This window comes from Hahella sp. HN01 (assembly GCF_018986435.1).
Taxonomy (GTDB): Bacteria; Pseudomonadota; Gammaproteobacteria; order Pseudomonadales; family Oleiphilaceae; genus Hahella.
The window spans coordinates 230,686-288,091 of the sequence record NZ_JAHMIN010000001.1; the positions used below are offsets into that span (position 1 = coordinate 230,686).

The 57,406-nt window shown below is 49.1% G+C and carries 59 protein-coding genes (1 of these 59 cut by a window edge); 38 read left to right on the forward strand and 21 right to left on the reverse strand.

The features are described 5' to 3' along the window. The 3 genes in view from dapE to KP814_RS01090 are tightly spaced (at most 31 nt apart) and all read left to right on the forward strand, a layout consistent with a single transcriptional unit that may run on beyond the window. Positions 1 to 1,061 carry the 3' portion of a succinyl-diaminopimelate desuccinylase gene (gene dapE, locus KP814_RS01080; RefSeq protein WP_216735010.1) on the forward strand. It extends 91 nt beyond the left edge of the window, so the window shows 1,061 of its 1,152 coding nt (coding positions 92-1,152); the start codon falls outside the window, past its left edge; it ends in the stop codon at positions 1,059 to 1,061. A gap of 31 nt (positions 1,062 to 1,092) precedes the next feature. Next, positions 1,093 to 1,395 carry a hypothetical protein gene (locus KP814_RS01085; RefSeq protein ID WP_216735011.1) on the forward strand — a complete coding sequence of 101 codons (303 nt, stop codon included), beginning with the start codon at positions 1,093 to 1,095 and terminating at the stop codon, positions 1,393 to 1,395. A gap of 3 nt (positions 1,396 to 1,398) precedes the next feature. Continuing rightward, positions 1,399 to 1,794, forward strand: coding sequence for a hypothetical protein (locus KP814_RS01090; RefSeq protein WP_216735012.1), 396 nt, complete (start codon positions 1,399 to 1,401; stop codon positions 1,792 to 1,794). Positions 1,795 to 1,839: 45 nt separating this feature from the next. Here the strand turns inward: KP814_RS01090 and KP814_RS33215 are convergent, their stop codons facing one another. Next, positions 1,840 to 2,316 (reverse strand): cold-shock protein, encoded by a 477-nt coding sequence (locus KP814_RS33215; protein ID WP_305000040.1) that lies wholly within the window; start codon positions 2,314 to 2,316, stop codon positions 1,840 to 1,842. 401 nt (positions 2,317 to 2,717) lie between these two features. Here KP814_RS33215 and KP814_RS01100 point away from each other — a divergent pair, with 401 nt between their 5' ends. From KP814_RS01100 to KP814_RS01135, 8 genes are all read left to right on the forward strand, one after another. Continuing rightward, positions 2,718 to 2,918, forward strand: coding sequence for a SlyX family protein (locus KP814_RS01100; RefSeq protein WP_127969035.1), 201 nt, complete (start codon positions 2,718 to 2,720; stop codon positions 2,916 to 2,918). A 65-nt stretch (positions 2,919 to 2,983) separates the two neighbouring features. Next, positions 2,984 to 4,210, forward strand: coding sequence for an oligosaccharide flippase family protein (locus KP814_RS01105; RefSeq protein WP_216735013.1), 1,227 nt, complete (start codon positions 2,984 to 2,986; stop codon positions 4,208 to 4,210). Then, positions 4,204 to 4,875 (forward strand): methyltransferase domain-containing protein, encoded by a 672-nt coding sequence (locus KP814_RS01110; RefSeq protein ID WP_216735014.1) that lies wholly within the window; start codon positions 4,204 to 4,206, stop codon positions 4,873 to 4,875. Before KP814_RS01105 ends, KP814_RS01110 begins: the two co-directional genes overlap by 7 nt. Beyond that, positions 4,872 to 6,113, forward strand: coding sequence for a glycosyltransferase (locus tag KP814_RS01115; RefSeq protein WP_216735015.1), 1,242 nt, complete (start codon positions 4,872 to 4,874; stop codon positions 6,111 to 6,113). Before KP814_RS01110 ends, KP814_RS01115 begins: the two co-directional genes overlap by 4 nt. Then, a complete protein-coding gene (locus tag KP814_RS01120; RefSeq protein ID WP_216735016.1) occupies positions 6,110 to 6,955 on the forward strand; it encodes a glycosyltransferase in 846 nt (281 codons plus the stop codon). The genes KP814_RS01115 and KP814_RS01120 overlap by 4 nt, the downstream gene beginning before the upstream one ends. Beyond that, complete coding sequence (locus tag KP814_RS01125; protein ID WP_216735017.1) at positions 6,928 to 8,157, forward strand: hypothetical protein; 1,230 nt, start codon at positions 6,928 to 6,930, stop codon at positions 8,155 to 8,157. Before KP814_RS01120 ends, KP814_RS01125 begins: the two co-directional genes overlap by 28 nt. A 13-nt stretch (positions 8,158 to 8,170) precedes the next feature. Beyond that, positions 8,171 to 9,100, forward strand: a complete 930-nt coding sequence (locus tag KP814_RS01130; protein ID WP_216735018.1) for a glycosyltransferase family 2 protein — start codon at positions 8,171 to 8,173, stop codon at positions 9,098 to 9,100. Beyond that, positions 9,093 to 10,307 (forward strand): glycosyltransferase family 4 protein, encoded by a 1,215-nt coding sequence (locus tag KP814_RS01135; protein WP_216735019.1) that lies wholly within the window; start codon positions 9,093 to 9,095, stop codon positions 10,305 to 10,307. Before KP814_RS01130 ends, KP814_RS01135 begins: the two co-directional genes overlap by 8 nt. Here KP814_RS01135 and KP814_RS01140 read toward each other — a convergent pair. From KP814_RS01140 to KP814_RS01155, 4 genes are all read right to left on the reverse strand, one after another. Further along, positions 10,265 to 11,134, reverse strand: a complete 870-nt coding sequence (locus KP814_RS01140; protein WP_216735020.1) for a glycosyltransferase family 2 protein — start codon at positions 11,132 to 11,134, stop codon at positions 10,265 to 10,267. The two genes, KP814_RS01135 and KP814_RS01140, sit on opposite strands and share 43 nt — an antisense overlap. A 9-nt stretch (positions 11,135 to 11,143) precedes the next feature. Continuing rightward, on the reverse strand, positions 11,144 to 13,021 hold the full coding sequence (locus tag KP814_RS01145) for a hypothetical protein (protein WP_216735021.1): 1,878 nt from the start codon (positions 13,019 to 13,021) through the stop codon (positions 11,144 to 11,146). 29 nt (positions 13,022 to 13,050) lie between these two features. Next, positions 13,051 to 13,497 (reverse strand): pilin, encoded by a 447-nt coding sequence (locus KP814_RS01150; protein ID WP_216735022.1) that lies wholly within the window; start codon positions 13,495 to 13,497, stop codon positions 13,051 to 13,053. 94 nt (positions 13,498 to 13,591) lie between these two features. Continuing rightward, positions 13,592 to 14,068 carry a pilin gene (locus KP814_RS01155; RefSeq protein ID WP_216735023.1) on the reverse strand — a complete coding sequence of 159 codons (477 nt, stop codon included), beginning with the start codon at positions 14,066 to 14,068 and terminating at the stop codon, positions 13,592 to 13,594. A 317-nt stretch (positions 14,069 to 14,385) separates the two neighbouring features. Between KP814_RS01155 and pilB the strand changes: the two genes are divergently transcribed. The 7 genes from pilB (at position 14,386) to tsaA (ending at position 20,963) form a co-directional block, all read left to right on the forward strand. Then, positions 14,386 to 16,098, forward strand: a complete 1,713-nt coding sequence (gene pilB, locus KP814_RS01160; RefSeq protein ID WP_216735024.1) for a type IV-A pilus assembly ATPase PilB — start codon at positions 14,386 to 14,388, stop codon at positions 16,096 to 16,098. 3 nt (positions 16,099 to 16,101) lie between these two features. Then, positions 16,102 to 17,322 (forward strand): type II secretion system F family protein, encoded by a 1,221-nt coding sequence (locus KP814_RS01165; RefSeq protein WP_216735025.1) that lies wholly within the window; start codon positions 16,102 to 16,104, stop codon positions 17,320 to 17,322. A 68-nt stretch (positions 17,323 to 17,390) separates the two neighbouring features. Next, the gene (locus KP814_RS01170) at positions 17,391 to 18,269 is read left to right on the forward strand and encodes an A24 family peptidase (RefSeq protein ID WP_216735026.1); all 879 of its coding nucleotides are present in this window, start codon (positions 17,391 to 17,393) and stop codon (positions 18,267 to 18,269) included. 19 nt (positions 18,270 to 18,288) lie between these two features. Continuing rightward, the gene (coaE, locus tag KP814_RS01175) at positions 18,289 to 18,915 is read left to right on the forward strand and encodes a dephospho-CoA kinase (protein WP_216735027.1); all 627 of its coding nucleotides are present in this window, start codon (positions 18,289 to 18,291) and stop codon (positions 18,913 to 18,915) included. After that, the gene (yacG, locus tag KP814_RS01180; RefSeq protein WP_216735028.1) at positions 18,905 to 19,141 is read left to right on the forward strand and encodes a DNA gyrase inhibitor YacG; all 237 of its coding nucleotides are present in this window, start codon (positions 18,905 to 18,907) and stop codon (positions 19,139 to 19,141) included. The genes coaE and yacG overlap by 11 nt, the downstream gene beginning before the upstream one ends. A gap of 49 nt (positions 19,142 to 19,190) precedes the next feature. Beyond that, positions 19,191 to 20,237, forward strand: a complete 1,047-nt coding sequence (locus KP814_RS01185; RefSeq protein WP_216735029.1) for a hypothetical protein — start codon at positions 19,191 to 19,193, stop codon at positions 20,235 to 20,237. Positions 20,238 to 20,240: 3 nt separating this feature from the next. Next, the gene (gene tsaA / locus KP814_RS01190) at positions 20,241 to 20,963 is read left to right on the forward strand and encodes a tRNA (N6-threonylcarbamoyladenosine(37)-N6)-methyltransferase TrmO (RefSeq protein WP_253938084.1); all 723 of its coding nucleotides are present in this window, start codon (positions 20,241 to 20,243) and stop codon (positions 20,961 to 20,963) included. On the opposite strand, the gene KP814_RS33290 is transcribed toward tsaA, so the two are convergent. Together KP814_RS33290 and KP814_RS01200 are read right to left on the reverse strand one after the other, a co-directional pair. Further along, positions 20,953 to 21,507 carry a PilZ domain-containing protein gene (locus KP814_RS33290; RefSeq protein WP_371824019.1) on the reverse strand — a complete coding sequence of 185 codons (555 nt, stop codon included), beginning with the start codon at positions 21,505 to 21,507 and terminating at the stop codon, positions 20,953 to 20,955. The genes tsaA and KP814_RS33290 overlap by 11 nt on opposite strands. Before the next feature lie 296 nt (positions 21,508 to 21,803). Then, positions 21,804 to 24,080, reverse strand: a complete 2,277-nt coding sequence (locus KP814_RS01200; protein WP_216735031.1) for a response regulator — start codon at positions 24,078 to 24,080, stop codon at positions 21,804 to 21,806. 362 nt (positions 24,081 to 24,442) lie between these two features. On the opposite strand from KP814_RS01200, the gene KP814_RS01205 reads away from it, so the two are divergent. From KP814_RS01205 to KP814_RS01235, 7 genes are all read left to right on the forward strand, one after another. Further along, a complete protein-coding gene (locus tag KP814_RS01205) occupies positions 24,443 to 26,230 on the forward strand; it encodes a sodium:proton antiporter (protein ID WP_216735032.1) in 1,788 nt (595 codons plus the stop codon). Between the two features lie 114 nt (positions 26,231 to 26,344). Next, positions 26,345 to 27,346 (forward strand): DUF3187 family protein, encoded by a 1,002-nt coding sequence (locus KP814_RS01210; RefSeq protein ID WP_216735033.1) that lies wholly within the window; start codon positions 26,345 to 26,347, stop codon positions 27,344 to 27,346. Positions 27,347 to 27,546: 200 nt separating this feature from the next. Continuing rightward, positions 27,547 to 28,110, forward strand: coding sequence for a YfaZ family outer membrane protein (locus tag KP814_RS01215; protein WP_216735034.1), 564 nt, complete (start codon positions 27,547 to 27,549; stop codon positions 28,108 to 28,110). Positions 28,111 to 28,322: 212 nt separating this feature from the next. Further along, the gene (locus KP814_RS01220) at positions 28,323 to 30,647 is read left to right on the forward strand and encodes a hypothetical protein (RefSeq protein WP_216735035.1); all 2,325 of its coding nucleotides are present in this window, start codon (positions 28,323 to 28,325) and stop codon (positions 30,645 to 30,647) included. 134 nt (positions 30,648 to 30,781) lie between these two features. Next, complete coding sequence (locus tag KP814_RS01225; RefSeq protein WP_216735036.1) at positions 30,782 to 31,606, forward strand: glucosaminidase domain-containing protein; 825 nt, start codon at positions 30,782 to 30,784, stop codon at positions 31,604 to 31,606. A 107-nt stretch (positions 31,607 to 31,713) separates the two neighbouring features. Then, on the forward strand, positions 31,714 to 32,130 hold the full coding sequence (locus KP814_RS01230) for a YkvA family protein (protein WP_216735037.1): 417 nt from the start codon (positions 31,714 to 31,716) through the stop codon (positions 32,128 to 32,130). A 163-nt stretch (positions 32,131 to 32,293) separates the two neighbouring features. Next, complete coding sequence (locus tag KP814_RS01235) at positions 32,294 to 33,196, forward strand: acyltransferase (RefSeq protein WP_216735038.1); 903 nt, start codon at positions 32,294 to 32,296, stop codon at positions 33,194 to 33,196. Positions 33,197 to 33,328: 132 nt separating this feature from the next. On the opposite strand, the gene KP814_RS01240 is transcribed toward KP814_RS01235, so the two are convergent. Together KP814_RS01240 and KP814_RS01245 are read right to left on the reverse strand one after the other, a co-directional pair. After that, complete coding sequence (locus KP814_RS01240; protein WP_216735039.1) at positions 33,329 to 34,705, reverse strand: DUF1329 domain-containing protein; 1,377 nt, start codon at positions 34,703 to 34,705, stop codon at positions 33,329 to 33,331. A gap of 39 nt (positions 34,706 to 34,744) precedes the next feature. Continuing rightward, a complete protein-coding gene (locus KP814_RS01245; protein ID WP_216735040.1) occupies positions 34,745 to 36,550 on the reverse strand; it encodes a DUF1302 domain-containing protein in 1,806 nt (601 codons plus the stop codon). 505 nt (positions 36,551 to 37,055) lie between these two features. On the opposite strand from KP814_RS01245, the gene KP814_RS01250 reads away from it, so the two are divergent. Continuing rightward, entirely contained in the window at positions 37,056 to 38,237 is a 1,182-nt protein-coding gene (locus KP814_RS01250; RefSeq protein WP_216735041.1) for a thiolase family protein, read from the forward strand. Positions 38,238 to 38,301: 64 nt separating this feature from the next. Here KP814_RS01250 and zapE read toward each other — a convergent pair whose 3' ends face one another. Beyond that, the gene (gene zapE, locus KP814_RS01255; RefSeq protein WP_216735042.1) at positions 38,302 to 39,414 is read right to left on the reverse strand and encodes a cell division protein ZapE; all 1,113 of its coding nucleotides are present in this window, start codon (positions 39,412 to 39,414) and stop codon (positions 38,302 to 38,304) included. 265 nt (positions 39,415 to 39,679) lie between these two features. Between zapE and KP814_RS01260 the strand changes: the two genes are divergently transcribed. After that, positions 39,680 to 40,165 carry a YhcB family protein gene (locus KP814_RS01260; RefSeq protein ID WP_216735043.1) on the forward strand — a complete coding sequence of 162 codons (486 nt, stop codon included), beginning with the start codon at positions 39,680 to 39,682 and terminating at the stop codon, positions 40,163 to 40,165. Positions 40,166 to 40,190: 25 nt separating this feature from the next. On the opposite strand, the gene KP814_RS01265 is transcribed toward KP814_RS01260, so the two are convergent. Then, positions 40,191 to 40,952: a Nif3-like dinuclear metal center hexameric protein gene (locus tag KP814_RS01265; protein WP_216735044.1), complete on the reverse strand. Its 762-nt coding sequence runs from the start codon at positions 40,950 to 40,952 to the stop codon at positions 40,191 to 40,193. Positions 40,953 to 41,018: 66 nt separating this feature from the next. Between KP814_RS01265 and KP814_RS01270 the strand changes: the two genes are divergently transcribed. Beyond that, positions 41,019 to 42,107, forward strand: coding sequence for a S1C family serine protease (locus KP814_RS01270; RefSeq protein WP_216735045.1), 1,089 nt, complete (start codon positions 41,019 to 41,021; stop codon positions 42,105 to 42,107). Between the two features lie 7 nt (positions 42,108 to 42,114). Here KP814_RS01270 and hisC read toward each other — a convergent pair whose 3' ends face one another. The 10 genes from hisC to KP814_RS01320 form a co-directional block, all read right to left on the reverse strand. Continuing rightward, positions 42,115 to 43,206 (reverse strand): histidinol-phosphate transaminase, encoded by a 1,092-nt coding sequence (gene hisC / locus KP814_RS01275; RefSeq protein ID WP_216735046.1) that lies wholly within the window; start codon positions 43,204 to 43,206, stop codon positions 42,115 to 42,117. A gap of 4 nt (positions 43,207 to 43,210) precedes the next feature. After that, entirely contained in the window at positions 43,211 to 44,506 is a 1,296-nt protein-coding gene (gene hisD, locus KP814_RS01280; RefSeq protein WP_216735047.1) for a histidinol dehydrogenase, read from the reverse strand. Positions 44,507 to 44,582: 76 nt separating this feature from the next. After that, a complete protein-coding gene (gene hisG, locus KP814_RS01285) occupies positions 44,583 to 45,218 on the reverse strand; it encodes an ATP phosphoribosyltransferase (RefSeq protein ID WP_216735048.1) in 636 nt (211 codons plus the stop codon). 29 nt (positions 45,219 to 45,247) lie between these two features. Next, on the reverse strand, positions 45,248 to 46,510 hold the full coding sequence (gene murA, locus KP814_RS01290) for a UDP-N-acetylglucosamine 1-carboxyvinyltransferase (protein ID WP_216735049.1): 1,263 nt from the start codon (positions 46,508 to 46,510) through the stop codon (positions 45,248 to 45,250). 26 nt (positions 46,511 to 46,536) lie between these two features. Then, positions 46,537 to 46,779 carry a BolA family protein gene (locus KP814_RS01295; RefSeq protein ID WP_127968995.1) on the reverse strand — a complete coding sequence of 81 codons (243 nt, stop codon included), beginning with the start codon at positions 46,777 to 46,779 and terminating at the stop codon, positions 46,537 to 46,539. 135 nt (positions 46,780 to 46,914) lie between these two features. After that, positions 46,915 to 47,247, reverse strand: a complete 333-nt coding sequence (locus KP814_RS01300; RefSeq protein WP_216735050.1) for a lipid asymmetry maintenance protein MlaB — start codon at positions 47,245 to 47,247, stop codon at positions 46,915 to 46,917. Continuing rightward, positions 47,247 to 47,900 (reverse strand): phospholipid-binding protein MlaC, encoded by a 654-nt coding sequence (locus KP814_RS01305; protein WP_216735051.1) that lies wholly within the window; start codon positions 47,898 to 47,900, stop codon positions 47,247 to 47,249. Before KP814_RS01305 ends, KP814_RS01300 begins: the two co-directional genes overlap by 1 nt. 81 nt (positions 47,901 to 47,981) lie before the next feature. Then, positions 47,982 to 48,431 (reverse strand): outer membrane lipid asymmetry maintenance protein MlaD, encoded by a 450-nt coding sequence (mlaD, locus tag KP814_RS01310; protein WP_216735052.1) that lies wholly within the window; start codon positions 48,429 to 48,431, stop codon positions 47,982 to 47,984. 1 nt (position 48,432) lies between these two features. Beyond that, positions 48,433 to 49,212, reverse strand: a complete 780-nt coding sequence (gene mlaE, locus KP814_RS01315; RefSeq protein ID WP_216735053.1) for a lipid asymmetry maintenance ABC transporter permease subunit MlaE — start codon at positions 49,210 to 49,212, stop codon at positions 48,433 to 48,435. Further along, entirely contained in the window at positions 49,184 to 50,023 is an 840-nt protein-coding gene (locus KP814_RS01320; RefSeq protein WP_216735054.1) for an ATP-binding cassette domain-containing protein, read from the reverse strand. Before KP814_RS01320 ends, mlaE begins: the two co-directional genes overlap by 29 nt. Before the next feature lie 284 nt (positions 50,024 to 50,307). On the opposite strand from KP814_RS01320, the gene KP814_RS01325 reads away from it, so the two are divergent. The 10 genes from KP814_RS01325 to KP814_RS01370 all read left to right on the forward strand — a co-directional run bounded on the left by KP814_RS01325 (position 50,308) and on the right by KP814_RS01370 (position 57,399). Next, a complete protein-coding gene (locus tag KP814_RS01325) occupies positions 50,308 to 51,285 on the forward strand; it encodes an SIS domain-containing protein (RefSeq protein WP_216735235.1) in 978 nt (325 codons plus the stop codon). Then, positions 51,285 to 51,821 carry an HAD family hydrolase gene (locus KP814_RS01330; RefSeq protein WP_216735055.1) on the forward strand — a complete coding sequence of 179 codons (537 nt, stop codon included), beginning with the start codon at positions 51,285 to 51,287 and terminating at the stop codon, positions 51,819 to 51,821. The genes KP814_RS01325 and KP814_RS01330 overlap by 1 nt, the downstream gene beginning before the upstream one ends. 4 nt (positions 51,822 to 51,825) lie before the next feature. Continuing rightward, positions 51,826 to 52,404 (forward strand): LPS export ABC transporter periplasmic protein LptC, encoded by a 579-nt coding sequence (gene lptC / locus KP814_RS01335; RefSeq protein ID WP_216735056.1) that lies wholly within the window; start codon positions 51,826 to 51,828, stop codon positions 52,402 to 52,404. After that, positions 52,388 to 52,912 (forward strand): lipopolysaccharide transport periplasmic protein LptA, encoded by a 525-nt coding sequence (gene lptA / locus KP814_RS01340; protein WP_216735057.1) that lies wholly within the window; start codon positions 52,388 to 52,390, stop codon positions 52,910 to 52,912. Before lptC ends, lptA begins: the two co-directional genes overlap by 17 nt. Then, the gene (lptB, locus tag KP814_RS01345) at positions 52,909 to 53,634 is read left to right on the forward strand and encodes an LPS export ABC transporter ATP-binding protein (RefSeq protein ID WP_127968985.1); all 726 of its coding nucleotides are present in this window, start codon (positions 52,909 to 52,911) and stop codon (positions 53,632 to 53,634) included. The genes lptA and lptB overlap by 4 nt, the downstream gene beginning before the upstream one ends. Before the next feature lie 122 nt (positions 53,635 to 53,756). After that, positions 53,757 to 55,253, forward strand: a complete 1,497-nt coding sequence (locus KP814_RS01350) for an RNA polymerase factor sigma-54 (protein WP_216735058.1) — start codon at positions 53,757 to 53,759, stop codon at positions 55,251 to 55,253. 115 nt (positions 55,254 to 55,368) lie between these two features. Further along, on the forward strand, positions 55,369 to 55,677 hold the full coding sequence (gene hpf, locus KP814_RS01355) for a ribosome hibernation-promoting factor, HPF/YfiA family (protein ID WP_011399058.1): 309 nt from the start codon (positions 55,369 to 55,371) through the stop codon (positions 55,675 to 55,677). A gap of 6 nt (positions 55,678 to 55,683) precedes the next feature. Beyond that, a complete protein-coding gene (gene ptsN, locus KP814_RS01360) occupies positions 55,684 to 56,148 on the forward strand; it encodes a PTS IIA-like nitrogen regulatory protein PtsN (RefSeq protein WP_127968983.1) in 465 nt (154 codons plus the stop codon). Between the two features lie 26 nt (positions 56,149 to 56,174). Next, a complete protein-coding gene (gene rapZ, locus KP814_RS01365) occupies positions 56,175 to 57,035 on the forward strand; it encodes an RNase adapter RapZ (RefSeq protein ID WP_127968982.1) in 861 nt (286 codons plus the stop codon). 94 nt (positions 57,036 to 57,129) lie between these two features. Then, on the forward strand, positions 57,130 to 57,399 hold the full coding sequence (locus KP814_RS01370; protein ID WP_011399061.1) for an HPr family phosphocarrier protein: 270 nt from the start codon (positions 57,130 to 57,132) through the stop codon (positions 57,397 to 57,399). The last annotated feature ends 7 nt before the right edge of the window (positions 57,400 to 57,406 follow it).

Genomic DNA, 57,406 nt, shown 5'->3' on the forward strand with positions numbered 1-57,406 from the left:
TATTAAGTCAGAGGTTGCAAACCATCGGATTTGAAATAACGGACCTTCCTTTCGGAGAGGTGCAAAACTTTTGGGCCAAACGCGGCTCTCAAGCCCCATTGGTTGTTTTTGCCGGCCACACCGATGTCGTCCCCACAGGACCGGAAGAAAAGTGGGAGCACCCTCCCTTCGCCGCGGAGGTGAAAGATGGCGTGCTACACGGTAGAGGCGCCGCAGATATGAAGGGAAGTCTGGCGGCCTTTATGACCGCCTGCGAGCGCTTCGTTGCCAAGCACCCCAACCATCGAGGCTCCATTGGCTGGCTGATCACCAGCGATGAAGAAGGCCATGCAGTGAACGGCACGGTTAAGGTGGTGGAGTATCTGGTCAACAAGGGCGAAGTCATCGACTGGTGCATCGTCGGCGAACCTTCCAGCACCCATACAGTTGGCGACGTCATTAAGAACGGTCGTCGTGGCTCCATTGGCGCAACACTTTTAGTGAAAGGCGTTCAAGGACATGTCGCCTATCCTCATCTCGCCGACAACCCAATTCACAAAGCCGCGCCAGCACTGACCGAGTTAGCGAATGAAAAATGGGACGAGGGCAATGACTTCTTTCCCGCCACTAGTCTGCAGATCTCGAATATTAATGGCGGAACCGGCGCCACCAATGTCATTCCGGGCGAACTCAATGTCATGTTTAACCTGCGTTTTTCGACAGAGCTAAACGCAGATATCATCAAGCAAAGAAGTGAAGCGATTCTTCAAAAGCATGGCCTGGACTACGATATAGAATGGCGCTTATATGGCGAGCCTTTCCTGACGAGCAAAGGGCCATTAATCGAAGCCACTCAGAAAGCGATCAAACATGTTCGTGGCTCTGATACGACACTTTCCACCAGCGGCGGAACGTCAGATGGACGCTTTATCGCACCAACCGGCGCACAGGTGGTGGAGCTGGGGCCTTGCAATGCAACCATACACCGCATAAATGAACAGGTTCTGGTCAGCGAAATTGACCAACTCAGCAGTATTTATGAACATATTCTGGAAGAATTACTGGTAGTCGAGTCTAAGTAGACTCAATAATTAGCAGGCCGGAGCTGAGCCTATGACCTCGCCCAATCCCAGTATCATAAAGCGACTGATGCAGCGATTGCTAAAGCGGGATTACGATCAGGCGCGCGCTTTTCAGTGCTTTCTGTGCGGTGGCGTTACAGCAATATGCGCCATGGCGACGCTGGTGATCTCTAATGCGACGCACTCCGCCACACTGGCTCAGGACCTGCTAAACCTGATCGTGCTTGCGCTGCTTATTTTAGGCCTAGTAATGGCGGCGTATGGCTATATTCGCTTACTTATTATACGTTTATCCAATTTCGCCAACGACAGTGGCAACCGGAAAGAGTCCTGATATATGCAAAATCCCCCCCGCTATCCCGATATCGAAATCTATATTCTGGACACAAATCTCCCAGATATATGCGAATGGCTAAAGAAACATCTAACGATTAAGGGAGCCCCCTTGGTGGAGGGAAACACACACAAGATCCACACCAACTACGACGGCGCCGACATTCCTGTCATCGTTGTTGAAAAAGCTTCCGGCAAACGCTTCACAAGCGTTTGGTTCGACTCCTCCTCCACCCCCTGGGAAACGGATCTGGACTGTGCTCGCAGCGCATTCTCAGCCCTCAATAAAGAGGTGCGCTGCTCTGCAAGCGGCTGGATCGAAGAAGAGGAAGAAGATGCGCCTGATCTATGGTGGAAAATCAATCAGCACGGCGAGAAACAGTGTAACTGGAAAGATTAAAGGGCGGTTAAACCGCCCTTTTAACGTCTACCTGCAAAGTAGTGATCAGCGAACGGGAGAGACATCCTCCGCCTGAAGACCTTTATCCCCTTCCACTGTCCGGAACCTCACTTTCTGTCCCTGACGCAAAGAACGATGACCTCTGCCCCGAATTGAGCGGAAGTGAACAAATATGTCATCGCCACCTTCGCGCGTAATAAAGCCAAATCCCTTATTCGGATTAAACCACTTAACAATACCCGACTCGCGCTCGTCATTGGCGTTATCTTCCTCATAAGCCTCTTCCGAGCTTCCAGACAATATCGCCGGCAAAAAGCCAGCCAGAATGAATAGCACAGCGGTGATCAAATAAACGCCAATGCCTGCGCCAGAAGTTAAGAGGCTCGTTAATCCACTGCCGTCCGCCATGAAGGAAAAAGTGGGCTGCATACCGAAAAGACTCAGCGCAACGCCAAGCACGATAGGAAGAATAAGACCGGCAATCACTGCAATCATCATTTTTACTGAATTATTATCTTTCATTTATTAACTCTACAAATAATTATTTTGGAACAAAAAACACCCCAATGGCTGAGATGGAGAGACTTACGAGTGTGTTTCATATCATTCCGAAAACGGCATGGATGATACCGAAAGTCCCCTCCACCAAGCCTAAACATCAGAGCGCCGGTTCGGTCAGCATATAGACCCGAGCGGAAATCTTTAGAAAACCAGCTAGACTAAAAAGCGACCGACAAAATAAAAAAGGCTTCTCCGAACGCTCTGCTCTCGATGATTTAGAATCGAAATCATCTAAGAAGTCCTTATAATAGCAAATCGAGACATATATTACGTAGTACGCGGGTACAACTTTATGACTTATGGCCTATATTTTTTGGCCGCCCGCTCCTACCAGACGTTCGACTGAGGTTAAGGGCTAACGAATGGAACAAAGAGTCACCGACCTGGAAACCAAGCTTGCTTTCCTGGACGACCTGATCACATCGCTCAACGATACAATCTACCAACAAGACAGGCGGATTGAAAAACTGGAGAGCCAGCTGGACAACCTGCGCGAACAACTTGAGAGCGTGAGAGAGCTGTTGCCTGAAGATGGAGAAGAGGGGCCGCCTCCGCATTATTGATACTGCAACCAGCAATATGCTCGACAAGAAATAACCTAATCCAGCCTAATCGCCGTATTTAAAAAATGTTGGGAAAAGCTGCCCTTTATACATTCATTCGCCAATCATCTTCGGCATTGATAAGCCTTGTGGCAAACCTATACTTAGCCAAGCAGCTTTCTCCAGCAGGTATGGGTAAATACTCTTTCTTCATGGTTACTGGCAGCTTGCTTACCACTATATTCTCATTCTCAATAGCGAATATAACCGCAAGAAGTATTGCATCTGCTCCCAGCATAGGTGAACGTGAAAGCGCAATATCAACATCCTACACTTTGATGGTGTTTGCAATTTCGGCACTAATAGTAGCTCTCATACTTTCCAAAATGTTAGGCTTACTCGGCGACTATAGTGACTTAGTACTCTTATATCTAGGACTCTACACCAGCCTATCGATCATAAGGGAGTGGCTTGCTTCGGTATGTCTAGCTCTTGAAGAAATAAAAGTTTTTAATTGGATTCATTTATCATCAAGCATATTGTTTCTCATGATGCTTCCTGCGATAAATATTAATGAGTCAAACTGGTCAATCGCCGCGGCCTTACAAATAGCATCTATTACAATAGCAATACCATCAATAGCTTACCAGCCGTTAAAGCATTATATTCGCTACTGCAGACTAGCTCCTGGGAATCTTAAAAGCATATATAGCTACGGCTACAAAATATACTTTGCCAATTTAATTTCTTTTATTAGCTTGCGCATACAGTACTATCTAATAGAAGCGCTACTTGGAGCGAGACACTTAGGAGCCTTTGCAATTGGAAACAGCATTATAGAAAAGTCTGGGATGCCCGCACAGTCAATTGCAACTGTGCTATTCCCAGACTCAGCAAGATCAAAAGAGTCGCTTACAAGAAAGTCAAAAACATTAAAACTAGCGTTAGCTGCAGCACTGATCACCGCCCTCATATCTCTAACAATAATACTTCTATCAAACTATATCCTTCTAGATATTATAGGTGACAACTACCGGACGACACTGGTGGCCATATCGAGCCTCACTCCTGGCATCATTGCTTGGTCAGCAGTCAGAGTCTTAGCTTCAGATATGGCGGGAAGGGGATACTCAGGTAAAAACCTAATAATAAGCACATCCGTACTAGCAGGAGTATGCTTATCCATACTGGCTAGTTACCAATACGGCTTAGGTGCAATATGCACTGCCATTTCAACAAGCTACACGCTAGGGCTAGTGATTACTTATATCCTTTTTCAGTCAACTTATAGAGAAAACTTACTAAAATGCTAATCTCTCCTGAAACTGAAGCTTATTTAACCGGAGAAAAATTTACAAATTCCGGTAGGTTTAAAATCATTTCTGAGAGACAGCTTCTCGATAGAAATCAACATATACTGAACATATGTAAAGAAAGATCAGTACTGCATGTTGGCTGTTGCGATCATATTCCGCTAATTGAAAAAAAGATAAAGCGGGGGTCTCATCTTCACAGTCTTTTGAATACCCATACAAAGAAATGTATAGGATTGGATATCGACGAGAAGTCAATAAGTTATTTAAAAGAGATTGGTATCAGCAACATTTTCACTCCTGAAACGCTGCCACAAGATAAGTACGACGTATGTCTTGCAGCAGACGTTATAGAACATGTCGGCAATGTTCAGTCATTTTTAAACGAAATAAACCGTCATGATTTCAAGACTCTCGTTATAACAACACCAAATGCGCTTAGAATAAAAAACTTTACATCCTTAAAGTACGAAGAAATTAATTCTGATCATCGATACTGGTTTTCGCCCTATACTTTATGCAAAACAATCACAGAAGCCGGCTATATAATAAAGAACGTAATTTATGGACATAGGCCCAAAAAATTGAACTTCATCTACAATGCGTTCTTTAGCTATTTCCCAAAATACAGAGACGATCTAATCATAGTTTCAGAAAAAAAATGATGGAACTGATACTTTTCACAAATTACTTCCCTTTCGAAACGAGCGGCAGCGAGCATATTTTCGTAAACACAGAGCTTAGATTTCTTTCAAATCATTTTAAAAAAATACGAATAGTCCCCGCCAAAACTGAGGGAAAGGCAGTCCATCTAGACACTGACAAATACACGTTAGATACCTCACTTGCTCGAGAGCTTAAAAAGGGGAGGCTTCATAAATTAAGCAGTTTTTTAAAATGGCAAGGCTCCATCTTAGAAGTGTTTAAACACGTACATTTAAAGTCTATCCATGGACTCTTATTTACAGTAAGAGACGCCAGTATCGCTCAGTCCGTTAAGTCTTGGGCCAAAAAAAATATATCTTCAAATAGTCCCTCCCTACTATACACCTACTGGGCTTCTCCAGTAACTCTTGGATTATGCTCTTTTCGAGATGAAAATAGCCTAACAAAAGTAGTAACCAGGGTCCATGGCTACGATTTATACCAAGAGCGATACCGAAAAAACTATATTCCGTGGCACCGCCAGATACTATCAAGCCCCAATACAGTATATACCGTATGTAAGCAAGCCAAAGAGTATATAAAGGAAAAATACGGAATAGATAACAATATTAAGTTATCCTATCTAGGTACTTTCAACCCCCACCACAAGGTTCGGCGATCAACTGACACCAAGCTCAGAGTATTATCTTGCTCTCATATAAACAAAGTAAAAAACGTACCCTTTATTGCAGAAACCCTAAAAGCGTTTTGTCTTAAAAACTCTATTTCAGTGACCTGGACACACATAGGGAATGGAATAGAAATGAATAGTGTAACGAGAGCATTAAAAGACAGACCAGGAAATCTTAAAGTTGAATTATTGGGCGAACTAACATCAGAGGAAGTATACGATTATTATAGGAGCAACCCCGTAGATTTATTTATACACTTGAGCCACTCAGAAGGATTACCGGTTGTATTACAGGAAGCCGCCAGCTTTGGTATTCCGATCATGTCATCTGATGTTGGAGGATGCTCAGAAATTGTTGATAGCACAAACGGATTTCTTCTTTCTATTAGGCCTGATACAGCGGAAACTGTAGGAGTTTTGGAGAAGTTTGTTAAATTAAGTAACGAAGTGGTTGACTCAATGAGAGAGGCCTCTTTTCTAAAGTGGAGCAAGCATTTTAATGCTGAGAAGAACTACTCTATATTCTCAAGTGAACTTAAACACTTGGCTTCAAGGAATGATGAATGAGCTTTCCGCCCTCGCCTTTGGTAAGCATATATATAACGACAAAAAATAGAGAAGACTTGATTCTTAGAGCCGTCAATTCTGCTTTAGCGCAAACTTACACCAATATTGAAATTATAATTGTAGATGATGCATCAACTGACTCAACACGTCACATACTTGAAGAATTAAAAAATAATTTTAACAATATTTCTATAATAACCCACACAAAATCAAAAGGCGCCTGCGCTTCTAGAAACGCTGCTATACTTAAAGCAAAAGGGAAATATGTAACAGGACTAGACGACGACGACTATTTTTTGCCTGAACGAGTTTCCACTTTACTTGAGCATAACAAAGAAACATACTCATTCATATGTAGCGATCAGTACATATGCTTAAAAGAAGGAGTCCTTTCACATAAAAAATCTACCATAAACACCCTTACTTTAAATGAAATGCTGTATAGCAATTTTGCAACAAACCAAGTACTGGTAGAAAGAGAAAAAATCATTGCGGCTGGGTTATTTGATGAAGAGTTAAGCTCTTGCCAAGACTATGATATGTGGCTGAGACTAGTTATTAAATATGGGCCCGGATTTCGAATCCAAATCCCTCTCATAGTCTTTGATCAGACACCAGGAAGAGAAAGAATATCCACCAACAAGAGTAAGATACCTGGATTTGAGCTATTCATAGAAAAGCATCAGCACATTATGAAAAAGCCCCACATGAGAGCTCAGCAGCTACGATTAACACTAGCTAAAAACAATAAGCTTTCCTTCCTTGAAGTTCTAAAATACTCTTCCTACAGAACACTATTACGAGATATTAGAATATGGCTAAGAGGATATTATCTAAAATGAAAAACTCCTCTTTGCTATTTTATATCGACAATTATGAGAGGCTTTATTTTTTTAAGCGCTTTTTTTCTGCCGTTTATTCGTTAGAGATGAACCCCGTTGTCATCACCTCTGTACCTAGCATCCATTTACGACTAAAAGTAAGTAAAATAAAAACTTACCTTATAAAGAGACCAGAAAAAAATAAATCACATGAAACAGAGTACAATCGCAACTCCTTAGACTTACTAACAGGAACACAGGACAGGAAACTTTCTAACTTAGTTTACAACTCAGCCAAATCCCTGACTCTAGTCATTCTAAAAAATCACAACATAATACTCGCTCTTATTTTCAATGGGAGCTCCACCGTAGCACATGCAATTTCCGACTCTCTAAACGAAAATAGTATAAAGAAAGTCTATTTTGAGCTAGCCAACATTCCTGGGAAAATATTTGTCGACCCTGATGGAGTAAATGCTCAGTCTAGACTTTTCCATAGCCCTAATATATTGGATGAGTTTTCCCCTCCCCCATCTTTCGAATACACCCGCTGGAGGGAGTGGTACTTAAGCGTAGGAAACAAGCCTCTACAAGCAAATCTTAAGAACAAATTTTATTTAGGCAACATTTTAGATGCTTTATTATACAAAATAGGGTATGGGATAGATTTAAATAAGGGCTCACTGATATCGAGACTAACAAAAAAAAATATTCCAGGAAGTAAGAGCAGTCGCGGCATTCTAGAAGAGGAAAAAGCACTACCAGATAGATACGTGTTTATACCTTTGCAAGTTTCAGATGACACTCAACTTTTACTAAATAGCGACTTTACCAATGCCGAGGCGCTAATCTACGCAAACAAGGAGGCTATCAAAAGGGGGCTTCCACTAATAGTAAAAATTCATCCCGCAGAGAAATCCGAAAAAGAGATTGATAAAATTACAGCTATCGCAAAAGATAATAATATTACGATATCTAATAGTAGCGCTTCGCGATTAGTTTCCCATGCCTCACTTATAATAACTATAAACTCATCTGTTGGACTGGATGCATTAATAAGAAGAAAAGAAGTAATATTCTTGGGGAAGACACTGTACGAAAACTTGACTTATGATCGGCTAGAAAAATACATATACCATTACCTGCTAAACATCAACTATTTCAACCAGCAGGATATCAGCACGTCGACTTTCAATATGATTATTGAAAGAGCATACATTTAGGACCAAATTGATAATGGGTCGTCCAACTGTAGACATCATAGTACCTGTTTATAACACAGGAAGCGTAATAGAAAGATGCGTGGAAAGTATAGTTTCTCAATTAGGCATAAGAGAAACTCATTACAATATCATTCTTGTGGACGATGGATCTGACAGCGAAACTTGCGCTCACCTAAATAAGCTACAAGAGCTTTATAATGTTAGCGTCGTTCGCCACTCTTCCAATCGTGGAAGAAGCGCCGCAATAAACACCGGAGTATCGAAAGGTAGTAGTGACACCGTTATAATTTTGGATGCTGATTGTATATGGGCCTCCAAAATCGTTTTCAATTCTTTTTTGTCCAAAGTGCTCGATGATGGTTATGAAATCTGCTTTGGTTTAACTAGCGCAACAGGCCAGGGTTTTTGGCAACGCCTGAATGCAGAAGTGTGCAAAAAGAGAGCTAAAGGTGAAATTAGCAGACAAACCACTGCGAATTTTGCCATTACTCGATCCTCCTTAGAGAAAGCGGGAAAATTTTCTGAAGATTATAAAGGCTATGGCTTTGAGGATAAGGATCTAATCGCTAGGCTTTCCAAAATGGGCTTAAAATATTGCGTTAACCCATCCTGTTTGGCCTATCATGATGTATCATCTACTGATATTTATATAGTTTCAAAAAAATATTTTGAGGCTGGTAGAATAACTGCGCAGAAGTTCAATGAAAAACATCCTGAAGCATACAGGAAAACCATGTATTCTCTCTTTGATTCTGAGCACAGAAGTATAGTAACTAAGGTTATTTTAGATATTTTAGTTTTAGGCCTTCCTCTTCTAATGGCTTCCACCTCCTACTCTTTAAAGAGTAACGTTATACCTTTTTTAGTTAAAAAGTGTTTTGTAAACGCGACACTTATATTGAGCTTTTATAAAGGCACGAAAAGCAGGCAAAGTCTTGATTAATAAAAACGAAGCCAGACGAGTTATTATCGCCACATCAACCTTCCCCAGGCATAAAAACGATGTTGTCCCTCGCTTTATACTTGATTACGCCAAAGCAATTAAAAACATAGGTATTATTCCCTTAGTCGTCGCCCCCCACTGCAAAGGGCTGTCTCTATACGACAACATAGAAGGTATTGATGTATACAGATTCAGGTATGCTCCTGACTTTTTAGAAAAACTGAGCTACGGAGCAGGTATAATTTCCAACATCAAAAGAAATCCATTTATCTCTTTAACTATCCCTTTTTTTATAATTTCCCAGGCTTTAAAAATTAGGGCGTTAGTAAAGAAAACAAAACCAAGCATCGTTCATGCGCACTGGGTACTCCCACAAGCCATATCAACATCTATAGCAACTATTGGCCTTAATGTTGACAATATACTTACAATGCACGGTTCAGACTTAGATTTGGTTAAAAAAGGCATTTTCCGCCAGATAAGGAGATGGTTATTAAAACCATTTAAGTACGTTACAGTCGTGAGTAGCCCCATGCAGACGGAACTGGAAAAACTGGCATGTGTATTGCCGTCGAGAATACTAGTTGCCCCGATGGGAATACCAGACATATTTTTTTCCCAACACTCAGCGCCCATTAAACGAAATAACAATATCTTATGTGTAGGCAGGCTGGTTAAGCAAAAGAACCCTATCCACGTGCTCATTGCATTTCATCAAGCTAAGGCGCAGCTTCCAGCTGACACGAAGCTAATATTCTTGGGCGAGGGGCCAGAGAAAACAATTCTGCAGCGATACATAGATAAGTATTCATTAGCCAATTTCGTTGAACTGCGTGGTTATCGTAGTCATAGCCAGTTAGCAGAGCTATATAGGACAAGCAAGGTTATTGCTCATGCCGCAGATAATGAAGGTCTAGGGCTAGCCATACTGGAAGCAATGGCCTCCGGCTTAGCGCCAATTGTCCCCGACTTCCCTGCAAGCAAGGATTATATCAGCAATAATGTTAATGGCTTTGTATACCCAAAAGGGAATATAGAAGAGCTTTCTATGCTTCTAATAAAAGTCTTAAGTTGCGATAATACATTGCATGAGTTATCAGAGAATGCACGCACAACCGCCAATCTATACTCTTGGAGCAGTTGTGCGAGAAAATATGCATCAATCTATGATGCCTCATCGTCAAAAGATCGACTCAACGAATACTGAAGCCCCGATATTTGTTCAGAAACCAAGCCTATCAGAAAGACAATGACGCTTGTCACTAACAAGAGTGCGCTCATATTAGTGAACTGATGAAAATTGTAATAGGTATAGCTGTAGTAACCGAGGCCAGTAAAAAAGAAAAACAAGCTAATAGGGACAAAAAACTTTAAAGGCGAGTACAGGGTGCCAATTTTAAATATTATTAATAAAAACCGAAAACCATCATGTATTGGCCTTATATGACTTTTTCCTTCCCTACGCCCAACTGCCACTTTTTGGTAGCCAACAGAATATCCCATTCGAAAAAACGCCATGGTAATCGTCGAAGGGTAAGAGAAGCCATTCGGTAGCAAATGAAGAAATCTTTTAAACTTATCAGCCCTAACTGCCCGAAAGCCTGAGGTGAGATCTTCCACCTTTTGATCGACCATCAAGGACGCCAACTTGTTATAAAGATTATTCGCCAAATACCTTCCTATATTTGCTTGCGCTCCTTTATCTCTCGCTCCCACAACCATATCGTACCCCTCATCCAGCTTCATTAGTAAAGTATGGACTTCCTTAGGTGAATGCTGACCATCCGCATCCATAAACACCAAAACGTCACCAGTTGAAGCTCTCGCGCCAGCTTTCACCGCAGCGCCATTTCCCTTGCTATATTTGTGAGTTACGAGTTTTACTCCCTGTTGCTGGCAATATGATCCAGTATCGTCCGTTGATCCATCATCAACAACAATCACTTCTGCATCTGGATAAAGCGCTAATAATTCAGGGATAACTCTTTTTAAATTCTCAGCTTCGTTTTTTGCAGGAATTACCACACTTATCATGCTTTGCCCTTAATTTTCTATCAGTTGCGACAATGTATCAATCTCAGACTTTTTACTCTGACACTCAAATGAGTTATCAGAGCACCATTTTCTGACCTCTGCAAGTCTCTTTTCAGCTTTGTCCAACTGCTCTGACAGCGCATATTTCTCAGCGAGGCTCAGCGCGATATCTACTCGCCAACCAAGATTGATAGCGTATTCCAGGTTCTCAACAGCCCCCGAAAGATCATTATTGTGATCGCTTAGCCTGGCTTGATAAATGTAGAGAGATTTCTTTCTTGATATGTAATTAGGATTATCCAGGAGCGCAGCCGAAAACAACATCATATCTTCCGTAGATAGGTTGTTACAGCTCCCACCCTCTTTCAGGTCCAATAGAGCATTTAGCAAGACAATTGTCTGGTTATAAAAGTCAGACTGCCTAGCCTTACTTATAAACTCTTTCAGTCCAGGCCTAGGCAAACTATCATCCATACATACCAACTCATACCAAAGTAGCTCTTTAGTTGGATCCTTCGGAAAATCATTATGTGTCTCTTGATAAAAATCTGCTCCTGCTTTATGAAGCCCAAACTGAAATAAAGTTGCTCCGAGATGTGAGTACGCCCTTTCTGACAGCGGGTTTTCCAAATACCATTCATAGGCTTGCTTGACCGGGTTCGCCCAAGCATCAACTTCTAGCTTTGTAACAAATGCAATGAGAAACAGATATGCCGCAGAGCATAATGCCAGTACATATTTTATAAGCTTACTTATGACAATAGATCTAAGCGCCATCATTAAACAGAATGAGAAAATCAACGCAACACCGTATATTGGAATGTAATTTCTATGCTCAAAGTACAGCTCTAACGAGAGCACTGAAGATTCCATTGAGTGTCCGCACAAGAAGAATAAAACTCCAAAGGAAATATATGGAGTCCTTTTTCTATACTTCAGGGCAAAAAATATAGATAGAATCCAAAACATAGCGGACAGCAGAGTTGTTGGAGGGGAAAAAATACCCGTTGACTTGGAAACCCCCGCATTAATCAAACCAAACTTGTATGATCCTGGAGAAAGAAACTTCAGACAGTATTCCACCAGAATTCTTCCTTCAGTCAAGAGGCGCTCATATGCGTTGAAGTCTCTGGCGGAGAATGCCCCAATAAAATATCGATGATAGTCATACAGTATGACAGAGCTAAAAAGTACATTTCCTCCAACAACTACCGTAAAAAACCAGAATTTGTAGCCTCTAGTCCTAGGCATTTCAGAGTAAACAGTAAGATCAAGAGCTATAATGAAGAGAAGAGTAAGAAAGCCATTTTCCTTACATAATGTGGAAAACAAGGCGAATAGACTTACCACACCGAATAATAATAAAATTTGAGCTCGACCGCAGGCTCCTCTTACATAAGTCCACACAACTAACGCTAATAGTGTGAATGTTGCAGCAAGCTCAGCCATCCTCTGGGTGATATACAGAACTGTTGAAACCTGTATAGGAGCGAACGCCCACAATAAGAAACAGAAAAGAGAAATCCATCTAGCCTCACTTACGCTCAGACGGACAGTGCATATCCTGTAAGTTAACCAGCAAACCAATAGTGAGTTTATTAGGTGAATAAATATATTAACGACTTTAAGATCGAAGAGGCCTTCTCCCAGAGAGTCTTTTTGCAAATAAAACGACAGATAGGACAACGGCCTTTTTAAATCACCTACATCCCCCGAGAAATAGCGAACATACCCTTCGAACCAAGTTAGACCGTCCAGCCCCAACAATCTATGTAGTACATGCTGATCGTCTAGGATGGGGACTCCGCCATTGGCGCCAGGAAAATAGATTAAGAGTAAGGCTACACACGCGATCACTATTAAAGATATATAAAGCCTAAAGGTCATATAGCCCTATCTCATTATGCACAGCAATATTATTTACAAGAAGACGGAAGATAAGAGGGGTCAATGCTTGTTGCAGCATTAGCGCTAGAGGATGTTTTACCACAAAACCAAGTCTTGCCATTGTTATCGGAAGCCATGGCAAAAGTTTTACCTGATATGTTACTGCTTACACCTGCATTTCTCATTGTTGCCTGAATCACAATAACGCCTGATGCAGGGTTCATAATACTCATGCTACCGACATATTTCCCTGATGCGCCAACTTCAATTGCCGCTACAGAGGGAACTCTCCCTGTATTATGCACAAACTCACTCACTTTCGTCTTAAAACTATCTGTCAGAGTAACCGCTTCCGCCACTTGAGTTCGAGCAACATAATCAAGATAACCAGGTATTGCCAGTGCTGAAACTATCCCTATTATGGCAACTACAATCAATAGTTCCAACAAAGTAAAGCCTTTCAAATAACCTTTCATATGTTGGCGCCTCTTAAAGTAAAAAGCCCCCTATATAGGAGGCTTTATATGATAGCTAGAACTTAACTGTGTCAGTCAGCTGTAGCTACGATTATTAAGGTTTGCAAGAGCTTGGCAGGTACTGGGGGTCCAGATCAGTGTTGTCGGATGCACCAGTAAAGGCGGTAGCGCCGTCATTTTGAGTAGCAACTTTACCGCATGTCCAGTGCTTGCCACCATCGTAAGTTGCAGTAGCAAATTTCTTAGCGGAGATATTTGCATTTACGCCAGTAGTCTTCATTGTTGCAACAACAGCCCACTGGTTAGTAGTGATACCGACAACAGTCATACTTGCAACGTATTTACCATCTGTAACCGCGCCAACTTCAGTCAGACCCGGTCTTTTAGCTGTATTCTGGAATGCTTCCGCCATAGAGCCTTTTACCGCAGAAGTCAGGCTCACAGCTTCACTCACCTGAGAACGAGCGATGTAGTCTTGGTAAGCAGGGATAGCCACCGCCGCCAGGATACCAATGATCGCAACAACGATCATCAATTCAATAAGGGTAAAACCTTTTTGGATGCTTTTCATTAACTGATCTCCTCAATCGTCTTTCGACTATTTAAACGTTTCGGGGGCCACTGCCGACACCTTGCACAAAGAGGATGCAGTCTACGTGCCAACTTCCCCTTCCGTCTTGCTCTTTCTTTTATTTCAAGCAGATAGCAGAACGCTCCCGCCTTACTTCCTCTCTTTTTCAGTCTAGACAAAAAATAAGTGCTGACCATTATCGCCAGTTGGTGACAAATTTTGTCACTCTGCATAAAACCTGTAATGCAACTTTCCAACTTCCCCAATTAAATCTAAACTTTTGAAAGGATGTTTATTTTTTTAGTCGACCCCTTAGTATGAATACTCAAATGACCACTCCCCTTACAGGGTTAGCACGCCGTTTTGTCCAAGACGGAATTATCGAGGAAAGTACTGCGCGCGATGCGCAGAATAATGCAGGCAAAGCAAAGCTCCCTTTTGTGAGCTACCTAGTGCAACAGGGGCTGGCCAAAGCGACCCAGCTAGCTTATGCCGCATCGGCAGAGTTTGGCGTGCCTTTGGTTGACCTGAACTCTATCGCCCTTGATCAAGTTCCCGAAAAAATTGTCGATGAAAAGCTAATAAGAAAGCATCACGCCTTGCCCTTGTTTAAAAGAGGCAACCGGTTGTTTCTGGCTTTGGCTGACCCAACCAACCTGCAGGCGCTTGACGAGATAAAATTCCACACAGGGCTAAGCACCGATGCTGTCCTCGTGGAAGACGACAAGCTTTCTTCAGCTATCGAAAAGTATCTTGAGGCCCAAGAGCAGCCCCTAGGAGATATCGATGGCGGCGACTTAGAAGATGTCGATATAGAAACTGGCGACGATAGCGACAGAGATGACGACTCAGGGGCTGAGCAAGACGACGCCCCTATCGTCAAATACATAAATAAGATGCTCCTGGACGCGATTAAGGGCGGGGCTTCAGATATACATTTCGAACCCTACGAGAAAACTTATCGTGTCAGATTTAGGACAGATGGCATATTGCATGAGGTATCGAAGCCGTCTATAAAACTCGCAGCCAAGCTGTCAGCGCGTTTAAAGGTAATGTCGCAGCTAGATATTTCTGAGAGAAGAGTTCCTCAGGATGGCCGCATCAAGATGAAGCTTTCCAAAACCAAAGCCATTGACTTTCGAGTTAACACTCTCCCCACGCTCTGGGGAGAAAAGATTGTTTTGCGGATACTGGATCCGAGTAGCGCAAAACTGGGCATTGACGCCCTTGGATACGAAGAAGATCAAAAGAAAATGTATTTGGACGCACTTGCGCAACCGCAAGGCATGATATTGGTTACCGGGCCTACAGGAAGTGGTAAAACCGTTTCTCTTTATACTGGCCTGAATATACTGAATACCACGGAAAGAAATATCTCTACGGCGGAAGATCCGGTAGAAATCAACTTGGAAGGAGTCAACCAAGTTAACGTAAATACAAAGGTCGGCTTAGACTTTTCTTCTGCTTTACGGGCGTTTCTTCGACAAGATCCCGACGTGGTTATGGTGGGAGAGATACGGGATTTAGATACTGCGTCTATCGCTATCAAAGCAGCACAAACAGGGCACTTAGTGCTGTCTACACTTCATACGAATAGCGCTGCCGAAACCTTAACCCGACTTCGTAATATGGGGGTTCCCGCTTTCAATATTGCAACCTCGGTAAGCCTAATTATCGCACAGCGCCTTGCAAGAAGACTCTGCCCAGAGTGTAAGGAGGTGATCTCCGTCCCCAACGAAGTTTTAAAGGAGGAGGGATTCACAGATGCACAAATTGAAACAGGCTTTAAATTGTACAGTCCAAAAGGTTGTGGTAAATGCAAAGACGGATATAAAGGCCGTGTGGGTATATACGAAGTAGTGAGAGTCACCCCCCCTATGCAAGAACTTATCATGAATGAGGCAAGCTCACTTGAGCTAGCCAAGCAGTCTCAGAAAGAAGGTTTTCGCAATCTCAGACAGTCAGCGCTGAGAAAAGTAATTGAGGGCGTAACCAGCCTAGAAGACGCAAATCGGGTAACGAAGGATTAAAATATGGCCCAAGCAGCACAAAAACACTCAACCTTTGTCTGGGAAGGCACTGACCGAAAGGGGAATAAGACCAAGGGAGAAACGAGTGGGTCAAACGTAGCCCTTGTAAAAGCGCAGCTGAGAAAGCAGGGAATTAACCCCACCAAGGTCAGAAAGAAAGCAGAAAGTATTTTAGGCAAAAGAACCAAGAAAATAACTCCGTTTGATATCGCCGTATTTACTCGCCAAATGGCGACGATGATGAAAGCTGGAGTTCCTTTAGTGCAGTCGTTCGACATAGTTGCAGACGGGCTTGAACACCCATCGCTAAAAGAGCTCGTTTTAGATATCAAGAATGAAGTTGCGGCAGGTAATAGCTTTGCTGGCGCACTAATGAAACATCCAAAATACTTCGACGATTTATTTTGCAACCTGATTGACTCAGGTGAAAAGTCGGGCGCTCTAGAGACAATGCTGGATCGAGTGGCGACTTATTTGGAAAAGACAGAAATTCTGAAGAAAAAGGTCAAAAAAGCAATGACATACCCTATTGCGGTGCTTGTCGTTGCAGTAATTGTAACAGGTATATTGCTGGTCAAAGTCGTTCCCCAGTTCCAAGATCTATTCCAGGGCTTCGGCGCCGATTTGCCCGCCTTCACCCAAATGATTATTAACATTTCAGAGTATTTGCAGGCGTCCTGGTACATTATTCTTGGTGTCATTATTGCCGCGATATTTAGCTTTAGCGAAGCTAGGCGAAGGTCTCCAGCGTTTTCTGATGCTGTTGATAAGTACATATTAAAGTTTCCTGTCATGGGCGATATTTTGCACAAGTCTGCAGTAGCTCGCTTCGCCAGGGTTCTTTCAACTACTTTTGCTGCCGGCGTACCACTCGTTGACGCCTTGGATTCAGTAGCTGGAGCCACAGGAAATGCAGTATTCAGAAGAGCTGTAACCAAAATACGCGACGACGTATCCTCGGGAACGCAATTGCAATACAGTATGAAAACTACGGGCGTATTTCCCGTTATGGCCATACAGTTAACTTCAATTGGCGAAGAGTCTGGCGCTCTAGATGACATGCTGGAGAAAGTCGCCGATCACTATGAGTCTGAAGTAGACGATGCCGTAGACAACCTGACCGCGCTTATGGAACCAATGATCATGGCCGTGTTAGGGGTTTTGGTTGGCGGCCTGATTGTTGGTATGTACCTCCCCATATTCCAATTGGGCTCTGTGGTCTAATCAAATACTTATCCTCAAAAGACCTCGCACCCGCGAGGTCTTTTTTTAACTGTGCCCATATATAACCGATGTTAGAAATCTTTAATCAGTTCAATCATAACCCTGCGCTGCTTTATACCACGGTCATTGTTTTCGGCTTGGTTGTCGGCAGCTTTTTGAATGTCGTAATTCTGCGGAAGCCGAAAATGCTGGAGCAGGAATGGCGCGCTCAGTGCGCTGAAATTCCAGGCTGCGACTGCCCTAAAACAGATGAGCCTCTGATCACGCTTTCCAAACCCGACTCAACCTGCCCTAAGTGCGGACATAAAATCAGGGCCTGGGAAAATATTCCGGTTATCAGTTATCTATTCCTTGGCGGCAAGTGCTCCTCGTGTAAAACAGGTATTTCGATACGCTACCCCCTGGTGGAAATCGCTACCGCTTTATTGGCGGTTATTGCCGTTTGCTATTTCAAAATGAGTTGGGCGGGACTGGCGGCCATTGGCTTAAGCTGGACATTGCTTACGTTGTCATTGATTGACTTCGACACCCAGCTGCTTCCTGATGACCTGACGCTTCCTCTGCTTTGGGCGGGGTTGTTAATCAATATCCAGGGTATTTTCGCTCCCCTATCAGAAGCTGTGACTGGCGCAGTGATTGGCTATTTGGCTTTGTGGTCGGTTTACCATTTATTCCGACTTTTGACCGGCAAGGAAGGTATGGGCTACGGCGACTTCAAGCTGCTTGCCGCTCTTGGGGCCTGGCTGGGCTGGAAAATGCTTCCGCTCATTATTCTGCTTTCGTCACTGGTTGGGGCCATTATTGGCCTGGCTATGATCATTACTTTAGGTAGAGATAAAAATATCCCGATCCCCTTTGGCCCCTATCTGGCGATCGCCGGCTGGATCGCCATGATCTGGGGAAATGATATCGTATCCGCCTATTTGGGGATGTATTCTGCACCTTAGTCGCAGTATCTTCCCCTACATGAATCAGATTACTCAACATAACTCATTAGTCATCGGACTTACCGGCGGCATCGCCAGCGGTAAGTCCGCAGCAGCGGCCAAGTTTGTCGAACTAGGCGTTCCCTGTATAGACGCCGATCAAGTCGCCCGCGACGTAGTCGAGCCTGGCGAGCCAGCCCTGCAACATATTGCAGAACATTTCGGCTCCGCCTTGATCACGCCGAGCGGAGCTCTGGATCGCGCAGCGCTTCGCAAGCTGGTGTTCCATGATCCTGAGCAGAAGAAGTGGCTTGAGAGCCTGCTGCACCCGCTCATCAATCAGCGCATACGCAATTGGTTAAGTGCATGCGCGTCGCCTTATTGCATCCTTGCATCCCCTTTATTGCTGGAAACCCGGCAACACGAGCTGGTAGATCGCATACTGGTCATAGATGTTCCTGAGCCAGTGCAAATCGCCAGAACGATGGCGCGAGATCAAAATAGCGAGGATTTGGTCCGCCGGATTATTGCGACTCAAAGCGGCAGAGAGTATAAACGCCAACATGCGGATGATATCATCCTGAACGATAAGGACTTGGCCCACCTGAACCAGGAGGTCGCCAAGTTGCACGAATACTATTTAGAACTGGCGCAGCATGATCGATAAACCTTCAACCTCTTCAGCCACGCGCACATCCCTGAAAGTGGATTGCCCAACGTGTGGAAAGAAAGTCCCATGGATTCAGGAAAATGAATTTCGTCCATTCTGCAGCAAACGCTGCCAAATGATCGACCTGGGCGCCTGGGCGTCCGAAGAGTATCGAATTCCAGAAGCTGAGGAGAAAGACAAGTGGTCTGAAGCCGACGACGATCGGCCCAAGGACGCCCATTGATATCCAACCTCTGCGACCTTCCTATTCACATACCAGGATGTATTAGCCGGTGACGTTCGCGTACAAATACCTTTGTGCGGCCCTTGCCGCCGTCTCATTCCAATTCATATCCGCTTCCCTTTCTCATGCCAAGGAAACAGAGGAAGCTATTGAAACTAAAGCCTCCGTCCCTGCCGAGGATAGCGTTCAAGCGATAGAAGACGAGGAAGACGCAGAAAAAGAAACCATGACTGAGCGCTCCTTCAGCTGGATCGTAGATCAACGCAACGCCTGGTCAAATAGAATCGGTTCTCTTGGACGCAATATAGACGGCTTTTTTGGCGGCAAAGAGGCTGAACTGAGCGCCAACGGCAGCTTCTTGAAAGTTGGCTTGTTTGGTGTTTGGCGAAAAGAAGAAGGGATTGATCCCGAACCACGCTTCAAGTTTCGTTTGGACCTTCCTTATACCCAGGACCGGTTCAAACTGGTGATCGAGAACGACCCGGATGAAACCAAAACTTTGGCGGAAAAAAACCGGAACCGGGTGTTAAAGGAAAATGAAACCACCAACACCACCAGTACGGGCTTCTTTCGCTTAATTGCCGCCCTGAAAGAGTGGAAGTTCAAAGGCGACCTGGGTATCAAGCTGGAAATCCCACTGGACCCCTTCGCCAGGGCGAAAGCGGAGAAAGAGTGGGCGCTCTCTGACACCTGGGACTTCCGGGTAGACGAATCGGTTTATTACTACCATTCCGATGGCTGGGGTCACACCAGCGCCTTCTACTTTGAGAACGCCATTTCAGACCGTTGGTTCTTCCGTTCCAAGTCAGAAGCGCAGTGGGTGGATAATCGAGACGGTTGGGAATTTGCGGAAATCTTCTCACTTTCACAAAAGATAGATGAGAATCGTGCAATGAATCACCAGTTGGGATGGCTGGGAGAAAGCCGCCCTAACCCACGCACCAGCGCTTACTTTATAAACACCACCTACCGTCAACGGCTTTATAGCGACTGGCTCTTCCTCGAAAGCACGCCAGAACTGCTGTTTCCCAGAGACGATAACTTCAAGCCCAATCCGTCGCTGACGCTGGGAATTGAGATGATCTTCTCAGAGTAAATCATGGCGATGGAAGATCTAATCTACCGCCCAATTGGCCACATCCGCTCGTGCTTCCCAGAAAAGTTCGGAGCGCCGCGCCAACCTGGGCTAATCAAACACGCCATCACGGAAATCGTGCTCACACAGGAGTTTTCTTCCGTAGAAGCCGTGTCGGGATTAACAGCTTTCAGCCATATTTGGGTCCTGTTTCATTTCCATAAAACCGCCGCTGCAGGCTGGAAGCCGAAAGTCCGCCCTCCGAGGCTCGGCGGCAACAAGTCAGTCGGCGTATTCGCCTCCCGCTCTCCATTTCGTCCCAACCCCATTGGACTCTCCGCCGTACGCCTGCTCTCTGTTCAGGAGCATGAAGGGTTACAAGTGCTCAGCGTGGAAGGGGGCGACTTCGTAGACGGAGCCCCTGTATTAGACATTAAACCTTATATTCCCTATGTCGACGCAATAGAGGCTGAAGGCGGCTATGCGGTTGAGAAGCCTGAGCCTTGCCTGGAAGTGCGCTTTACAGAAGAAGCAGAACATAGCTTGCGTCAATTCAGCCCTCAATATCCCAACCTGCGAGAGCTGATTATTGAGACCATTGGACTCGACCCGCGTCCCAGCTATAAAAAAAGCCAAACCGACTCGAAAGTCTATGGCTTGGCTTTATACAACCTGAATATTTCCTGGCGTGTCTATGACGATTACGCGCTTGTCAGCGCGGTTACGCCTCTGGAAGTTAATGAGTAGTTACTTCAGAACCTGAATCAAACTCGGGAAAATCCGGCGCATGCTTTTCAATCCACTCTATCGCCGCTTCTTCCCCTGACATACGACGACCTTCCGTCGCCAATACTTCCCGTTTGTAATGCTCAATGTGACACACCTGCTCCACCATCCGTGCGGCGAATGCATCTTTTTCGCTCATGAAACGCAACCCTATTTCAAAACCGTTACCCACATCATTACACCAGATTACCTGAGCTGGCGTTCTAAAGGTTGGGCGTACAAAAGCGATAACCACCATCACCTTCTCTCCCACCTCATAGGACGTTGGCGACATACAACAAACTCCGCCGCAGCTTATGTTTTGCATGCAGTGCGAAGACGCGGCGGGACAACAGCCGACGCCCACGGTGGCGGGGCTCTTATGGATTATAGTGTCAGTACAAACACCAGATTCGGAGTATGAGCCTTCTTTGGAGGGGCGTTTCTTTTCAAGCAGAATAGGGATATCTGTAGGATGACGTATAAACTGACGCATCGCTGTATCTCCAGTCACAAACATGTTCATAAGCACATCGCCTATTCAATGTCAGCGTTAAATTGACCTTCTTACAGCTCATCCGTTGGCGTTCGTGTTCAGTGTAAAACTCTGCGCTTCTCCTTTGCCATACTGCTCCCACTTCTTGACGCTTGAAGCTGAAGGCCGATAGAACACAGCTTCTGACGCGCGACAACAATCCTTAATTTAAGATTTAGGGGAAAATGTAGTCTTTTTCAACCAGACTCACCCACTTACGGGGATTTTTTTGATTAATTTTTCAAAATTTAACAGCATCATCCAACAATCTGTCACAAAGGAAGCTATCAAGCCTGTTCCAACACTTTTTCCTCAAAGTGACGAACAATAGCACTGAGCTCTTCGAAACGGATAGGTTTGGTCAGAAAATCGTCCATCCCGCACTGCATGCATTTCTCTTTCTCGCCGGGGAACGCATTCGCTGTGAGCGCCACAATAGGGATATGAGAAAAGCTTTGGGCACTCTCACGAATACGCCTGGTCGTCTCATAGCCATCCATGACCGGCATCCAGCAGTCCATGAATATCAAATCAAAATGGGTTGAACCCAGCTGTTGGATGGCGATTTCGCCGTTTTCAGCAAAGTCCACTCGGCAGCCGCACTTCTCCAACATCTTGCGGGCGAGATTGCGGTTGACCGTATTGTCCTCAACCAGCAGAACACGTAAGCCGGAACGCCTTGAGTCCCTGCGATCCTCAAAGGTCATCAGGCTGGGAGAAAGGATAATCGAAGTTTCATTCGGCTCCTCCACCAAAACCGAGTACAAGGCGTCGCGTAAGTGCGACTCTCTGTCCAACTTACTGAGGTAGCCGGAAACTCCCGCGCCCTTCAACTCAGACACATGCTCTCTTTGCGGGTGTGAGGACAACGCCAAAATCGGCGCGTTTTTCTGCAAGTCCAAGGATTTTATGGACTTAATCAGATCTATAAAGTCATCTCCCGGCAGCGACTCGTCCAGAATCATCGCGTTGTATGGGGCTTTAGAGTCCACCGCCTGATTTACCAGCGCCCTGACCTCTTCGGAGGTTTTAGCAATATCGCAATGCAGCAGGGATTCTTCGGAGAAAATATCCAGAGTAGCCTTGAGACTCAGCTCATTGGCGTCCGCCACGAGGATGCGGCTTTCTCTGAAAATATTTTCTTCATTAAGAATTTGAGGGCTATAACTTTGCACGCGCTGACAGGAAAGTTGCGCCCAATAGGTCGTGCCTTTACCTTCCTCACTTTCGATGCCGAAAGAGCCGCCCATCAACTCCACGAACTGTTTACACAACGCCAACCTCAACCCTGTGCCAACTTCGTTGAGGCCCTGCGAAACCGGCGCTTCAAAGGTGTTGGACAGCAAGGTATCAATTTCATTAGGGCTGATTCCCGGGCTGCTGTCTTCTACGGTAAATCGTATGCGCACCCGATCTTCGTCAAACGCCACCGGATGCACATGCAGCACCACCTGGCCTTTTACCGTGACCGTAATCGCAACGGAGAGCAGGCTTTCCAGCACGCGCAACAGAATATTGCGATCCGTCAGCACCCGCGTCGGCAAGCCTGCATCCACAAAGGTTTCAACGTTCAGGCCTTTGGCTTCCGACACCGCCGAAACACGCGCCACCGCCGCCTGCAGCAATGCTCGCAATTCGGTAGGCGCCAAATCCACTTGCGTCGTGCCGGCTTCCAGTTTGGAAAGGTCCAGCATATCGTTAAACAGGGTCAACAAAGACTCTGAACTCTGTTGCACCGCCAGCAAATATTCACGTTGCTCCTGAGAAACGGGGGCATCCAGCAACAGGCCGGTATAGCCAAGAATGTTGTTCATCGGCGTGCGCAGCTCGTGGCTGATATTGGCGATAAACACGCTCTTGCTTTGATTCGCCTTTACCGCCTGGGAGCGCTCGACTTGAGAGCGTTGCTCTGACTGCCGCAGAATGCGCGTCTGCTCCAGCATGCGAATACGCAGATTATTAATGGCGGTGACCACCTGACTCAGCTCGTCGGATGAGGATGGCGGCTTACGGTCCAGGGTTAAGGTCGCCGTCGGGTTATCAATCTCCAACCTGCGGCAATATTGCGACATCTTTTCCAAATGCCGACTGACCAAAAGCCAGAAGATCAACAAGAAGAAAATAGCGACGACAAAGGTTTTGACGCTCTGGGTAATCAGAATAATAAGCAGCCGGTCCCAGATTTTGTGCTGGATTGGCTCCAGTGTGGCGATGAGCGTCAAATCTCCCAGCCAGTAATTGTCCATGCCCGGCTGATAGATGGGATACACCTTGCTGAAGGAAGGCTCACCGGATGGCGGCGTGCCAGCGGTAAACACATCCTGGTAGTTGGTGACCAGGGAGACGTTGTAAATTTCCGGCAGGCGCAGCAATCCCCGCAATAACACATCCAGGTTATCGTGATTGATGCTCCAGAGGCTATTCGCCAATCCCGGTTCGAACGTACTTGCGACATCGTCCAGCCTGGTGTTGAGCGCCGCCACTTCCGCACGGTAATCCAGCCACAACTGTACGCCGGTGGAGACCAGGGCGACGGCTGTGCTGAACAGCAGGACGCTCGCCACGACCTTCGATCCTAAAGGATACTTTCGCAGCCGTTTACTAAATTTACCCCACAAACCCCTAAACTCCCTGTTTGCCTACTACCGTTGAGAGCGCTATCGATATTGTAGCAAAACCTTACTTTGACACTTTGACGTCCAGTCGCCTATTCGCCGCCCGCCCATGGGACAGCGACAACTCTATATATGTTCCCGTCAATAATCCATCCCGCCTACGTATTCAACAGCGATCAGAAGTATAGGATGGCGCGTTGTTCAAACCACCACCGCATCGGCTTTAAGCTGGCCACACCAGGGATCAACTGCTATCTTTAGCGGAAAAACTGACTGCTAAACCTCAACTCTTCCGGTTCGGAGCTCCCCTTTTGAACGAACATGTCGTCGTAGCCCTCGCCGCCATCCTGTTTTTCGGCGTCGCATCTCAGTATATAGCCTGGAAACTGAAACTGCCTTCAATACTGTTGTTATTGCTGAGCGGTATAGTTCTGGGTCCAACGACCGGCGTACTGAACCCTGACGAAATTTTCGGCGACTTCCTGTTTCCAGCTATTTCCTTTGCTGTCGCCATCATCCTGTTCGAAGGCGGACTCAGCCTTAAACTGGCGGAACTCAAAACCAGCTCAACCGCTGTTCGCAGTCTCGTCAGCGTGGGAATCTTGATTACTTGGTTTCTCGCCTTTTTCCTGTCCTGGCTTACACTCGACGTTCCCTGGATTCTCGCTCTGCTGATCGGTGCGATTCTTACCGTCACCGGCCCCACCGTGGTGCTGCCTTTGTTGATGCTGATTCGCCCCAAAGGACAGGTTAACTCCATCCTGAAATGGGAGGGCATTCTCAACGACCCCATTGGCGCACTCCTTACTGTATTGGTGTATGAGGCCGTCGTGTCCACCAGCGTGGGCAAAGCGACGACCCTGTTTTTATCCGGCTTCTTGCTGACTGTCGTAGTAGGCGGCTTGATGGGTTTGATTGCCGGTATGTTGGTAGCCACAGCGCTACGTCATCACTGGATACCGGAGTTTCTGGGCAACACTTTCACCCTCGCGATGGTCATGTGTCTGTTCACCGCCTCCAACCTGATACAGCATGAAAGCGGCCTGTTCAGCGTTACTATTATGGGGATCTATTTAGGCAACCAACGCCTGGTGTCGATACGCAATTTGGTGGGCTTTAAAGAAGACCTACGCGTCCTGCTGCTCTCTTCCATGTTTATTGTTCTCGCCGCCCGTCTGGACGTAAAAGACCTTGAGCACATCCATGCCGGCAGCTTCGCTTTCTTACTGTTGCTGGTGTTTTTGGTGCGTCCGGCGGCGGTTTGGGCTTCAACCGTAAAAAGCAATCTGAGCTGGAAGGAAAAGGTATTCTTATCTTCCATGGCGCCCCGAGGCATCGTCGCCGCGGCGGTGGCCTCTCTATTCGCTGTACGCCTGCAAGGCATCGGTTATGAAGAGGCGGAAGCATTACCCCCCACGATGTTTCTGATCATCATGGGTACAATTCTTATCTACGGGCTGGGTGCCAGACCGCTGGCGAAGAAGCTGGCGCTGTCCGACGATAACCCACAAGGCTGTATCATTCTTGGCTCCAACGCCTTCACCAATGCGCTCGCCAAAGCGTTGAAGAATGAAAACGTGAGCGTGCTGATTGTCGACGCTCGGTGGAGCAACATTAAAGAAGCCCGTATGGAAGGAACGCCGACACTGCTGGGCAACGTCCTGTCCGAGCAATTACTGGAGCGCGTCAATTACACAGGGATGGGACGCTTTCTGGCGTTGACGCCCAACCTGGAGTTGAACTCCCTCGCCTGCATTCGTTTTTCCGACATATTCGGCGTCAAAGAAGTCTATCAGCTCGGCGAACCCGAAGATAAGGACAAACCCGCTCAGTGGATTCCCGAAGACTTGTCCGGCGTCGCCCTGTTCTCCACTCAGGCCACTTACAACCACATCATGAGGAGATTGAATCATGGCGCCGTCATCAAGCGCACTCCTCTTACCAAAGACTTCACCTACGAACAGTTTAAGGAAAAGAACCAGGATCAAGATCCATTACCGCTATGTCTAGTGGGTGAAAACGGAACATTGAACTTCTTCACCGTAAAGAAAAACCTGCAACCCAAGCCAGGACAGGTGTTGATCAGCCTCGTTGGCTAGCGTCTGCTGCTAAACTTTCTAAAGCGCTCTTTTTAGCTCAACATCAGGCAGATGCTGACGCTTTAAAGAGCCTGTTTAAACCACTTGGCATGACATGAAGGAATCATCCAACCGATGACGTCGTTAAAAAAAATAACTCACCGGATCGTTTACCCCTGCGTCTGCGCACTATTATCTTCCCCTGCATTGGCCCTCTCTCCCACACCTTTTGAAGTGGGGAACTACTCTCCTCTCGCGCAGATATTTGGGCTGCCGTCTATTCAAACAGCCCTGAACACCGCGCCATCCGGCTTTGAGGCAAGCCTGCAGCACGCCACCGCCAATACCTATGTCACACACGAGAACATCAACGAAATTTCCTATTTTGACGGCGAAGTGGCGATAACCTCGTTATCGCTGCGCTGGCGTTTCACAAACGACGCCGAACTTACCTTGAGAGCGCCCTATGTCGACCACAGCAAAGGCCTGTGGGACGATTTCATCTACGATTGGCACGAATGGTTCGGCCTTCCCCAGGGCGGCAGGACGCAGGACACCAACGATCAATTCGCCTATGTATACCAGCGCAATGGCGAAAGGCTGCTGAATTTTCGCGAAGAAGCCGCCGGGATCGGCGATATTCGTCTTGGCTACTCCCAACAGTTGCATTTCTGGGAGCAGGATTGGCTGGCGCAACTGGAAGTTAAAGCGCCGACAGGAGACGCAGATAAGCTTACCGGCAGCGGCGCCTGGGACCTCTCTGCAGGCATGGGCTGGGAAGGAGCCGTAACGGGTCCCAACCAACGCTTCATTCCATTCGCCGGCGCCGCTGTCAGCTACCTGGGCGATAGCGACCTCAAACTTGCGCCACTACAGAAAAACTGGGCGCTGTCCCTACGGGCTGGCGGCCATTGGCGCGCGCTGCCTTATCTCACGCTTACGGCGCAGATAGACAGCCACTCCGGGCTTTACCATAGCCAGTTACGCGAACTGAGCAATTTCTCCCTGCAGTTGACCACCGGCGGACAAGTCGCCCTCAGTGATTCGCTGGTGCTGAACATCGCAATCGCAGAGGACCTCAACACCACTATCACGCCGGACTTTGTCGCCATTCTGGGTATGACCTACGGCTGGTGATTGAGTCAGAGCTCCAGATAACCTGTTATTAATTTGAGCCGACATTCGCCTGTGGTTAAGATGTCGGCTTGTCGCCTTTAGCGCCTGAGGGCGTATTTCCGCAATCCGCTACAAGATATTCCGTAGTTGGACACATTCCGCAAACGGAAGTTCGCCGGAAACTTTTTCTCAGAATGATTAAACCAGGAGCAACCATATCCATGAGATTTTTAGGGCTTAACGCGGCTATCGGCGCCGCCGCACTGTTGGGAGCCAACATCGCAACCGCTTCCGAATTAGACTTCAACATTGGCGATGAGTCCGTTAATGTACAGGTCAATATGCTGCCGCAATCCAGAGATTTTGAAACAGGCCTTGGCTACCTGTACCACAAAGGCGGCGGTCACCTGCTCAACGGCGACCTGCATGCACGGGGGCAAACTGCTATCGGCAACCTGCCGACAACGGTTGGCATTGGCGCCCAGCTGGACGTTTTTACCGAAGGTGACGTCGACGGCTCAGCCATTGCATTAGGTGGATACGCACACATCAAAATTCCCGCCGTTCCAGGATTGGGAGTCAAACTGGCTGGCCATTTCGCGCCGTCCATCACATCCTTTCAGGACGCCGAGCAGTTCTCCCGTTTTGACGTCAAAACCACTTACCGCGTGATTCCCAACGCCGATATTTATCTGGGATACCGCGTCATCAAAGCGGACATTGAACGCAATAATGACATCACTCTGGACGAAGGCGTAAACGTCGGCTTCGCCCTGCAGTTCTAAGTCTCTGTAAACGACTTATAACGTTTAGCAAGACAAACTCTCGCCGCAGAACGCGCCTCTTCGTCGCCTGCGGCGATTTCATCGCCCTCATTCCTGCGCCTCCCCGGCTAGGACTGCTTCACAGATTCCTCAAACCAGGGTTTTCCGCCCTCCGTAAAAACCCTTAGACTAGCCCCCAACAGCCTCAATAAGAATCAACAACGGAATTGCCTATGTCATTGCGCGAGCTGAAAAAAGTTTCCGGGCTCCTGCTGCTTGTATCCATACTCTCCGCCTGTGGCGGCGGCGATGAATCTCTAGATGGCAACGGCGGTTACACGCCGCCCAAGAACGACAACAAAGTTGATCCTCCTGCAGGCGACGCCAGCGGAGAAACTCCCCCCGATCCCATTGACGGCAGACAGGTCAATGTCGCAGTACTCGCCACGTCGGGCATGCAAGAAGCCACCATCGCCCAAAAAATACTGAGTGCTTTCCTGCCAGCTTCAGCTTACGCCATCTCAGCCGGAGACAAAGTGGCGGCCAATCTGAGCATTCAACAGCTGGATTATCGCGGTAATGTTATTTCCGGTGGAGTCATCTCAAGCAATGACTATTCCGTCAATCGCTCCAGCGACGGCAGCTACACCATCACCTTTGACGGTTCCATTCCGCAAAGAATTGACTTGGTTATCGCCGCGGAGCTCAGTAACGGCTCTGTCATTCGCACGGGTTTGCCCAACGCTAACAAAGGGATACTGATTACCGCCGCGTCGGAATATGCGGTTAGAGATTTCTTCAGCAGCCTGAGTTCTCAGGCCGAGCTAGACGGAATGATGCCCTGTAACGACAGTACGGATTCCTGCGGCTCACAGGCCGACGCACGCATGCTGAACTGGGCCGCATTGATGAACGGCGTGCAGGATTTCGAAGTCACCTTACCGGACAATGCAGACCTGGAAGAGACGATGGCGTTTCTTGGCGACAACGTATTATTTGACGACTTCGTCGACCAGTTCATCGCCACTATCCGTGAGAAAAAGATCGACGGCACAACATCAACCAGTATTGCGCCAGTGTTGGAAAACCGAGCCGGCCTGTACAACTCTGTATTATTCGCCGCCGGACTGAACCAAGGCCTGCCCAACGGCGCTAAAACCGTGGTGTTCTCCAACCGCATCGCCACGATCAAAACCAATACGTCCGCGGAAGTCACGACCTATTCCTACCCCATCGCCAGCTTTACCGCCACCGTATTGGGCATCATCAATAACATTATCGTCGAACAGGTTCCCTGGGAGCGCCATAGCCTGACCCAAGTCTCCGACGACGTCTTCAACCAGGGCGCGCAGGCGGAAGAGGATGATATTAACGCCCATGTCGGTTCAACACTGACCTACCTGTCTCCAAGCGGCTTTTTCGATATGGCGCGCCTGCAAACTCAGTACATTACCCGGGAAGACAGCGCCAGCCCTACCGGCTGGTTGACTAACCCTTTCTATACTCGCCTGTACACCACAAAATCGACCAATGACGACAGCACATCCTCGCCCTCCATGGCCTCCGCTTACTTGAGCGATGGATTTGCGATTGAACTGGCCGCCAAGTCAACGGGAGGGTATAGCCGCGAGCTGACGCTGGAAAAATTGAACACTTTCGGCTGGCTTTTCCATAGCAAACAATCCTCGAACTTCAGCACGGACGTGATCAATGGCGGCGATTATGGTGTGATCAGCCTGCGCCAGAACCTGTCCACAGACCCGGTCATGACGGTCGTTGGCGCGATTCACCACTGGCTAGCGACCTCAAGCGATATTGCGCAAACGCAACCCGCTCCGGTTGCAGGCGATCCCGACATCTATCACACCTATCAGATGAGCCGTAGCGCGGACGGCTCCGCCTCAGGCGTCGGCATGTCAACGGAAACGCCCGCGTCTCTGGCGCTGGAGCGACTGCCGACCATCAAGTACAACAACGCTGATAAAGTCTATGAAACGCAATATACCGGACGAATCAAAGCTGGCTCAGCCAGCGGCGTCAGTGACCCTTCCGGCAATGTCCTGTCGTTCAATATAGACAGCGATACGGACGGCCAAGGCATCATTCATGCGGTGAAGTTGTCAGACACGGACATTAACTACGCCGGCGCCAGCTATGTGTTATATGGCAATAGTTTAGGCATCAGCGGGGGCGCGACCTTATTCGGGAATCACAACCTGTCCACCCTGACCTTCGACGACGCCTCGGTCGCAACCCTCCATCTGAACGAGCGCCGGGTGACACAGACCATTGGCAGCCAGACACTCAGCGATATTGAAAATCACGATGTGGATTACTCTTTAACGCCACAAGCGTCTCCCGCCGCCAACACGGGAGCGGACAGAAACCTTCTTAAGCTGGATTTCACCGATCCGCAGCCCGCAGGTGGAGAAACGCTGACAATGGAAGGATTCGCCGCCAGCGGCGGCAATCTGCTGATTTTACTGGTGCGTTACGGCGACCGTATCGGATTGGTATATGGCTTCAAGCAACAAGCGTTGACCGCAAACTCAGATTAAACGCCCTTCCCCTGCTCTCCACTTTGACGTTGTGGAGAGCAGGCCATAGCTCGCCCTCCTTCCAGCCCAAAGTGTTGAATCAGCTAAACTAAATACGCAAAATAAAATCTGCTAGCAAAAACGATGGGTAGTACATGAAGAATTACCGCAGTTATGCCGTTATTGCCTTTAGCGGCGCATTAGTTTGGCTTTTTACATTTTCACTCTGGTATGACTTACATGCTCTGGTGGTTAAGGATGATAAAAAAGAGCTCAAGGCCTCGAACGTGAATCTGATACCCACCGCACCTCTTCCTGATTTCAGCAGCTATGAAGATGTCGGTGAAAAGAAAGAAGCGTTTTTCTCTTACTTGCTGCCATTGGTGCAACAAGCCAATCGACAAATCAAAGAAGAGCGCCAGTTCATCCAAATGATGCAGCGTCAAACCACATTCTCGACGGAAGATACCGCTCGCCTGCAACGCTTGGCGGAAACTTATCGAGTGCCGTTTGACGACGCTTTCAACAACGACTTTTTCAAACTGATGCTGCGCAGAGTGGATACGATTCCACCCTCTCTGGTGCTGGCGCAGGCGGCCAATGAGTCCGGCTGGGGAGGCTCCCGCTTCGCCCGTGAAGGCAACAACTTATTCGGACAGTGGTGCTTCAAGCCCGGATGCGGCATTGAGCCCGCGCAGCGCGCCTCTCACCTGCAGCACGAAGTCGCGCGTTTCGATACGGTTTACCACTCTGTGATGAGCTACATGCGCAACCTCAACCGGAATCTGCACTATATCGACCTTCGTAAAACCAGAGAAAAACTCCGAGCTCAAGGGCTCGCTGTCACCGGACAAAGCCTGACCCCAGGCCTGGCGAAATACTCTACCCGGGGAGAAGCTTATATTGCGGAAATACAGGGTATGATCCGCGCCAATGATCTGGAGAAGTACGACCAACCCAGTGACGCCGCAACGCTTTGATCAACCGAAGTTACCGGATGGAAACGCGACCATTGGTTATTTAATTCAGAAATTCCTGCCGGGGTTGCGTAAAATGAAATGGATTCCACCCGACTATGGGACACACTATGAGCATCAATCTAGCCCGTAACCGCTTCTCCGAGACAGCTCGTTTCGAATCAGAAAATCCTCCACCGGTTTCTGGCGCCCAGTTGTGGAAAAAGTTGGGCGCAGCCGCCTCCGCCGCCGGCGTTACAACGGTAGAGCATGCATTAACGCTCTATTACACCGCCGCATCGCCCAACACGCCGGTATGGTGTAAGACCGTCATCTACGGCGCTCTGGGGTATTTTATATCGCTGATAGACGGCATTCCTGACCTGACGCCCATTCTGGGCTATACCGACGACCTCACGGTTATGGCCGGCGCTATCGCCACGATCGCTGCACATATTACCCCTGAAATACGACGCCAGGCGCAGGAAAAAACGGCAGCCTGGTTCAAAACCGACAAGAAGCAGACATCTCAGCAAGGGAGCAATTGATGGCGGTATCGCAAGTACACTGACCCACACCACACAAGAACCGGAGGGCGACTCGCCCAGCCGGAGAATAAACGCCGAAAGAGCGACAGGCGACCTGAAAACATTCGCCTGGATAATCAAAAATAAGACTTCCTGAAAACACAATAACGAGATATTTCGACGAATGTTGAGCTTTCTTCCACATTGGCTAAGAGGCGTTCTAGCCGTCCTCTTGATCCTGCTTTCAACGACTATTTTATTTCCTTTCGTGCTAGCGCTGGCTTTTATCAAGCTGCTGATACCGATTAGCGTTACACGTAAATACTGCACCATCATGCTGATCGGCATCGCTGGACTGTGGATCAATATCAATAATGGGCTGCTGTATCTTCTTCACAACATTCAGTGGGATGTGGAAGGGGATACCGATCTCAACCCCAATGACTGGTATTTGGTCACCTGCAATCACCAAACCTGGGCGGATATCCCCATTGTACAGCGGGTGCTTAACGGCAAAGTTCCGATGCTGAAATTTTTCCTAAAGCAGGAGCTGATTTGGGTGCCGTTAATTGGCGTGGCCTGGTGGGCGCTGGATTTTCCATTCATGAAGCGCTACTCCCGGGAACAAATTGAGCGCAACCCCGCATTGAAAGGCAAAGACCTGGAAACCACCAAAAAAGCCTGTGAGAAGTTTAAATATACTCCTGTCACCGTGTTCAACTTCCTGGAGGGCACACGCTTTACCCAGGCCAAGCACGATCATCAAAAATCGCCCTATAAGCACCTGCTAAAGCCCAAAGCCGGCGGCGCCGCGTTTGTTTTGGGGGCGATGGGAGAACATCTGCACACGATGCTCAATATCACCATTCATTACCCCGGCAAAGCGCTTGGATTTTGGGGGCTAGCGTCAGGGCGAATCAAAAAGGTCGTGATACGCATTGAGAAAATCCGTATTCCTGATCAGTTTCTCAGCCGGGACTATATGAACGATGAGGAGTTTCGCTCAGAGTTTCAGGAGTGGATCGCACAGCTATGGCGAAGAAAAGACGAGCAGTTGGAGCAGCTTCACCAGCAATACGCATCTTGAAGCCAGCAAATAGGCTTTTATGAAAGCGAATAACCTGAACGCGATTATTCACGTTCAAAGCGGACACTAAAAACAAAAAAGGAGGGCTAACCCTCCTTTTTCTAATACTGCCTCATGCCACGTATGACGAGTTTATTTCCTTCCCGACCGTCTCAACGCCGCAGGAGTAAAGTCCTGTGAGCTGGCGTCCAGATTGAACTCATACCCCTTCGGCTCTTCATTGGTTAAACCCAGAGCCAAATAGCGTCCGGAAAGCAGGTCATACAACACTTCTGCGGAGAACCAGGATATCTTCTGATCGTAGAAGTACACATGGTGTCCTTCCGCAACGCGCCATAGCTCGCCACGGCCGTCATAATGATCCGCCAAGCCGATTTGCCAGGTATCCTCGTCAACATAGAAAACGCGTTTCGCGTAGATATGTCTGGCGCCTGCCTTCAAAGTGCCTTCCACCACCCATACGCGGTGTAATTCGTAACGCGCCATATCCTGATTCAAATGACCAGGCTGCACCAGTTCAGAATACTTCACTTTTTTCGAGCTGAGATCGTAGGCGTTATAAGGCAGATAAATTTCCTTCTTGCCCAGTACTTTCCAGTCATAACGATCCGGCGCGCCGTTGAACATATCGAAGTTATCAGTGGTGCGCAGGCCGTCTGAAGCGGTGCCCGGGCCGTCGTAGGCGACCTGAGGGGCGCGACGCACGCGACGCTGGCCTTCGTTATAGATCCAGGCGCGGCGAGGCTCCTTGACCTGGTTCAGAGTTTCATGCACCAACAATACGTTGCCCGCCAGTCGTGCGGGAGATTCTATTTCTTGCTTGAAATAGAAAATAACGTTGGGGTCCGCGCCAGACTTGTAGTCAGACAATGAGCTGACATAGCTTAGCTGTTCGGAGAATATAACTGGCGTGAAATCGCCGTTCGCCAAAGGCGTCACCTGCGCCACGCGCCGACTCAACGAGCCGCCGCGCCAGCGGGTGATGTGGTTCCAGATAATCTGTTTGGCCTGATCGGATGAGCTGCCGCTCAAGATGGGAAACGCCACCGCCATCTGGTAGTCAGTGATGCCGTTGCCGTCCGCCACCAGCTCGACAGAAGTCGCGTTGTTCTTCGCCGCATCATAGACCTTCTGATCATAGGCGGAAGTACGATGGGTGGGATACACCTTGATCTTGTAGCTGCCCGGGTATTTCTTCAGCATCGCCATCTGACCGGCGGACAGATGATCTTTATACTGATCCGCATTGGACGCGCTTATCACGAACTTGGGCTTTTCAGCTGCGAACGGATTAATGTAATCAACGCCGTCATAACCAGCAGGAATTGTCTTTAAGCCACCATCCCAGGCTGGAATGCTTCCATCAGCATTACCCGCTTTTTCCGCACCGACAGGCGTCAACGTATCGCCCAATTTAGAAGCTTCGCCCGCTGGGACTTTGGCCCAGGCGAGAGAAGACGATATCGCCAGCGCTAATGCGCTGAGTTTTATTATTGCATTCAATCTCATTGAGGCTACCTCATAAACCTTAAATAACTTGTCTAAACCCTAAAATGATACCGATACGCTTGCAGAAACGTTGTCCCGGTCATTGAGGTAATTGTACGGCTCGCCCCCGAAGTAGTTGGTGTAGCCAATGGAGGCGGAATACTTGTTCAGATAGACGCCCTTCAAAGTCAGGCCTACCGCTTTAGAGCCTTCTTTGAAAGGCGCTCCAGGCTCCGGCGCATAACCTTTGACGTCGTGACTCCACGCCAGTGACGGCTCTAAGTTAATGCCTGCGAAAACATTCGGATAATCAAGCGTGAAGCGCATGCGATAGCCTGCGGAGAAGTCGGTGACGAAACCTTCGTCCTCACAGAAAGAAGGATTAAGGTTCACCGCCTCACAACTGGCGCCGGAATCATTCACGACCGGCCCTGTACCATATGTGCTATCGCGCCCATAACGAGAGTTGTTCGGCAGGTCATGCACAAATACTGCGCCAACCTCCGAGACGAACGTCAGTCTGCTCGCCCCCAGTATCTGGTCGATAAACTTGATAAAAGTCACTTGCGCCTGTGTCACCGCGAACTCATCGTATCCCCGAATAGTATCCCCGGCAGAGGCGCCAGCATCGTAAAAAGCGCTGTAGGGCTGGTTTTTACTCGCTGCTGTTAACTCAAATGAGTTTTTCTGGATGGGCAGTTTTGGTCTGTGAGTAACCTCACCGCCTATTGACCAGCCACTATCAGTACTAGTGTTAAAGCTGATACCGAAAAGCTGAATGTCTTCAGGGTACTCAATAAAGTACTTAGCGCCAACACCACCACTGCCTGAGCCTTTCACGAAAGAGGCGTACGGCAGCCTGCTGTGATAGTTAATGTAGTAGAAGCCAAATTCAGTATCGCCTAAATCTGCAGCATACCAACGCACCGCCAAACCATATTGGCCATTATTATCAGGCTCACGATCACCAAGCCTTTCATTTACCAAAGACCCGGTGCCGGCATCAAGATTAATCACCTGTGATTCAGGGAGCTGGGCCGTAGTAACAATTCCACCACAGCCATCAGCAGCGGAATCACTATTAGAGAAGAATGTGCCGCAAGGATCCGCTTCCGCCTTTTCCCACTCAATTTGATAAAAGAACTCAGTAGTCAGATCTTCGGATAGACCAACGGATGTATAGAACATATTAACGGGAAGCAGAACGTCCTTAACTTCAGCACCAGGCGCACGAGCTGCAGAGGCGTCTATCGGATTGATAATATTTACGCCACCGAGTATAAACGTACTTTCACCCCAACTGACCACTTGCCGTCCCAATCTGGCGTTCACCGGCGTATCGCCGAAATACCAGTCCCCCCAGAAATAAGCATCAAGAAAGCGCACATCCGCACCCGCCTGCTCCAACGCCTGATCATTCAGTGGCCGTGTCTGGCCGACTTCATCATACGCTCGGCCTTCATCCATTAACTCTTTGTCGTAAAAGTAACGCAAGCGCGTAAAACCGCCATAGTCGCCATAACGCAACATCAGGTCGGAGGTACCTTTGATAATTTTTGAGTAGGTTTCGCCTTGCTTAAAGTTCCAGTTTCCGTTGTCACTATTATGAGACGAAGCTGCTTCTGAATACGGCCCTGGACAGCCCGAGCCACCCTCACAAAGCCCCTGATTACCAGGACTCAACTGATTCTTGTCGCGATCGGATATCCGCCAGCTAGCTCCGGCGGTGAGGGTGGTGTCCAGCGAGCCTTCAATGTCGCCCAGATAAAATTGAAACGCCTGCGCCGGAGCAGAGATTATCGCCGCCACTGCGGCGGCCAACGGTAATTTGGTCCACTGACGCCAACGTTTATTTTTATTTATCATCGAACGCTACTCCGTTATTTTTCTCAGATCTTCATGCCATGCAGGAAGACGTTCTGTGTAAACCCAATTTTTGTTTGTTTTATTATCGACCCCTAGAAGATGTAATAGACGTGAAATCACGGCGGGATCTTCTACGATGAAAGTCTCATACACTATAGACGCTAATGCCCGGATTCACCAATAGTCTAAATAAAAAACGCAAGTTATGAAAAAATAAGAAAGTTATGGCTTTTATTCAGGATTTTCAGGCGGCAAACAAATAGCAAATTCGACCTGTTTTAGCATGGGTATTTTTTACGGTATTTATGTCATATAAGAATTGATAAACAGGTCGCAAAATCTATCTCATTCCCCTATCTATTTATGCTTTAGCCCTAACGAAAAACTATCCCGCTCCCTTACGTTGCATTTGCAACGTAAGGGAGACATGATGAATCCAAGGTCAGACGGCTAAGCCGTCAACAAAAAAACAAGAGAAACACACCAAAAACAATAGGAGAAAAACATGAATGCGAGAGAGGTTGTAATTGTGTCGGGAGCCAGAACCCCAATGGGCGGTTTTCAGGGTTCCCTGAGTTCATTGACCGCTGTGGAGCTGGCCGCTGCGTCTATTAAAGAAGCCATTTCCCGCGCCAGCCTGCAACCTGACGACATTCAGGAAGTCATCATGGGCTGCGTTCTTCCCGCAGGCCTGAAGCAAGGCCCCGCGAGACAGGCCATGCTGGACGCCGGCATTCCCAACTCTACAGGCGCCACCACAATCAACAAGCTATGCGGCTCCGGCATGAAAGCCACCATGCTCGCGCATGACCTGATTGTCGCCGGGACTAACGAAGTCATGATTGCCGGCGGTATGGAAAGCATGAGCAACGCGCCTTATCTGCTGCCAAAGGCCCGTTCAGGCTATCGCATGGGCCATGGCGAAGTAAAAGACCACATGTTCCTTGATGGACTGGAAGACGCCAAAACCGGACGCCTGATGGGCTCATTCGCTGAGGAAGTCGCCGGTAAGTTCGGTATCACCCGCGAGCGGATGGATGATTTCGCCATCAGATCGTTGAAACTTGCCCAGGACGCGATTGAAAGCGGCGCGCTGAAGGACGAAATTGTTCCTGTCACAGTATCGTCGCGCAAGGGCGACTTCCTGGTAGAGCATGACGAGCAGCCAGGCTCAGCCAATCTTGAAAAGATTCCCACACTGAGACCCGCATTTCAGAAAGACGGCTCCATCACTGCCGCCAACTCGAGCTCTATTTCCGACGGCGCTTCCGCCATGGTATTGATGAGTCGTGAGGAAGCTGACCGCCGCGGCGCGAAGCCTTTCGCCAAAATCGTCGCTCACAGCACCCATTCCCAGGCTCCTTCAGAGTTCACCATTGCCCCTATCGGCGCCATTCAAAAGGTTCTGCAGAAAGCGGGCTGGTCTAAGGATGAAGTCGATCTGTTTGAAATCAACGAAGCTTTCGCCATGGTGACCATGCTGGCGATTCAGGAGTTGGGCTTGGATGGAGAGAAAGTCAATGTGTTCGGCGGCGCCTGCGCTCAGGGCCATCCCGTTGGCTCAACCGGCTCACGAATCATCATTACCCTCATGCATGCACTGAAGCGTCTAGGCAAGAAGCGCGGCGTAGCGGCGCTCTGTATCGGCGGAGGCGAAGCAACTGCAGTCGCCATTGAGCTTATCTAATCAGATAATGCCCATTAAATATGACAAGGGGCCGTATTCGGCCCCTTGTCATTACTGAGAAATATCAGGGACGGTGCGGCGACGCCAAGTATTCCTGAGACTGCATTTCCAGCAATCGACTCTCTGTTCTCTCAAATTCAAATTTGAGTCGCTCGCCCTGGTATATTTCATTAATGGCGGCGGCGGCGGAAATAATCACTTTTACGCGGCGATCATAAAACTCGTCTACCAAGTTAATAAATCTCCGCGCCTGATCTTCTTTATTGGCCTCAAGCACAGGGACGTTGCTTACCAGCACCGCGTGAAACTCACGCGCCAGCTCTATGTAGTCGTTCTGACTGCGGGGCCCATCGCACAGCTCTTTAAAGTCAAACCAGATAACGTCATCCGCCCGACGTATCGCGTTCAACTTGCGACCATTAATCAGAATATCGGTTTGGTGAGCCCCTGCTTCCACGGCCAAACGCTCATAACTTTGCGCCAGGCTCAGCTGGGCGTCTTCATCCAGAGGATAGTGATAGAGCTCCGCCTGTTGCAGCGTTCGCAGACGATAGTCCGTACCGCCGTCAACATTCACCACTTCGGTATGTTGATTCAACAAAGCGATTGCGGGCAGAAAGCGTTGCCGCTGTAAACCGTCTTTATACAAGCCGTCAGGTACGATGTTCGAAGTGCACACCAATGAAACGCCCCGCTCAAACAAAGCTTCAAGCAAGGTGGCGAGGATCATGGCGTCGCCAATATCGGTGACAAAGAACTCATCAAAGCAGATGACCCGCGCGTCACGACTGAAGTTATCAGCGACGATCTCCAGCGGATTCTTTTCCCCTTTAAGCTGCTTCAACTCCTGATGCACCCTCTGCATGAAGCGATGAAAGTGCACGCGCATTTTGCGTTTAAAAGGCAGACACTCATAAAAAGTGTCCATCAGATAGGTTTTGCCACGCCCGACGCCCCCCCAGAAGTACAAGCCCTTCTCGGGAGTGGTATCCGCTTTGGTCAGTCCGATTTTTCGCGCCAGACGCTGAATACGGCTAGCCTGAAGACGTTTGCTTTCCGCCGCCGTCAGGCGTTCAAACAGCACCTGCAGCTTTTCAACCGCCATTTCCTGAGCGGGATCATAGGAGAAATCCTGGCGTTCGAGATCTTGTCGATACTTTTCAATAGGAGTCGTCACTGCCTGACTCGCCTCACTGATAAATGATGTTCAAGTCGCCAACTAATTATAGTTGGCCGAAATTGCGCGCTTATTTTGCCTTTTTCTAAACATATTGACTACACAGGTAAGGGATATTCCCGACCCCTTCGCATGCCGCGTCGTTGCGAGGGTCCAGTGCGACCAAAAGCTACCCGCCAGCAATGGAAATCGAGGCGCTTTTGTCGTTATACTACCTCACTCCTCCGGTTCACAATTCCTTGCAAATTTAAGTGTTGAAAGAATTATGGGATCTACCATTGTTATAGCGGCGGTAACTTTTCTGGTCGGTTTAGGCCTGGGCGTTCTGCTGCACAAGCTGCTGCACTCTGAAACCGCTAAAAACCGGCGTTTGGAACGCCAGATCGATCATCTGCAGGATCAACACACCCGCTATCAAGCGGAAGTCGCCGAGCACTTCTCTCGTACAGCGGAGATGCTGGGCAAGCTTAACGCCAACTATCGCGATATATTCAATCATCTGGCTGTCGGCGCCGAGCGCTTATGCAGCGACAGCGAATTCAAGTCGCTGGTGTCGTCCGCCACGCCTTCGCTATCCGTGAAGCGTAAAGAGGGCAAAAACAAAGCTGAAGAAGATACAGTCTTTGAACCGCCTCGGGATTACGCCCCCAAAGCGGACCCTAAAGAAAAAGGCACTCTATCGGAGGATTATGGGTTCGAAAGCCGGTCGCATAATTCACCAGAAGCCGCTTCTGAAGGCGAGAAATACTAGTCCGCCTTCATGCGCGATAATCCGGTTAAACCGGGTTATCGCCATCGAAGAAACTCACTTCCACATCTACGCTACCAGCAAGCGCTTTACCAAGAGCCTGCACCCCATAGCGCTCTGTCGCATGATGCCCCGCAGCGACATATACAATTCCCTGCTCTCGAGCGCTGTGCACAGTCTGCTCTGATATTTCACCGCTTAAATAAACATCCACCCCCATACTGACCGCCTGATCGATAAACCCTTGCGCCCCACCAGTACACCAGGCGACGGTGCTGACCACTTGGTCTCGGTCATCACCAATAATCAAAGGCGCACGCTGTAAACGGCTGGCAAGATGTTCGGACAAGTCGCTGACAGTCATTGGCTGAGGCAATGCGCCCCGCCACAACAACCCATCCACATCCCCCGCTTTCACCCTGCTCTCAACGGTAAAGCCCAGGTGCGCAGCCAGCGCGGCGTTATTGCCATAGTCAGGATGAATATCCAGCGGAAGGTGGTAGGCGATCAGATTAATGTCGTGTTGCAACAGTTTAGCGATGCGCCTGCGCTTCATACCGACAATCGCCGCGCTTTCGCCTTTCCAGAAATACCCATGGTGCACCAGCACCGCATCAGCGCCTTGCTCAATCGCAGCGTCCAGCAACTGCTCGCTGGCCGTAACGCCGCACAGTATTTTGCGGACATCCTTGCGCCCTTCCACCTGCAAACCATTAGGGCAGTAGTCCCTGATCCGGTCCGGTTGTAACCAGTTGTTCAGCAGTGTCATTATTGTCGAGATATCAGTCATGGCCTACTCCTCCATCGTTGCAGTTATGTTAACATTCCGCGCCAGTGCCGCCAAAGAACGAGAAAAATGAGACAGTTAGCAGCCTATGGAATCGCCGTGGCAATTGGTTTGTTAGCCGCTGGCGCTTATCTCTTTTTTATGAAGCATCCGACGTCGCAGCCCCAGCCGGCATTGACTTCATTCGCCGACGCCGTTGAGCAGACGCTGCCTTCCGTCGTCAATATCTACAGCGAAGAACCCAACCCCGCGCTGTCCGACGCTATTTGGAACAACCCCTTATTCTCCAACTACTCCAAGAATATTACGCCCCCGGAGCCCACGTTAAGCAGACTGGGCTCCGGCGTCATCATCGATAAACAAGGGCATATCCTGACCAATTACCATGTGGTTAAGTCCACAGAACTGATCAGGATCATGCTGTCCGATGGCCGGGAAACCCCCGCAGAAATCGTAGGCCTGGACAGTGAAGCCGACCTCGCCGTACTGAAACCCAAACAGGACGGACTTCAGGCAATCCCGGTCAGCCAGTCTCAACCCCGAGTGGGAGATATCGTGCTGGCGATTGGCAACCCGTTTGGCGTCGGCCAGGCCGTGACGCAAGGCATCATAAGCGGACTGGGGCGGTCAAACCTGGGGCTCGCCACCTATGAAAACTATATTCAGACAGATGTCGCCATCAACCCAGGGAATTCCGGCGGCGCTTTGATTAACGCCAAAGGCGAGTTGGTCGGCATCGTCACCGCAGTGTTCTCAACTACAGGTGGCTACCAGGGCATTAGCTTCGCCATCCCCGCGCAGTCAGCCATGGCGATAGCTCAGGACTTAATCCAGTACGGACGGGTGATTCGCGGATATCTGGGAGTGGAAATGCATGAGCTGGCGCGTCATGAGGCGGATTTTTTCGGCCTCACGGACACCAATGGATTATTGATAACAGGCGTCCAGCCAGATAGCCCAGGTAGTAAAGCAGGATTAGATGCTGGCGATGTGCTTTTAATGATCAACGACATGCCCATGAGGACGTCACAGCAAGCCAGGGACTTTGTTTCACACAACAAGCCTGGAGATCAGATCAAATTGACGGTGTTCAGGCGCGGCCAGTCCGTAAATCTGACCGCCACCTTACAACAGCGCGCAGGTAATGAAGGGGATTAACCTGAGGTTATCCCCTTACCGACTCCAAAGCCTCTATCAGCGCCTTCAGCATTGCTTCATTTTCTTCGTGGCTTCCAACCGTCAAACGTAAGCACCCTGCCAGCTTGGGATGTCCGCCATCTAACAACTTAATCAAAACGCCGCGTTTTTTCATTTCACTGAAGACGGACTTGGCTGGCAAGTCGACACGCACCAAAATAAAGTTCGCCTCACTAGGGTAGACTGACACGCCAGCCACCTCTTCGAGCTTGGCGCTTAACCAGCTACGCTGCTCTCGCAGCGCTTCTGTCTGTTTCACGAACGCTGGGAAATGCCGGATAGCAGTCAGTACCGCGTTTTGCGTCAGACAGTTGATGTTGTAAGGAAGACGTACTTTATTCAGTTGCTCAATCCATTCCTGAGCGCCAAACAGCATTCCGAAACGTAGTCCCGCCAATCCAACCTTCGAGAAGGTTCGCATCACCACAACATTGTCGTATTCGCTGGCCCAGCTCATATAATCCGCGTCGGTAAAAGCTGTGTACGCCTCATCAATCACCACCAGTCCAGGACTTAGGGCAACAATCTGACGCAGCGTTTCATCGTCAAACAGGTTGCCTGTTGGATTGTTAGGCTGAGCAATAAAAACCAGTGCGGGCTGATGACGTTTGATTGCGTCCAGCGTCGCCTGAGCGTCTATCTGGAATTCGTCATTCAGCGGAACGCCCACATACTCTGCGCCGATGAATGTCGCAATCATTTTATACATGACGAAGCTGGGCTCAACGGAAAGAATTGTCCGTCCCGGCCCAGCGACCGCCATAGCGAGAATCTGGATGATCTCATCCGAGCCGTTGCCGAACAGCATATCTACAGCATCAGGCAAGCTATAGAGCTCCCTTAACGCCGCTCTAATAGCGCCAGCGTCAGGGTCTGGATAGCGATTAATGGCCGCATCGCGCAAATCCGCCCCTAATTCTGCTTTTAACGCAGCGGGAAAGTCGAAAGGATTTTCCATTGCATCCAGTTTGATCAGGCCTGCGGCATCTGCAACGTGATAGGCGGAAAGCGCCTGAACTTCAGGGCGCACCCACTGGGTAATTCTGTCTTTAACGGACATAAGCCTATTCCTCGACTATGCGATACTCTGCGGATCGGGCATGGGCGGTCAGCCCTTCGCCACGCGCGAGCACCGATGCAATGCGCCCGGCGTCAGAAGCGCCGCGGCTGGAAAAATTGATCAGGGAAGAACGCTTCTGGAAATCATACACGCCCAAAGGGCTTGAGAAGCGTGCGGTGCCTGACGTCGGCAATACATGGTTCGGTCCCGCGCAATAGTCGCCTAAAGCTTCCGCCGTATAACGCCCCATAAATATGGCGCCGGCATGCCTGATATCAGGCAACAACGCATCAGGATCAGCAACCGAAAGCTCCAAGTGCTCAGGCGCGATAAGGTTAACCACCTCAACAGCATCTTTAAGATCAGCGACTTTAATATAAGCCCCCCGCTCTTTTAAAGACACAGAAATAATATCCTTACGCTCCATACCCGGCAGCAGCTTCTCGATTGAGGCCTTCACCGCAGACAGGCAGTTCGCGTCAGGAGAAATAAGAATCGCCTGCGCATCCTGATCGTGCTCCGCCTGAGAGAACAGATCCATAGCGATCCAGTCTGGGTCCGTACCGCCATCGCAGACCACGCAGATTTCCGAAGGGCCGGCGATCATGTCGATGCCAACGGTCCCGAACACCATACGCTTCGCCATCGCCACGTAAATATTGCCGGGACCGACAATTTTATCGACCTTGGGAACTGTTTCCGTGCCGTAAGCTAAAGCCGCCACAGCTTGCGCGCCGCCAACGGTAAACACTCGATCGACCCCCGCCACCGCCGCTGCGGCAAGCACTAATTCGTTCACTTCGCCACGCGGAGTCGGCACGGTCATAATAATAGAGCCGACTCCCGCTACTTTCGCGGGAATCGCGTTCATAAGCACGGAAGAGGGATAAGCGGCCTTGCCGCCTGGAACATAGATGCCGACGCGATCCAAGGGAACCACCTGCTGCCCCAAGACGGTCCCATCCTCCTCTTGATAGGTCCAGGAAGGCTGAGCCTGCTTTTCATGATAACGACGAATACGCTCGGCGGCGCTTTCCAGCGCGCTTTTCAACTCAGGACTAATGGAGGCGAGCGCCTGTTGCAGGCGATGATGCGGGATTTCCAAAGCGCTCATTGACGTGGCGCTCATATGATCAAAGCGATTTGTATATTCCAGCACCGCTTCATCACCACGAAGGCGCACCTCTTTCAGCACGCTCTCCACAACGCGATTCACTTCCGCGCTATCGTCTTCCTGAAAAGCCAGCAAAGCTTCCAGCTGCGACTTAAAATCCGCCTGACTGCTATCTAATTCACGCATATCTGCAGTTCGCCTCATCCGCTACTTCATTAGTGTTCGCCCACGCCGACCTCTGCCCAAGCAGAGGCTCATCACATCACTCAGCGCCCACCGCCTGCGCCAGTTTGTCGAGTATTGGCTGCAAACTGGCGTGTTTCATTTTCATTGAGGCGCTGTTGGCAATCAGCCTGGAGCTGATGTCGCATATCTTCTCGCGCGGCTCCAACCCGTTGGCCACGAGGGTATTGCCCGTATCGACAATATCTACAATTTCATCCGCCAGCCCCATCAGCGGCGCCAGTTCCATACCGCCATACAACTTGATGATGTCGACCTGGATACCCTTGCCCGCGTAATAGCGCTTGGCGATGTTGACGAACTTGGTCGCCACTTTGATACGTCCCGATTTAGGCGTTGCGCCTTTCATCGCCGCCGTCATCAAACGACAGGTGGCGATTTTGAGGTCTAACGGCTCATAGAGGCCGTCATAGCCATGCTCCATCAGCACATCCTTACCCGCCACTCCCAAATCCGCCACACCATGCTGCACGTAGGTTGGGACGTCTGTGGCGCGCAACACAACCAGCCGCACGTTGGGCTGGTTGGTGGTGAAGATCAGTTTGCGGCTTTTCTTGATATCGTCTTCCGGCTCAATACCGGCCGCCGCCAACAGCGGCAATGTGTCGTCCAGGATACGCCCCTTGGACAGGGCGATGGTGATGATCGAACTCATTACAGGATTCCGGATATTAGTGAATTGCTTCAGCCCGGCAGCCGACGAATCTTCGCGCCTAACAACTGCATTTTTTCTTCAATACACTCATAACCACGGTCGATATGATAAATGCGGTCTACAAGGGTATCCCCTTCCGCCACCAGTCCGGCGATAACCAGGCTGGCGGAAGCGCGTAAGTCCGTCGCCATAACCGGAGCGCCAGTCAAAGACTCCACCCCCTCAACGATAGCAGTATTGCCTTCCAGCTTGATCTTCGCGCCCATGCGACGCAGTTCCTGCACGTGCATGAAGCGGTTCTCAAATACGGTTTCAACAATGGCGCCCGTACCTTCCGCCACGGTGTTCATAGCGACGAACTGCGCCTGCATATCTGTTGGGAAAGCAGGATAAGGAGCAGTGCGCAAGCTTACCGCTTTCGGCCGGGCTCCTTTCATATCCAGCTCGATCCAGTCTGGGCCTGTGCTGATATGTGCGCCGGCTTCATCCAGCTTCAACAGGACCGCTTCCAAAATATCTTCACGCGTGTCTTTCACTCTAACCCGACCACGAGTCGCTGCGGCGGCCACCAGATAGGTTCCTGTCTCCACTCGATCCGGCAATACGTTGTAGCGGCAACCATGCAGACGCGGCACACCGTTAATTTCAATGGTTGAAGAGCCATGGCCGCGGATATCGGCGCCCATTGCAATCAGACACTCGGCAAGATCAATGACCTCGGGCTCACGTGCTGCGTTCTCAATTACCGTTTTACCATCCGCCAGCGTCGCCGCCATCAAAAGGTTCTCCGTGCCAGTCACCGTCACGGTATCCATATAGATATGCGCGCCTTTCAGACGACCATTGGTTTTCGCTTTGATATAGCCGCCTTCGACCAGAATATCAGCGCCCATGGCTTCCAAACCGCGAATGTGCAGATCAACGGGTCTGCTGCCAATCGCGCAACCGCCCGGCAACGAAACTTCGGCCTCGCCAAAGTGAGCCAGCATTGGCCCCAGCACCAGAATGGAAGCCCGCATGGTCTTTACCAGCTCATAAGGCGCAGTCAGATGCTTGATGGTATTGGCGTGTACTTCCACACACATTTTTTCGTCGATCATCAACTCAACGCCCATGCGGCCCAGCAGCTCGATCATGGTGGTGATGTCATTAAGGTGCGGCAGGTTGCCTATAGTGACAGGCTCGTCCGCCAACAATGTCGCAGCAAGGATTGGTAATGCGGAGTTCTTTGCGCCGGAGATACGAATATCCCCATTAAGCGGTTTGCTACCGCCGATCAATAATTTGTCCATTAAACTTACCTGGGTTGGAAAACGAATTATTTATTCGCGGCGGCCCACTCGTCGGGAGTGTATGTTTTGATTGAAACAGCGTGTACGGTGCCGTCAGCGATCAGATCATGGATGCAGCTGTACACCGCTTGCTGTTTTTTGACGGGAGAAAGGCCGGCGAAACGTTCACCGACGGCAACAACCTGATAATGATAGCCATCACCTTCTACACGGACTTCACAGTCGGACAGCTTTTCTTGCAAAATTTCTTGCAATGCTTCGGGTTGCATGCGCCCACTCCTCGTTATTCGTTAGCTGAACTAAACGAGACATTTTACCCCAAGCAGGGGCCAGGCCCAAGTTATGGATTGGAAACAATTTGCAGCGACTGCCGCAAGTTGTTTTTTGGAAGGATATTTATTTAGCTAGACTGACTCATCCGCCAATGGCAAAACAGTCTCCACTCCGCTAACCCGCGCAATATCAAACATCTTGCCGGACAGGCCTGACACACTGACATTCAAGCCTTTGGCCTCAGCAGCTGCAACTAGGCGCAATAACAATGATATCAAGACGCTTTGCGCATTTTCGACGAGAGAGACATCAATACGCAGCGGCGAAGCCGCGTCGGCGGATTGCACCGCCTTTTCGCCTTCGGCCAGCAAGTCAGCCACATTAGAGAGATCAACCGTCCCCGCAATACTGAGCGCCATCTCTCTGGATTGCGCATCCTTGGCGCAGGTCAATCTCGCCGACATTATTTCGCCTCGCCAGTCAGTTCGCCTTCTTCAATCCGGCTGGACCAGCTATCTACGACCTTGGTGATATCGCCATTGTGCACGTTAACCTGCTGCTCAAAGCGGTCTTTGAATGCTAGACCTATATTCACGCCGTTAACGATGACGTTCTCCAGTAACCATTTGTTGTTGCGATTCTTATACATTGAATAGATAACCGGGTACTTGTTGCCAGACGCGGAGATCACTTCCAAATCCACGCTTGCGCGCCCTTCATCTCTTGGATTGATGGTCGCAGCCAATACGTTGACTTTGAACTCGCCACTCTCCACCAGCGCTTTGCCATAAGCATCAAACAGACTCTTTTTGAATACTCCGACAAACTTTTCTTTCAGCTCATCACTGGCTTCTCTGCGATAACGCCCCATGACCCGCGCGGCAATCCGCTCAAAATCAACCAAATTTTGAAGCGCGCCTTCCATCACCCCATAAAACTTTTGCGGGTTCTCGTAATAAGTCTGCTTTTCTGACTGCAATTTGGTAACCAGCATTTTGGTGCTGTCCTGCACCACACTCATCACTTCCTGCTGCGCGTTGGCCTGCGCCACAACTGCAAACGCCATCATCGCCATGGCTGCAAACATGCGCCCAATATTCTTCACTGTTAACATCATGTTAATTGCCCAACTATTTCTTTGCCTGACTAGTACTAACTAAAATTCACAACTTCATTTTGAATTCAGAGATACAGCGACTTACTTACTGGTTGCAAAGTCACTTATCAGTTTCTCTAAATTAAGCGCCCCCTGCGTGCTATAAAAGAAGTCCCCTTCCTTTAGGGCTTCCTCGTCTCCACCAATAGAGACATTGATATACTTCTCTCCCAAAAGGCCTGCAGTACTAATAACTGCGACACTATCCGAACTTAGATAGTTCACATCCGCATCAATATCCATTTCCACAACAGCCTTAGACGACTTGGGATCCAGCGAAATACTGTTGACGCGCCCAATCGTGACGCCGGACAAGGACACTTTACCCCGCACTCTCAGCCCGCCCACATCAGTAAATTCCGCATACAACTTGTAGGTATCCTGCGTCGGACTCAGTGACAGCCCACTCACTTCCAGCGCCAATAGGAACAACGCCCCAATGCCGGCGACGATGAACGCCCCTACAGATATCTCCAGCGTACGAATCCGCATATTAAAAATCTCCAAACATTACGGCGGTCAAAATAAAATCCAATCCAAGCACAGCTAACGATGAATACACGACGGTCTTGGTCGTCGCAGAGCTGATGCCTTCAGAAGTAGGGACCGAATCATACCCCTGAAAAACGGCGATCCAGGTACACACGACGCCGAACACGATGCTCTTGATAATCCCGTTGAGAATGTCGTCGGAGAAGTCCACAGACGCCTGCATGTTGCTCCAGAACGAGCCTTCATAGACGCCCAGCCACTCTACTCCCACCATTTTACCGCCCCAGACGCCCACCACGCTAAATATCATGGCCAACATCGGCATCGCGATAAACCCGGCAAGCAGTCGCGGCGCAATAATCTGCCGCAATGGGTCGACCCCCATCATTTCCAGGCTGGATAATTGCTCAGTCGCCTTCATTAACCCAATTTCAGCAGTCAGCGCAGAGCCGGCGCGTCCTGCAAATAATAACGCGGTCACTACCGGCCCGAGCTCACGCACCAGCGTCAGGGCGATCATCTGGCCAATAGCCTGCTCTGAACCATAGTCCACCAAAATATTGTAGCCCTGAAGGCCAAGCACCATGCCAATGAACAGCCCGCTAACGACAATTATCACCAGCGAGAGAACGCCAACTGAATAAAGCTGCTTGAGCAGTAGCGGCAAGCCTTTCATCCGTGGAGCGCCCAGTAACGACCCCACCAAAAATATTCCCGCCCGACCTAGCGAGCCGAGCGAAAGCAGGGCGTTTCTACCAAGCCTTTGTAGAAAATCCAGCATCCTGGTCTCCTCGTAACAAATCCTCCGCATAGTCTGTCGCGGGAAAATGGAAAGGCACAGGCCCATCCGGCAAACCATTGAGGAACTGCTTGACGAAAGCATTCCCGCTGGAGCGCAATTCTTGTGGGCTACCCTGCCCCATCACCTTACCGTCGGCGACAATGCAAAGATGGTCCGTAATACTCAATGACTCCTGAATATCGTGAGACACAACCACACTGGTCAGCCCCAACGCATCATTGAGCAAGCGAATCAGCTGGACAATCACCCCCATAGCAATAGGATCCTGTCCAGTAAAAGGCTCATCGTACATCACCATTTCAGGGTCCATAGAGATAGCCCGCGCCAAAGCCACGCGACGAGCCATACCGCCAGACAACTCGCTTGGCATCAAATCACGCGCGCCGCGCAGCCCCACTGCGTGCAGCTTCATCAACACCAAGTCACGAATCATTGCTTCCGGTAGCTGAGTGTGGATCCGCAAAGGAAATGCGACATTCTCAAAGACATTGATGTCCGAAAAGAGCGCGCCGGACTGAAACAACATTCCCATACGCTCGCGCAGTTCATATAGCTCTTTGCGCTTCAGCTTCGGCACATTAAAGCCATTCACCCAAATGTCGCCTTTGTCAGGCTTCAATTGGCCGCCAATCAATTTAAGTAGAGTAGTCTTGCCCGTACCGCTGGGCCCCATGATGGTGGTGACCTTGCCTTTGGGTATATCGATGTCTACGTTATCGTAGATAAGCCTGTCGCCTCTGGCGAAGGTAAGCCCCCTGACTTCCACGTAATTGGAGGGGTTTTGCGTCATCTAAAATCACCTTAATCGCCCAGTCCGCGTAAACGCCCCCTTCCTGGAAGCATTAAGTATCCTAAAAACATAACCTTACGGCGGCTTTAGCGTTTCTGCCAAAAATAGCCTAAACAGCTGCGGAATATATCAGAAGATGTTTTAACTGCCCACATCTTTCCCGGCAAGTTGCAGCAGTCCCCGAGCGTCGTATAATACGCAGGCCTCGCCGCTAATGATAAATTATTATGCCTGTCTGCGGCCAAGCTGACACTCAAACAAACCGACTCTGGAATGCTGCATTAATGAGCCACCACGATCACGAATATATAAAAGCCGCCAAACGCACAATTGAAATGGAGCTTGAAGCAATTCAGGCGTTAACCAGCCGCATAGATGAGGCTTTTGTCAAAGCGTGCGACCTGATGCTTGAGTGCGAAGGCAGAGTTGTAGTGACAGGCATGGGAAAATCAGGCCACATAGGCAATAAAATTGCCGCCACACTAGCATCAACCGGCACCCCATCTTTTTTTCTTCACCCAGGGGAAGCCAGCCACGGCGATTTGGGAATGGTGACGCCCAAGGATGTCGTCCTGGCAATATCCAACTCAGGAAACACAGCCGAAATTGTCACCATACTCCCGCTACTTAAACGCATGGGCGTACCGCTGATCAGCATGACTGGCAACCCTGACTCCACTCTTTCCCAAATTGCAGAAGCCAACATCGACGCCAGCGTCGTCACAGAGGCCTGCCCCCTTAACTTAGCCCCCACCTCCAGCACCACAGTATGTCTCGTATTGGGGGACGCCCTGGCGATAGCATTGTTGGAGGCGCGCGGCTTTACAGCGGAAGATTTTGCATTCTCACACCCTGGCGGAGCCTTGGGACGCCGACTACTTCTAAAGGTTTCCGATATCATGCATACAGGCGAGTCCGTTCCTGTTGTCAAAACAGGCGCATCGCTAAGTGACTCCTTATTACAGATGTCACAGAAAGGCTTGGGCATGACTTGTATCGTGAACTCCGACGACAAGCTTCTCGGCGTATTTACTGACGGCGATTTACGCCGCACTCTAGATAAAAACATTGATATTCGAAGCTGCGCCATTGATACCGTCATGACCGCAAACTGCCGATCTGTCACCAAAGACATGCTTGCCGCAGAAGCCCTGGGCTTGATGCAGGAGAAAAAGATCAACGCCCTGCCTGTCGTTAATGCTGACAATAAAGTGATTGGGGCCTTCAATACACAGGACATGCTACGCGCAGGAGTCATTTAATGTCGCCGTCTTTGACCGAGCAACAGACCCAAGCCTTACAAAAGATTAAACTCTTAGCGCTGGATGTAGACGGCGTTCTGACAGACGGAACGCTTTATTTCGGCGAATCTGGCGAGCAGTTCAAACCTTTCTCCATACTTGACGGACTCGGCGTCAAGCTGTTGCAAAACGCTGGAGTAACCGTCGCCATTATCACCGGCCGCAAGTCAGCCATGGTCGCCAAAAGAGCTGGCGACCTGGGCATTTTAGAGTTACTGCAAGGCCGCGAAGACAAACTTGTCGGACTCAATGAGATTCGAGAAAAGCTTGGTTTAGAGCTGAATGAATGCGCCTATGTCGGCGACGACCTTCCTGATCTGGCTGCCATTCGCAGTTGCGGATTTGGCGTTACTGTGCCTAACAGTCACTGGTTTGTTCGCCAACACGCCACCTACTGCACCTCAGCCCAAGGCGGCAAAGGCGCGGTCAGAGAGGTGTGCGATATGATTCTGGCGGCGAAAGGCCTGCTCCACACCTCCTTGGAAGCCTACCTGTAACTTCATGACAGAACTCTTCAGACAATACAGCAAATGGCTCTACGCGGCTTTGGCGGCGTTTCTGGTTATTTATCTGGTCGCTTATCAGGACGAAGCAAGCGTCCCCTTCTTTGAGGAAGAACCACTCCTGAAAGACGAACCTGACGCATTTGTCATCAACGCGGTTTACACCACCTACAACAAAGAGGGCGCACTCACCAGCCGCCTGCAAAGCCAACTGGCGAAGCACTATCCCGATACAGACACCGGCGTACTGACTCGCCCCAATCTGGAGATCTTCCAGCAAGGGGAGAAAAGCTGGCATGTGGAGTCTCTGGAAGGCGAACTGCTGATCAAGCAGGACACTCTGAAACTGCGTGGAGACGTGGAAGTAAATGGAGCCTCCAACGACGGCGCGCCGATTCTCATGCAAACGCAAGCGCTCGACTACAACAACAAGTCACGCTTTATCAGCACCGATCAACCCGTTAAGATAACTTCAAATATCAATCAGTTAACCGCTGTCGGAATGGAGGCGGACATTGATAAAAAGCTTATTGTATTACTTTCTCAGGTAACCGGCGTTTATGCACAACCCAAATAAACTATTCACCGCGGCGCTGTTATTGGGCCTTATTTTCGCCCCGCTTAGCCATGCATTGGACCTTCTTAACGGCAGTGACGAACCGGTGCGCATCAAAGCGGGACGCTGGGAGAGAGACGGCCAGAAAGGCATCGACACCTATATCGGCAATGTCGTTATTACCCAGGGCAAATCCAGCATCGAGGCGGACAAAGTCATTTTATACACCGACGACAATGGCATCAGCCGCTTCCAGGCGACCGGCAAACCCGCTCATTTAGTGCAGTTTGACCAAGAAAAACAAACTGAAACTCACGCTTACGCAGAAAACATGGACTATGACCGCAGCCAGAGTAAAGTCGTTATGCGTAACCATGCACGCATTCTTCAGGACAACAGCTCAGTGGAAGGCGAAGAAATTATTTATTTCACAGACAAGCGTTTAGTCACGGCAAAGGGAGCCTCATCGGGCAATCAAACCGAGCAGGTTGAAATTATCTATCATCCGCCCAAATCTAATAAACAATGAGCACTCTCACCGCCAGAAACCTGGCCAAGGCCTACAAGAAACGGCCCGTAGTAAAAGATGTGTCCGTTGAAATTCGCAGTGGCGAAATCGTGGGCCTCCTCGGCCCTAACGGCGCCGGGAAGACTACCTGCTTCTACATGGTGGTAGGATTGATCCCCAGCGACAAAGGCAGCGTATTTATTGACGAAACGGAAATCACCGGCCTGCCTATGCACGGGAGAGCGCGCAAGGGCATTGGCTATCTGCCGCAGGAAGCTTCGGTCTTCAGAAAGCTGTCAGTAGAGGACAACATCTACGCCATCCTTGAGACCAGAGCGGACCTGAGCCGTAAGGAACGTAAGCTTAAGATGGAAGAGCTGCTGCAGGAATTTCACATCACCCATATTCGCAAAAGCCTTGGCATGAGTCTCTCGGGGGGCGAGCGTCGACGCGTGGAAATTGCTCGCGCGCTGGCTACGGAGCCAAAGTTTGTCTTATTGGATGAACCTTTCGCCGGGGTGGATCCTATTTCCGTCAATGATATCAAGCAGATTATTGAGCATCTCAAAAAGCGCGGCATCGGCGTTTTAATTACAGACCATAATGTGCGCGAGACCTTGGATATTTGTGAACGCGCCTATATTGTCAGTGAAGGATTTATTATCGCAAGCGGCGCCCCAAGTGATATCCTTGCCAACCCAAAGGTTAGAGAGGTCTATCTGGGTGACCAGTTCAAACTTTAGTTTAACCGGCGGCCTCCATCCAAGATGGACCCCAAGGCTCAAGAGCTTAGGATTAAAGCACCTAATAACTATGAAAAACTCACAAGATCTGTGCCTGAATCGGTGGTAAGCATCAGATGGTTATGAAAACTTCATTGCAGTTAAAGCTGGGTCAACAGCTGACCATGACCCCGCAACTGCAACAAGCAATAAAACTTTTGCAGCTTTCAACACTGGATTTACAGCAGGAGATTCAACAAGCGCTTGAGTCCAACCCCATGCTGGAAGTGTCTGAAGAAGACGAAACTCCCAACCACGTTCAGAACGATACGATCAGCGACATGCTCGCCAATAACTCCAGCAAGGAGCGAACGCAGGAATCGGGCATGGATGAAGGAGGGTTCGCCGAAGAGGACAACTGGTCCGACTCCATTCCGAACGACCTCCCCGTCGATACCGCCTGGGATGATGTCTTCCAGAGCGGATCAAGCAGCTACAGCGGCGGCGAAGATGACGAATACGACTTCGAATCCCGCAATAGCAAAGGCGAAACCCTGCAAGACCACCTTCTCTGGCAACTGAACCTTACCCCCATGTCCGACATTGATCGCATGATCGCTGTTGCGATAATTGATGCAGTCAATACTGATGGCTATCTCTCTCTCACTCCAGACGAAATTCATGGCGGACTGCAAACTGAGGGGGAAGAAGAAATTGAGCTGGACGAAGTACGCGCCGTCTTAAAGCGAGTGCAGCAATTCGATCCTCCTGGAGTCGCCACTTGCAACTTGCAGGACTGCCTGCTGAGTCAGTTGAATCAACTGCCTAAAGACACCCCTTGGTTGGGGCAGGCCAAGCTGGTGGTCAGCCACTATATCAATCTGCTTGGCAACCGCGACTACGCCCAGTTGATGCGCCGCAGCCGCCTGAAAGAAGACGATCTGCGGGAAGTTCTCAAACTGATTCAAAGCCTGAACCCAAGACCGGGCGAAGGCATTCAGGAAAGCAATACCGAATACGTGGTTCCTGACGTTATCGTCAAAAAAGCCAACGGCCGCTGGCTGGTTGAGCTGAACCCTGAAATCGCTCCCAAGATTCGTATCAACCCTGGCTATGCAGGTTTGGTGAGACGCGCGGACAACAGCTCAGACAACACTTATTTACGCGACCAGTTACAGGAAGCGCGCTGGTTTATCAAAAGCTTGCAAAGCCGTAATGAAACTCTGTTGAAAGTCGCTTCACAAATCGTCGAACATCAACAAGGATTCCTTGAGTACGGCGAAGAGGCGATGAAGCCACTGGTGCTGCACGATATTGCGGAGGCGGTGGAGATGCATGAGTCGACGATTTCCCGGGTGACCACCCAGAAATACATGCACACTCCTCGCGGCGTATTTGAGCTGAAGTACTTTTTCTCCAGCCATGTCAGCACAGACACGGGTGGCGAGTGTTCTTCGACCGCTATTAGAGCTATTATCAAGAAGTTAGTCGCGGCGGAATCACCGAAGAAACCATTGAGCGACAGCAAAATTGCTGCGCTGCTTGGCGACCAGGGCATCAACGTCGCACGTCGCACGATCGCAAAGTACCGGGAGGCGCTTTCCATTCCGCCTTCCAATGAACGTAAGCGATTAATTTAAAAGGAGGAGTACAGGCATAAGACTTAAATCAAATAGTCACAAATTGGATGTGCTAGTATTTTTCATGGAAGTGCAAAATTCATAATGCACCGTATATTGGCATTAGGAGCAAAGTATGCAAATGAACATCACCGGACATCAAGTCGAGTTAACTGAAGCACTGAAAGACTACGTTAACAACAAGTTCGACAAGCTCGAACGACACTTCGACAGTATCAGTAATGTCCAAGTTACGCTCTCCATTCAAAAACAGCGTCAGATTGCGGAAGCAACCATGCACATAAGCGGCGCTGACCTGCATGCCAATGCTGAACACGAAGATATGTACGCGTCAATTGACGCACTGGTGGACAAATTAGACCGCCAGATCCTCAAACACAAAGAGAAGCACGTTGATCGGATGCACGGCGCATCCGCCAGATAACAGAACATGGCCCAAACCACACTAACTATTGAGTCAATTATCTCGCCCGCCCTCACACGCTGTGGGGTGTCGGGCTCGAGTAAGAAGCGCGTTCTCGAATATATCGCCAATCTGATTGCGCAACATTTTCCGTTTTTGGACGAGAACGCCATTTTTACCAACCTGATATGCCGTGAAAGACTCGGCAGCACTGGTATCGGCCAGGGTATAGCAATACCTCATTGCCGCCTGGAAAACTGCGACCGCATCATAGGGGCCTTGCTTACACTCAAGGACAAAATCCCTTTTGACGCCATAGACAACGAACCCGTGGACCTGCTGTTCGTTCTGATCGTGCCTCAAGAGGCCACCAGCGAACACTTGGACCTACTGAGCCAGCTGGCCCAGAAATTCAATGACCGTCGCTTCTGCGAACACCTGCGCGACTGTGACAACGACGAAACCCTGTTCAGGAGGGTGCTGGAGAAATAATCCAGCTTCGATGGAAAGAGGAAGACATGAAGCTGATTATCGTAAGTGGTCGTTCAGGCTCCGGAAAAAGTACGGCGCTCCATGTCTTGGAGGATATGGGCTATTACTGCATCGATAACCTGCCTATCGGTCTCCTCTCGCCTCTCACCCAAGAGGTGCTGGACCAGGGGAAAACCCAGAATCAGCAACTCGCCGTCAGCATAGACGCCCGCAATCTTTATAGGGACCTGTCGGATTTCCCGTCAATTTACGCCACTCTGCAGGCGCACAATATCGATGTGGAAATCATCTATCTTGACGCCAATGACGCCACCTTGATCAAACGTTTTCATGCAACGCGTCGCAAGCACCCGCTCAGCAGTAAAAGCACATCACTGAAAGAAGCCATCGCCAAAGAGAAACAGCTGCTGGAGCCGATCGCCACCCTGGCGAACCTCTATATAGACACCAGCGATCTCTCCATTTACCAGTTACGGGATCAGGTTAAGATCAGGGTTATCGGGCATAAAACCCAGGAACTGGCCCTGCTCTTCCAGTCTTTCGGCTTCAAGCATGGCGTACCATCGGATTCCGACATGGTATTTGACGTGCGCTGCCTTCCCAATCCTTACTGGGACACCGCGCTGCGCGGCTACAAAGGCACTGATCAGGAAATCATCGAATTCCTAAAGCAGCATCCGGAACCGGAACAGATGCTGCAGCACATCATCAGTTTTCTTGAGACCTGGATTCCGCACTTCCAGAACAGCAACCGCACCTATATGACGATCAGCATCGGCTGTACTGGCGGACAGCACCGCTCCGTCTATATCTGCGAGTGCCTGGGAGAGCATTTCAAGAAAAAATATGATAATGTCCAAGTGCGCCACAAAGAGCTGGCGCAATAAGGTTTTAACAATAAGAAGCCACTGTCGCTTAACAATTAAACCGGCCTGAATCCAACATTCAGGAAACTTCAATCTTTTATACTCATCGCGCCCCATGATCCAGGAACAAGTCACTATTATTAATAAGCTTGGCCTGCACGCCCGAGCGGCGGCCAAATTCGTGTCCACCAGCGGCCGATTCGCCAGTAAGATCAGAGTAGCCAAAGAAGGCCAGGAAGTTGACGGAAAAAGTATAATGGCGGTCATGATGCTCGCCGCCAGCAAAGGAACGCTTCTTACACTGAAAATAGAAGGTCCGGATGAAGAGGAAGCTTTTCACGCCATCAAGGCTCTGATCGAGGACTATTTCGGAGAGGGTGAGTAGCCCTATC

Coding starts and splice junctions, on each gene's coding strand:
- KP814_RS01085 (WP_216735011.1), top strand. CDS start 1,093: ATGACCTCGCCCAATCCCAGTATCATAAAGCGACTGATGCAGCGATTG.
- KP814_RS01090 (WP_216735012.1), top strand. CDS start 1,399: ATGCAAAATCCCCCCCGCTATCCCGATATCGAAATCTATATTCTGGAC.
- KP814_RS33215 (WP_305000040.1), bottom strand. CDS start 2,316: ATGAAAGATAATAATTCAGTAAAAATGATGATTGCAGTGATTGCCGGT.
- KP814_RS01100 (WP_127969035.1), top strand. CDS start 2,718: ATGGAACAAAGAGTCACCGACCTGGAAACCAAGCTTGCTTTCCTGGAC.
- KP814_RS01105 (WP_216735013.1), top strand. CDS start 2,984: ATGTTGGGAAAAGCTGCCCTTTATACATTCATTCGCCAATCATCTTCG.
- KP814_RS01110 (WP_216735014.1), top strand. CDS start 4,204: ATGCTAATCTCTCCTGAAACTGAAGCTTATTTAACCGGAGAAAAATTT.
- KP814_RS01115 (WP_216735015.1), top strand. CDS start 4,872: ATGATGGAACTGATACTTTTCACAAATTACTTCCCTTTCGAAACGAGC.
- KP814_RS01120 (WP_216735016.1), top strand. CDS start 6,110: ATGAGCTTTCCGCCCTCGCCTTTGGTAAGCATATATATAACGACAAAA.
- KP814_RS01125 (WP_216735017.1), top strand. CDS start 6,928: ATGGCTAAGAGGATATTATCTAAAATGAAAAACTCCTCTTTGCTATTT.
- KP814_RS01130 (WP_216735018.1), top strand. CDS start 8,171: ATGGGTCGTCCAACTGTAGACATCATAGTACCTGTTTATAACACAGGA.
- KP814_RS01140 (WP_216735020.1), bottom strand. CDS start 11,134: ATGATAAGTGTGGTAATTCCTGCAAAAAACGAAGCTGAGAATTTAAAA.
- KP814_RS01145 (WP_216735021.1), bottom strand. CDS start 13,021: ATGACCTTTAGGCTTTATATATCTTTAATAGTGATCGCGTGTGTAGCC.
- KP814_RS01150 (WP_216735022.1), bottom strand. CDS start 13,497: ATGAAAGGTTATTTGAAAGGCTTTACTTTGTTGGAACTATTGATTGTA.
- KP814_RS01155 (WP_216735023.1), bottom strand. CDS start 14,068: ATGAAAAGCATCCAAAAAGGTTTTACCCTTATTGAATTGATGATCGTT.
- pilB (WP_216735024.1), top strand. CDS start 14,386: ATGAATACTCAAATGACCACTCCCCTTACAGGGTTAGCACGCCGTTTT.
- KP814_RS01165 (WP_216735025.1), top strand. CDS start 16,102: ATGGCCCAAGCAGCACAAAAACACTCAACCTTTGTCTGGGAAGGCACT.
- KP814_RS01170 (WP_216735026.1), top strand. CDS start 17,391: ATGTTAGAAATCTTTAATCAGTTCAATCATAACCCTGCGCTGCTTTAT.
- coaE (WP_216735027.1), top strand. CDS start 18,289: ATGAATCAGATTACTCAACATAACTCATTAGTCATCGGACTTACCGGC.
- yacG (WP_216735028.1), top strand. CDS start 18,905: ATGATCGATAAACCTTCAACCTCTTCAGCCACGCGCACATCCCTGAAA.
- tsaA (WP_253938084.1), top strand. CDS start 20,241: ATGGCGATGGAAGATCTAATCTACCGCCCAATTGGCCACATCCGCTCG.
- KP814_RS33290 (WP_371824019.1), bottom strand. CDS start 21,507: ATGAACATGTTTGTGACTGGAGATACAGCGATGCGTCAGTTTATACGT.
- KP814_RS01210 (WP_216735033.1), top strand. CDS start 26,345: ATGACGTCGTTAAAAAAAATAACTCACCGGATCGTTTACCCCTGCGTC.
- KP814_RS01215 (WP_216735034.1), top strand. CDS start 27,547: ATGAGATTTTTAGGGCTTAACGCGGCTATCGGCGCCGCCGCACTGTTG.
- KP814_RS01220 (WP_216735035.1), top strand. CDS start 28,323: ATGTCATTGCGCGAGCTGAAAAAAGTTTCCGGGCTCCTGCTGCTTGTA.
- KP814_RS01225 (WP_216735036.1), top strand. CDS start 30,782: ATGAAGAATTACCGCAGTTATGCCGTTATTGCCTTTAGCGGCGCATTA.
- KP814_RS01230 (WP_216735037.1), top strand. CDS start 31,714: ATGAGCATCAATCTAGCCCGTAACCGCTTCTCCGAGACAGCTCGTTTC.
- KP814_RS01235 (WP_216735038.1), top strand. CDS start 32,294: ATGTTGAGCTTTCTTCCACATTGGCTAAGAGGCGTTCTAGCCGTCCTC.
- KP814_RS01240 (WP_216735039.1), bottom strand. CDS start 34,705: ATGAGATTGAATGCAATAATAAAACTCAGCGCATTAGCGCTGGCGATA.
- KP814_RS01245 (WP_216735040.1), bottom strand. CDS start 36,550: ATGATAAATAAAAATAAACGTTGGCGTCAGTGGACCAAATTACCGTTG.
- KP814_RS01250 (WP_216735041.1), top strand. CDS start 37,056: ATGAATGCGAGAGAGGTTGTAATTGTGTCGGGAGCCAGAACCCCAATG.
- KP814_RS01260 (WP_216735043.1), top strand. CDS start 39,680: ATGGGATCTACCATTGTTATAGCGGCGGTAACTTTTCTGGTCGGTTTA.
- KP814_RS01265 (WP_216735044.1), bottom strand. CDS start 40,952: ATGACTGATATCTCGACAATAATGACACTGCTGAACAACTGGTTACAA.
- KP814_RS01270 (WP_216735045.1), top strand. CDS start 41,019: ATGAGACAGTTAGCAGCCTATGGAATCGCCGTGGCAATTGGTTTGTTA.
- hisC (WP_216735046.1), bottom strand. CDS start 43,206: ATGTCCGTTAAAGACAGAATTACCCAGTGGGTGCGCCCTGAAGTTCAG.
- hisD (WP_216735047.1), bottom strand. CDS start 44,506: ATGCGTGAATTAGATAGCAGTCAGGCGGATTTTAAGTCGCAGCTGGAA.
- hisG (WP_216735048.1), bottom strand. CDS start 45,218: ATGAGTTCGATCATCACCATCGCCCTGTCCAAGGGGCGTATCCTGGAC.
- murA (WP_216735049.1), bottom strand. CDS start 46,510: ATGGACAAATTATTGATCGGCGGTAGCAAACCGCTTAATGGGGATATT.
- KP814_RS01295 (WP_127968995.1), bottom strand. CDS start 46,779: ATGCAACCCGAAGCATTGCAAGAAATTTTGCAAGAAAAGCTGTCCGAC.
- KP814_RS01300 (WP_216735050.1), bottom strand. CDS start 47,247: ATGTCGGCGAGATTGACCTGCGCCAAGGATGCGCAATCCAGAGAGATG.
- KP814_RS01305 (WP_216735051.1), bottom strand. CDS start 47,900: ATGATGTTAACAGTGAAGAATATTGGGCGCATGTTTGCAGCCATGGCG.
- mlaD (WP_216735052.1), bottom strand. CDS start 48,431: ATGCGGATTCGTACGCTGGAGATATCTGTAGGGGCGTTCATCGTCGCC.
- mlaE (WP_216735053.1), bottom strand. CDS start 49,212: ATGCTGGATTTTCTACAAAGGCTTGGTAGAAACGCCCTGCTTTCGCTC.
- KP814_RS01320 (WP_216735054.1), bottom strand. CDS start 50,023: ATGACGCAAAACCCCTCCAATTACGTGGAAGTCAGGGGGCTTACCTTC.
- KP814_RS01325 (WP_216735235.1), top strand. CDS start 50,308: ATGAGCCACCACGATCACGAATATATAAAAGCCGCCAAACGCACAATT.
- KP814_RS01330 (WP_216735055.1), top strand. CDS start 51,285: ATGTCGCCGTCTTTGACCGAGCAACAGACCCAAGCCTTACAAAAGATT.
- lptC (WP_216735056.1), top strand. CDS start 51,826: ATGACAGAACTCTTCAGACAATACAGCAAATGGCTCTACGCGGCTTTG.
- lptA (WP_216735057.1), top strand. CDS start 52,388: ATGCACAACCCAAATAAACTATTCACCGCGGCGCTGTTATTGGGCCTT.
- lptB (WP_127968985.1), top strand. CDS start 52,909: ATGAGCACTCTCACCGCCAGAAACCTGGCCAAGGCCTACAAGAAACGG.
- KP814_RS01350 (WP_216735058.1), top strand. CDS start 53,757: ATGAAAACTTCATTGCAGTTAAAGCTGGGTCAACAGCTGACCATGACC.
- hpf (WP_011399058.1), top strand. CDS start 55,369: ATGCAAATGAACATCACCGGACATCAAGTCGAGTTAACTGAAGCACTG.
- ptsN (WP_127968983.1), top strand. CDS start 55,684: ATGGCCCAAACCACACTAACTATTGAGTCAATTATCTCGCCCGCCCTC.
- rapZ (WP_127968982.1), top strand. CDS start 56,175: ATGAAGCTGATTATCGTAAGTGGTCGTTCAGGCTCCGGAAAAAGTACG.
- KP814_RS01370 (WP_011399061.1), top strand. CDS start 57,130: ATGATCCAGGAACAAGTCACTATTATTAATAAGCTTGGCCTGCACGCC.